This is a genomic window from Pseudomonas sp. M47T1, from assembly GCF_000263855.1.
GTDB lineage: Bacteria > Pseudomonadota > Gammaproteobacteria > Pseudomonadales > Pseudomonadaceae > Aquipseudomonas.
Genome location: NZ_AJWX01000004.1, coordinates 56,243 through 112,868 on the forward strand (window position 1 = coordinate 56,243; position 56,626 = coordinate 112,868).

Sequence of the window (56,626 nt, forward strand, 5' to 3'; positions counted from 1 at the left end):
TTATCATGGCAACAGCGTTCAGTATTTACAACACTTTGACCCGTGAGGTACTACACCCCGGCGGCGTGCGATGCGGCCTTCTGCCTCTCAACCCCCGGAATAGACGAGTGGCACCCGGCGCAAGTTGCAGAATATCTGGTAAGGAATGGTCTGCGCGCAGGCCGCCACGTCGCTGGCCAGGATGTTGCGCCCCCACAATTCGACGGTGCTGCCCAGGTCGGCTTCCGGCACATCGGTGAGGTCAATGCACAGCATGTCCATGGACACCCGGCCCAACAGACGGGTGCGCTTGCCCGCCACCAGCACCGGCGTGCCGGTACCCGCATGGCGCGGATAGCCGTCGGCGTAGCCCAAGGCAACCACGCCAATGCGCATGGGTTTGTCGGTGATGAATTTGGCGCCGTAGCCAATAGGCTCGCCAGCGGGCAGTTCACGCACGCAAATGACCTTGGACTCCAGGGTCATCACCGGCTGCAGACGCGCAGCTTCGGCCTGTGGTTCTTCAAACGGCGTGGCGCCATACAGCATGATGCCAGGACGCACCCAGTCGCTGGGCACCTGCGGCAAGCCCAGCACCGCTGGCGAGTTGCGCAGGCTCACTTCGGCCGCCATGCCGGCGCGCGCAGCCTCGAACACCGCTACCTGGTCGCCACTGCTGGGGCAATCCAGTTCGTCGGCACGGGCGAAGTGGCTCATCAGCACGATTCGGGCGACCTTGCCGCTGGCCAGCAGGCGCTGGTAGCCGCTGGCGTAATCCTTGGGGTGCAGGCCCACGCGATGCATGCCCGAGTCCAGTTTCAGCCACACCACGATGGGCTTGGTCAACTGCGCCTGTTCGATGGCTTCCAGCTGCCACAGCGAGTGCACCACGCACCAGAAGTCGTGCTCCACGATCAGTTGCAGTTCGTCCGCCTCGAAAATACCTTCCAGCAACAGCACGGGGGCCTTGATACCCGCCGCGCGCAACTCCAGTGCCTCCTCGATGCACGCCACGGCAAAGCCGTCGGCCTCTGCTTCCAGCGCCAGCGCGCAGCGCACGGCGCCATGGCCATAGGCATCTGCCTTGATCACGGCAAGGGCCTTGGCGCCATTGGCCAATTCACGGGCCAGGCGGTAGTTGTGACGCAGAGCATCGAGGTCGATCAGGGCACGGGCAGGACGCATGACGGCTGTCTTCTTCTGGGCAGACTAGGGGCGTGAAAAGCCCGGCAAAGTGCCGGGCCCGGGTATTGCTCAAGGCAAGGCGGCGACGACGGACAGCTCGACGAGAATTTCCGGCTCGCACAATTTCGACTCGACGGTGGCGCGGGCCGGAGCCACGCCTTTTGGCAGCCATTTGTCCCACACGCTGTTCATGCCGGCGAAATGCGCGTCGATGTCCTTCAGGTAAATGGTCACCGAGAGCAGACGAGTCTTATCGGTACCGGCCAGGTCGAGCAGACGCTCGATGTTGGCGAGCACTTCGCGAGTCTGCTGTTCAATGCCGGCGGTCATGTCATCGCCCACCTGACCGGCAAGATAGACGGTGCCGTTATGGGTGACGATCTGACTCATGCGCTCATTGGTGAGCTGGCGCTGGATTGACATGTCTTGCAGTCTCCTGGTGTTTGCCGTAACGGGAAATATCGAGGCCTTCGGCGCTGATTTGCGGCTTCTTGCGCGCCATCAGGTCAGCCAGGAAGCGGCCAGAGCCGCAGGCCATGGTCCAGCCGAGCGTGCCGTGCCCAGTGTTCAGGAACAGGTTGCGCAACGGCGTGGCACCCACGATAGGCGTGCCGTCTGGCGTGGTAGGGCGCAGGCCGGTCCAGAAGCTGGCCTGGTTGAGGTCGCCGCCTTGAGGATAGAGATCGTTGACGATCATCTCCAGTGTTTCGCGCCGACGCGGGTTCAGCGACAGGTCAAAACCGGCAATTTCCGCCATGCCACCGACACGGATACGGTTGTCGAAACGGGTGATGGCGACCTTGAAGCTCTCATCCAGAATGGTCGAGGTGGGCGCCATGGCCGGGTTGGTGACAGGCACGGTCAGCGAATAGCCCTTGAGCGGGTACACCGGTGCCTTGATGCCCAGCGGCTTGAGCAGTTGCGGCGAGTAGCTGCCCAATGCCAGCACGTAGCGGTCGGCGGTTTCCAGCTTGCCGTCGATCCACACGCCATTGACCCGGTCGCCAGCGAAGTCGAGACGCTCGATGCTCTGGCCGAAACGGAATTCCACGCCCAGGTCCACGGCCATCTGTGCAAGCCTGGTGGTGAACATCTGGCAGTCGCCGGTCTGGTCGTTGGGCAGGCGCAGGGCGCCGGCGAGGATATGGGTGACGCCGGCCAGGGCCGGTTCGACGCGGGCAATGCCTTCGCGGTCGAGCAGTTCGTAAGGCACGCCGGATTGCTCCAGCACGGCAATGTCTTTCGCCGCATTATCGAGTTGCGCCTGGGTGCGGAACAGTTGGGTGGTGCCCAGGGTGCGACCTTCATAGGCGATACCGGTTTCGGCACGCAACTCGTCAAGGCAGTCGCGGCTGTACTCGGACAGGCGCACCATGCGTTCCTTGTTCACGGCATAGCGGCTGGCGGTGCAGTTGCGCAGCATCTGCGCCATCCACAGGTACTGGTCAATGTCACCGGTGGCCTTGATGGCCAGGGGAGCATGGCGTTCCAGCAGCCATTTGATAGCCTTGAGCGGCACGCCCGGGGCGGCCCACGGCGAGGCATAGCCAGGCGAGACCTGGCCTGCGTTGGCAAAACTGGTTTCCATGGCAACGGCGTTCTGACGGTCGACCACCGTCACCTCGAAGCCTTGCCGTGCCAGATAATAGGCACTGGCGGTACCTATCACACCGCTACCAAGTACCAGAACTCGCATGCTCAATCCCTCACGCGGATAACCGCTGACATTTTTTGTTTATTGCGAAGATGCGCGCAGTTTAAAAAACATCAGCCAGTGCTATTCACTATATAAACGCCTATATTCGGCGAGAATTCTCGGCAAAAAACGCTTTTACGGAGGGGCATCGCCTATGCGTACCCAGCATCAGAGCAAACGTGAGCTCGATAAAATTGACCGCAACATCCTGCGGATCCTGCAGGCGGACGGGCGGATTTCGTTCACTGAACTGGGCGAGAAGGTCGGCCTTTCGACCACGCCCTGCACCGAGCGCGTGCGCCGCCTGGAGCGCGAAGGGATCATCATGGGCTACAACGCCCGGCTCAACCCGCAGCACCTCAAGGGCAGCCTGCTGGTGTTCGTGGAGATCAGCCTGGACTACAAGTCAGGGGACACCTTCGAGGAGTTCCGCCGCGCGGTGCTCAAGCTGCCCCACGTGCTGGAATGCCACCTGGTGTCGGGCGACTTCGACTACCTGGTGAAAGCGCGCATTTCGGAAATGGCGTCGTACCGCAAATTGCTGGGCGACATCCTGCTTAAACTGCCGCATGTGCGCGAGTCCAAGAGCTATATCGTGATGGAAGAGGTGAAGGAGAGCCTGAACCTGCCGATTCCCGATTGATGCTGAAGGTCCTTTGGACCTTTTCGCAGCCTGCGGCAGCGCCTAAGCCCCCCTGCGAAGGCGCGCAAAGCGCGCCCAACACTCAGACCAGCACCTGCCGAGTGGTGGCGATGAACTGGTGCACCGCCTTCTCGGCCAGTGGGTGAATCAACTCGACCGGCCGCCGCCCGTTGGGGCACGGCAAACGTTCAGTGGTGCCGAACAGCCTGCAGATCAGCGGACGCTCGTCATACACCGTGCAACCGTTTGGCCCCAGGTGCACACAGTTGAGCTCGGCCAAGGCCGCTTCCTGCTCGGCGGCCGTCTTGCGTGGCAGCCGAGCCATTTCCTCAGACGAGGTGGTGACCGGGCCGCAGCAATCATGGCAACCCGGCACGCATTCGAATGAAGGAATCTGCTCACGCAGGAAAAGGACTTTGTGGCGGTTGCAGCTCATGGGGCGGTACCTGTCGACGCGAACCGTCATTTTGCCTGCCGCGCGCCGCCCGCCGATACCCCCGCCGGTCCCTCATTCCCGCCAGAATGCTTTGAGCCCCTCCTCCCGGGCTTGGCGCGGCGACAGGCCGACATCACGCAACTGGTCGGCGTCCAGTGCCAGCAGCGCGCGGCGAGTGATGAAACGGTGCCGCATCAGCCCCCAGAATCCCAGGCATGGCGGCGCTGCTCGCAGGGTCTGGCCCTGGGCATCGTATGCCTGGAGTTCCTGGTCGCGCAGCAGCAGACGCACATCGCTCAAGCCGTTCATGTCCTTGTCCTCAGTGGTGGTGTGGGCACAGGGTCATGATCGGCTTAATACACATTTCATTACAGACTCACAAAATCACTAATTTCACCATACAGATACTGTCAACTGCACGCTGAATGCTGTATTTTTTGCCTATCTGTATGGTCCCTTCACACCGCCGGAAGTACGCCATGACCCTTTACGTCAACCTCGCCGAACTGCTGGGCTCGCGCATCGAGCAGGGCTTCTACCGCCCCGGCGATCGCCTGCCATCAGTGCGCGCCTTGAGTGCCGAGCATGGGGTCAGCCTCAGCACCGTTCAGCAGGCGTACCGCGTACTGGAAGACAACGGCCTGGCAGCGCCACGGCCCAAGTCCGGCTATTTCGTACCCAGCGCTCGCCTGCTGCCGGCACTGCCGGCGGTGGGCCGCCCGGCCCAGCGGCCGGTAGAAATTTCCCAGTGGGACCAGGTGGTGGAACTGGTCCGCAGCGCGCCGCGCAAGGGCGTGGTACAGCTGGGACGAGGCATGCCGGACGTCGACAGCCCTACCCTCAAGCCCCTGCTGCGCAGCCTGGCGCAGTTGGCGCGGCGCCAGGACATGCCCGGCCTGTATTACGACACCGTGCTTGGCACCGAGGCCTTGCGCGAACAGGTGGCGCGCTTGCTGCTGGACTCCGGCTGCCAGCTACAGGCTAGTGACCTGGTCGTCACTACGGGCTGCCATGAGGCCCTGTCGGCCAGCATCCGCGCCGTGTGCGAGCCAGGGGACATTGTCGCGGTCGACTCGCCCAGCTTCTTCGGCGCCATGCAAACCCTCAAGGGCCTGGGCATGAAGGCCTTGGAAATCCCCACCGACCCCATCACCGGCATCAGCCTGGAAGCCCTGGAACTGGCCCTGGAACAATGGCCGATCAAGCTCATACAGCTCACGCCCAACTGCAACAACCCGTTGGGCTACGTCATGCCGGAAAGCCGCAAACGCGCGTTGCTGACCCTGGCACAACGCTTCGACGTGGCGATCATCGAAGACGATGTGTACGGTGACCTCGCCTACACCTACCCAAGGCCGCGCACGATCAAATCGTTCGATGAGGACGGCCGCGTACTGCTCTGCAGCTCGTTTTCCAAAACCCTGGCACCGGGTCTGCGCATTGGCTGGGTTGCGCCTGGGCGCTACCTTGAGCGGGTGCTGCACATGAAGTACATCAGCACTGGCTGCACCGCCACGCAGCCGCAACTGGCCATCGCCGACTTCATCAAGGAAGGCCACTACGAACCGCACCTGCGGCGCATGCGCAGCCAATACCAGCGTTCGCGTGACCTGATGATCGACTGGGTCAGCCGGTATTTTCCGCCGGGCACTCGCGCCAGCCGCCCCCAGGGCGGCTTCATGCTATGGGTTGAATTACCGGAAAGTTTCGATACGCTGCGGCTGAACCGCGCTTTACTGGAGCAGAACGTACAGATTGCCGTGGGCAGCATCTTTTCTGCCTCGGGCAAGTACAGGAACTGCCTGCGGATGAACTTCGCCGCCCGAGCGAGCGACGAAATCGAAGCGGCAGTGCGCAAGGTCGGGGACGCGGCCACGCGGTTGATTGCAGCAATGGATGACGAGACCAAATGACCTTTACCGGCCCGCCGGAGTCATAGCCACGCCCGCTCTGCGCAAGGATCACCACGTTGCGAACCACCTGGCTGTTGCCACTGCTGATAATTGCCCTGCTGGCGGGTTGCGCCACGGAGGTCGGCCATCGACAGCCGAGCCAGGCGCTGCCCGCCGACCAATCGGCATTCGGCCGCTCGGTGCAGTCCCAGGTCGCCGAGCATGGTGGCCTGTCGGGCTTTCGCCTGCTGCCCAACGGCCCGGAAGCCTTCCGCGCCCGCGCCGAGCTGATTCGCAATGCACAGAAAAGCCTGGACCTGCAGTACTACATCGTCCATGACGGCCTCAGCACCCGCGCCCTGGTGCATGAACTGCTCAAGGCCGCAGACCGCGGCGTACGCATCCGCATTCTGCTGGACGACACCACCAGCGATGGCCTGGATGAGATCATTGCCACCCTGGCCGAGCACCCCAACATCCAGATTCGCCTGTTCAACCCGCTGCACCTGGGCCGCGCCACCGGTGTAACGCGAGCCATGGGCCGGCTGTTCAACCTGTCACGCCAGCATCGGCGCATGCACAACAAGCTGTGGATCGCCGATGACAGCATGGCCATCGTCGGCGGCCGCAACCTGGGTGACGAGTATTTCGATGCCGAGGCAAACCTCAACTTCACCGACATCGACCTGCTGAGCGTGGGCCCGGCGGCGGCGCACCTGGGCGAGAGCTTCGATCAGTATTGGAACAGCGCCCTGAGCCGGCCCATTGGCGAGTTCCTGTACTTCAAGCCATCGCCCAAGGACCTGATAAAGACCCGCGCGCGCCTGGAAGAATCGCTGGCCGACGAACGCCAGCGACGCCCGGCGCTGTACCAACAATTGATGGCGTACCGGTTCAAGCCGCACATGCAGGCCTGGCGCAACGAGTTGATCTGGGCCGACAGCCAGGTACTGTGGGACGCCCCCAGCAAAGTACTGGCCCAGGACGAACCCGACCCCCGCCTGCTGTTGACCACCCAGCTCGCGCCGCAACTGGACACGGTGCATCAGGAACTGATGCTGATTTCCGCCTACTTCGTGCCACGCGAGCCAGGGTTGCTCTACCTCACCGGCCGGGCGGATGCAGGCGTGGCGGTGAGCCTGCTGACCAACTCGCTGGAAGCCACCGACGTGCCCGCGGTACATGGCGGCTATGCGCCCTACCGCAAGGCGCTGCTGGAGCACGGCGTGAAGCTATATGAGCTGCGGCGCCAGCCGGGCGAGCCGCCACGGCACAAGCTGCTGGGCTTCCACGCAAGCTCCGACTCCAGCCTGCACAGCAAGGCCATGATCTTCGACCGTCAGCGGGTGTTCATCGGCTCGTTCAATTTCGATGCACGCTCGGTGCTGTGGAACACCGAGGTCGGGGTACTGGTGAAGAGCCCGGAGCTGGCGGAGCGAACCCGCGAGCTGGCCTTGCAGGGCATGTCCCCGGCCCTCAGCTACCAGGCGGAGCTCAAGGACGGCAAGGTGGTGTGGGTGACCGAGGACAACCACCACCTGCACACCCTCACCACCGAACCGGGTGACCTGTGGCGGCGCTTCAACGCCTGGATGAGCAAGGCCATCGGGCTGGAAAAGATGCTTTGAACAAGCGGATACTTGCGCCGCTGCCAGGAAATCTGTGCCGCCCCCCAGGAGCTGCCGAAAGCTGCGAAGGCCCGCACCGCAGGCCCGCGATCGGCCTGACATCGCCGAAGGCTGCGTCCTGTCAGCGCCCGTTATGCAGGCAATTCGAGGGCGTGGGGCTTGCGCGCCAGCAGCACCAGGCCCAATGCCCCCGCTGCCATCAGCAGCGGCAGCGCATGGCCGCTGACCCATTGGCTGCCTGCACCGGCCAGCACCGGGCCTATCAGGCAGCCAACACCCCACAGTTGCGCCACATGGGCGTTGGCGCGCACCAGCGCATCGTCTCGATAACGTTCACCGATCAAAATCAGCGACAGCGTGAACAGGCCACCGGCGCTGGCGCCGAAAATCACCCACAGCGGCCAGATGGCCGGGGTCTCGATCAGTACCGGGATGGCCATGCTGGACAACATCAACGCCAGCGCACAGCCGAAGAACAGCGTGCGCCGCGACATGCGGTCGGCCAGCGCGCCAATGGGCAACTGCAACACGGCATCCCCCACCACGACCGTGCTGACCATGAACAGGGCAACCTGCGCACTGAAGCCCTGCTGCAGGCAATACACCGGTAACAGCGTGAGAATCATCGCTTCAAATGCGGCGAACAGCGAAATGGCCCAGGCGATCACCGGCAATCGCCGACAGAAGCCGCCCAGGTCGCGCAGCGTTACCCCGCACGCCTCGGCGCTGGGCGCTCCGGTACGCCCCAGCAGCAGCAAGGGCGAGGCTACCAGCAGCCCCACACCCACCCAAAAGCCGTAATCCTGATCGGTACCCACTGCCCCCAGCAGCAAGGGGCCACACAGCTGGCTCAGGGCGTAGCTGCTGCCATACAGCGCCACCAGGCGACCACGCCACTGCTCAACCACAATCTGGTTGATCCAGCTTTCGCCCAGAATGAACACGATGGTCAGCACCATCCCGATCAACAGACGCAGCACCAGCCACACCGCGTAGCTGGGCAGCAGTGCCAGCAGCCCAACGGACAGCGCGCCGCCCCACAGGCAGAGGCGCATCAACGTAGGCGTGCCGAATTTGGCCGCCAGCCGACTGGCCAGCCCGGCGCCCGCCAGCACGCCTATCGCAGGCATGGAGGCCATGACCCCAATGGCGAAACTGCCATAGCCCCAACCCTCGAGCCGCAACGATACCAGCGGCATGCTCACGCCCAACGCCAGGCCTACGCTCAACACGGCGCTCAGCACGGCGAAATAGGTACCCCAACGCATGTTCCACGCTCCTGTGGATAACTGCACAGACGAAACAGCCGGGACTTCCCTGCGGAAGGCCCGGCTGCGATAGCTTGGTGGGGGCGGGTTCTACCCGTGAATCAGACGCCTCGATTTATCGGGAATAATGCGTTGCCCTTTTCGCGGGTAGAACCCGCTCCCACCCCTGCATCCCCGTTCAGGCGACCTACAGCTTGATCCAGGTCGACTTCAGCTCGGTGTACTTGTCGAACGCGTGCAGCGACTTGTCACGGCCGTTGCCCGACTGCTTGAAGCCACCGAACGGCGCGGTCATGTCACCGCCATCGTACTGGTTCACCCACACGCTGCCGGCACGCAGCGCCTTGGCGGTCAGGTGGCCCTTGGAGATATCGGCAGTCCACACCGCGGCAGCCAGACCGTACGGGGTGTCGTTGGCGATGTTGATGGCCTCCTCGACCGTGTCGAAGGAAATGACCGACAGCACTGGGCCGAAGATCTCTTCCTGGGCAATGCGCATGGCATTGTCGACGCCGTCGAAAATGGTCGGTTCCACGTAGGTGCCGCCGGTTTCCTCAAGGATGCGCTTGCCGCCCACCAACAACTTGGCGCCATCAGTGTGACCGGCCTCGATGTAGGACAGCACGGTGTTCATCTGTTGGGTATCAACCAGGGCGCCTACGGTAGTCGCCGGGTCCAGCGGGTTACCCGGCTTCCACGCCTTCAGTGCTTCAACCACCATGGGCAGGAACTGGTCCTTGATGGAACGCTCCACCAGCAGGCGCGAGCCGGCGGTGCAGACTTCGCCCTGGTTGAAGGCGATGGCGCTGGCAGCCGACTCGGCGGCGGCTTTCAGGTCGGGAGCGTCGGCAAAGACGATGTTCGGGCTTTTGCCGCCGGCTTCCAGCCACACGCGCTTCATGTTCGACTCGCCCGCGTAGATCATCAATTGCTTGGCGATCTTGGTGGAGCCGGTGAACACCAGGGTGTCCACGTCCATGTGCAGGGCCAGGGCCTTGCCAACGGTGTGGCCGTAGCCTGGCAGCACGTTGAACACGCCTTTCGGGATACCGGCTTCAATCGCCAGTTCGGCAATGCGAATGGCGGTCAGCGGCGACTTTTCCGACGGCTTGAGGATCACCGAGTTACCGGTGGACAGCGCCGGGCCCAGTTTCCAGCACGCCATCATCAGCGGGAAGTTCCACGGCACCACGGCCGCCACAACGCCTACCGCTTCGCGTGTCACCAGGCCCAGTTGGTCGTGCGGGGTAGCCGCGACTTCGTCGTAGATCTTGTCGATGGCCTCACCGCTCCACGACAGGGCATTGGCAGCGCCGGACACGTCGATGTTCAGCGAGTCACTGATGGGCTTGCCCATGTCCAGGGTTTCCAGCAGCGCCAGCTCTTCGGCGTTCTGCTTGAGCAGCCCGGCGAAACGGATCATGGCGGCCTTGCGCTTGGCCGGGGCCAGGCGCGACCAGGCACCGCTGTTGAAGGCGCTACGGGCGCTTTCCACGGCGCGCTCGGCGTCGGCCAGGTCACAGCTGGCTACCTGCGCCAGGAGGCGACCGTCGACCGGGCTGATGCACTCGAACGTGGCGCCGGAAGCGGCGGCGGTGTATTCACCGTTGATGAATGCACGGCCTTCAATCTTCAATTCCCGGGCACGTTGTTCCCAGTCCGCACGAGTCAAAGTGGTCATACGTATCCCCTCCTCTTATTGATTTGCAGCGTCCGCGCAGGATAATCGCGCACGCCATCGAATTGGGCCGGTCAGAAAAATCGACTCACGGCACCCACCACCCTAAACCACCCGGGGTCAGATTTTCAATATATTTGACAAGAAACCACAAAAAGCCGTGTCATGTTTGTTTTATTGGACAATTGAGGAGGATTCGCCCATGAGCATCGAAACCATCGTCGACTTTGCGCTGGCCACCACGCCCGCCGACCACTACCGCCCCGCGGCCGAAAAGATTCTCAAGGGTGATCCCGAGCAGAAGGTCTATCACCACTACTCAAGCCCGTGCGAGCAATTTGGTGCTGGCGTGTGGGAAGGTGAAATCGGCCAGTGGACCGTCAACTATACCGAGCACGAATACTGCGAGATCGTGCAGGGCGTGTCGGTGTTGCGCGACCTGGACGGCAATGCCAAGACCTTGCGCGCTGGCGACCGCTTCGTCATCCCGGCCGGCTTTCGCGGCACCTGGGAGGTGCTGGAGCCGTGCCGCAAGATCTATGTGATGTTCGAACAGAAAGCCTGAATCGCACGCAAAAAAAAACCCGCCGTGAGGCGGGTTCTTTTTTTAAAGGAGGAAATCAATTACTTGATTTTGCCTTCTTTGTAGATCACGTGCTTGCGAACAACCGGATCAAATTTCTTGATCTCGATTTTGTCCGGAGTAGTACGCTTGTTCTTGTCGGTAGTGTAGAAATGACCAGTACCGGCACTCGAAATCAAACGAATCAATTCACGCATGATTTTGCTCCCTTAGACCTTGGCGCCAGCAGCGCGGATTTCGGCCAGCACGACATCAATGCCACGCTTGTCGATGATACGCATGCCTTTGGCGGATACGCGCAGACGCACGAAACGCTTCTCGGACTCGACCCAGAAGCGGTGATGCTGCAGGTTCGGCAGGAAACGACGACGGGTTTTGTTGTTTGCGTGGGAAATGTTATTCCCGGTTACCGGACCCTTACCGGTAACTTGACATACTCTCGACATGCCTCAGCCCTCTAAAACCACATGCCCAACCCGGCATGGGTTGGCCGCTTATCTCTCAGTCTTGGCGCCAGGCGCCGCGTTTCTTCAGGGGTCTTACCAGCTCCGCACGCAGGCGAAGGTTCTGGGCCCCTAGAAAAGAGCGCTGCTTTATACCAGAAAGACCCGCTGGCAACAACTGCCGACTCACTTTCAATTTTCCCTCGCCGCCCCCTCCAGGCCGTAAAGGCCGCCGGCACGGGGCGCATCAGGCGTTAACCGCTCGTCGCGACATTGGTGAAAATTTGGATAGTCAACAGCGCCGGAGATCTCTAGGGTAGGAACTTTCTCCAGACTGCACTGGCAGATGGGCCATCAATCAGCCAAGGAAAATCACCATGCGCCTAGCGACTTTGCCGCTGCTGCTCGCTCCCCTATTCAGCCCATTGCTGGCCTACGCCGCCCCGCTGACCGTGTGCACCGAAGCCAGCCCCGAAGGTTTCGACGTGGTGCAGTACAACTCACTGACCACCACCAACGCGTCGGCCGACGTGCTGATGAATACCCTGGTGGACTACGATACCGCCCAGGGCAAGGTCGTGCCCAGCCTGGCCGACAGCTGGACGCTGTCCCCCGATGGCCTGACCTACGAGTTCAAGCTGCACCCCGGGGTAAAATTCCACAAGACCGAATACTTCACCCCTACCCGCGACCTGAGCGCCGAGGACGTGGTGTTCAGCTTCAAGCGCATGCTCGATGACGGCAACCCGTGGCACAAGGTCGCCCAGAGCGGCTTTCCCCATGCCCAGTCGATGCAACTGCCCGACCTGATCAAGAACGTCGACGCCGTGGACCCGCTGACCGTGCGCTTCACCCTGAACCATGCGGACTCGACGTTCCTGGCCACGCTGACCATGGGCTTCGCCTCGATCTATTCGTCCGAATACGCCGACCAGTTGCTGCGCGCCAATGCCCAGGACAAGCTCAACAGCCAGCCAGTGGGCACCGGCCCGTTCATTTTCGGCCGTTACCAGAAAGACGCGGTGGTGCGTTACCGAGCCAACCCCAACTACTTCCGAGGCAAGCCAGCTGTTGACCCGCTGATTTTCGCGATTACCACGGACACCACCGTGCGCCTGCAAAAACTCAAGCGCAACGAGTGCCAGATAGCCCTGTCACCCAAGCCGATGGACATTGCCGCAGCCGGCAGCGACAGCGCCCTGCAAGTCATCAAGACACCCGCCTTCATGACCGCATTCGTGGCCATCAACAGCCAGCACCCGCCACTGGACAACGCCGTGGTACGCCAGGCCATCAACCTGGCGTTCGACAAGGCCAGTTACCTCACGGCCGTGTTCGAGGGCACTGCGGTGGCGGCCAACGGCCCCTACCCGCCCAACACCTGGAGCTATGCCAAGGACCTGCCCGGCTACAGCTATGACCCGGCAAAAGCCCGCGCCCTGCTGGCCAAGGCTGGGCTGGCGAACGGTTTCAGCACCACCATCTGGACCCGGCCTTCGGGCAGCCTGCTCAACCCCAACCCCAGCCTGGGCGCCCAGATGCTGCAGGCCGACCTGGGCAAGATCGGCATCAAGGCCGACATCCGCGTGATCGAATGGGGCGAGCTGATTCGCCGTGCCAAAGCTGGCGAGCATGACCTGTTGTTCATGGGCTGGGCAGGCGACAACGGCGACCCGGACAACTTCCTCACCCCGCAATTTTCCTGCGCGGCCGTACAGTCGGGCACCAACTTCGCCCGCTATTGTGATCCGGCTTTGGACAAGCTGATCACTGCGGGCAAGACCACCGGCGATCAGGGCGTACGCAGCCGCCTGTACCTACAAGCGCAACAGCAGATCCAGGAACAGGCACTGTGGGTGCCGTTGGCGCACCCTACCGCTGCCGTGCTGGCCCGCAAGGACGTGAAGGGTTACGAGGTCAGCCCGTTTGGCCGTCAGGACTTCGCCAAGGTAACGGTCGGTCAATAGCGCCCGCCCCACGCACCAAACCAGGGCCGCAATGCGGCTCTGCACGCTTCAAGGGCGAAACAAGCGGCTCATATTCTGCAAACGCCTTCGAATAGCCAGAAAACGACATGGCAGGCAAATTGCTATTACTTAGCCACCTAAGTAGTTGATGTAAGGATTGGCCATGTCCCTGCGCAGTGATTCGATGCAACTCTCCGCGGCCGAGCGCCGCTGGCTCCCCTGGTTCGGCAAGACCGGCAAACTGTCCATGCGCTGGGCCTGCCACTGGAACAAGGCAGCCTGCCCCACCCTTGAAAAGACCTTCGAAGCCATTGCCGATACCCGCGTGAAGCTGCTGCAGCACTGGGCACAGGAGCAATGGCAGCACTTGGGCGAACTCGCCGCACTGCTGGCCCGCGAGTCAGGCGCACTGGACGCGTCCTTGCTCAACGAAAAGCTGCGCCAGGCGCCGTCCTTTTCCGAATTGTTCGTGATCGGTGTTGACGGCGCGCTGCAAGCGAGCACCTTCCCAGGCCAATCAGTATCTCGCCAGGTAAACCCTACCGCCCTCAAGGAAGGCCTGCAGGCGCCGTTTCTGCACGGCCCTTACATCGACCCGCTGACCGTCCAGGTCGGCCCCTCGACCTCGCGCTTCCACGACGAAGTCACGCTGATGTTCTATCAGCCGCTCAAGCACGACGGCAAAACCCTGGGCTGCCTGTGTGGCCGCGTGCCGAACGACGTGCTGGGCGACCTGATCCAGCGCGAGGCCGGGCACATTTACCCCGAGTCGGGCGACAACTACCTGTTCATGGTGCGTTCGCAATTTGATCCAGCGGTGGCGCCCGGCACCGCCCTATCGCGGTCACGCTTCGAAGACGATGCCTTCACAGGCGGCGACAACCTCAAGCACGGCGTGAACACTGCCTTTGGCACCGTGCGCATCCAACGTCATACCGAGCTGGAATTACGCTTCACCGACCCGGCCACCGACCAACTGCACCCCGGCATCCGTGAAACCATGCGCGCAGGCAGCAACCTGTTCGTCACCTACCCCGGCTATTGCGACTATCGCCACATCCCGGTGGTTGGCAAGGGCGTGACCTTCCAGCTTCAAGGCTCTCCGGACCGCTGGGGCATGATGTGCGAAGCCGACCTGGAAGAGGTCTACCGCCGCCGCTCGCTCACCCACGGGCTGATGAAACCGTACCTGGCAACCATGGCCGGGCTGTTCGCCTGCAACTTCGTTGTGCAGCACTACAGCGGCCTGGCACAGACTTTCATCGACCTGATCCAGGCCGGCAGCATCCTGCTGGCCGCCTGGCTATTCAGCGCCATCGGCCCCAAGCGCCTGGCCGCGCGCCTGGAGGGGATGACTGATGTGATACGCACCATCGCCGAAGGCGAGGGCAACCTGCGCCAACGCCTGGACACCAGCCAATTGGCCAACGACGAGACCGGCGACATGGGCCGCTGGATCAACAGCTTCATCGACAACCTGGACGCCGTAGTGGGCCAGGTGATCGCCGCCTCGAACTCCGTGGGCCAGACCAACGAGATGATGCTGGGCAAAAGCCGCATGGCCGGTCAGACCTCCAACGACGTGGCCCAGGCCATCCACCGCATGATGATCATCGTCGAAGGCCAACTGGGCGAAATCCAGCAGGCCTCCCTGACCGCCGAGCAAATGAAGCGCGCCATGGACGAAGTGGTGCTGCGTGCTCAAGAGCAGTTCGCCTCCGTACAAGCCGGCACGCAGTCGATCCGCGACGTGGTGCAACGCTCAGCCGCCAGCGTGCAGGAACTGGACAAGCGCATGAGCGAAATCGGCACCTTCACCGGCCTGATCACCGACATCACCAACCAGACCAACCTGCTGGCCCTGAACGCCGCCATCGAGGCCGCCCGCGCCGGCGAAAACGGCCGCGGCTTCGCCGTGGTGGCCGACGAAGTCCGCACCCTGGCCAGCCGCACGGCCCAGGCTGCCGGGCAAATCCGCAGCATGGTCGAGGGCCTGCAAGGCGAAACCCGCAATGCCGTGGCCTTCATGGAGGGCGGCGTGCAGAACGTCGACGAAAGCCTGCGCCTGGCCGAGAGCGCCTCCTCGGAAAACGTGCACCTGCATGAAGCGGTGGAAAACCTGTTCGGCATCATCCAGCAGCTCAATGAGAAAAGCCTGGATTGCGGGCAAACCATCAAACAGGTCGACCAGGCCAGTGGGGATATGCGCCAGACGGTGGTGGTGCTGCAGCACAGTGCCGAAAGGGTGAAGCACAATGCGAGCAAGTTGCAGCAGTTGGTGGGGCAGTTTGAGGTGACGGCGGGGGCCGCATAACCCGTAGCCGCCACGCTGCGATGGCCTGCTGAACCCTGAATATCTCCAGCGGAGCGCAGGGCCAGCGAAGCCTGCGGCAGCGGCGACGGGGGCTGATATTGAGGATATCGGCACGTTTCATGGGGCAATTCTGTAAGACTTTTCACCTTCCCTTGTAGGCATGGTCTATTTCATCCTTTTCGTCTTGGCGCCCCGATTCCAGGCTGGCTAGATGCGCCCTTCACCTCTCAAGGACGTATCTCCATGGCATTCGACGCTTACCTCAACATCGACACAATCCCCGGCGAATCCCACGACGCTGCACACCCTGACTGGATCGAACGCACTGGCTACCAGTTCGGCTCGAGCCAACTCGTCTCAACTACCGCAAGCTTCGTAGGCGATTGGTATCGAACCACCCCCAGCACGTTCGCGTAAGGGGGCACGATGTCCGAACCTTATGCGTACATCAACGATACGCTGCAGACCTACCCTACGCTCAAGGCCAAGCTTGGCATTGGCGATCGCGCCGATGACAAGTTTGACCAGCTCAACGCCCATATCCGCAATATCGTGGTGATGCCCGGGCAGTAGGTGTTGGTCCCGGATAACTCTACCCGTCTGTGTACTGCACAGGAGGCCTGGCTGATGAGCCAGGCAAATGTGGTCAAACATGCGCTTATGGCCAGCGGTGTAAGCGGTGATGGGTTCATGCTGCGCAACTATGATTTGTTGCAGAGCATGCTGGGGCATTCGGCGCTGGGGGTGGGCGCAGCAACGGGTGGATGGAGCAAGCACCTGACGGAAGTGCAACAAACACTGGAAAAGATCGAAGCGCTGCATAAGAGCCATCTGGCACATGGCGGGCATGGGGCGCGAAATGATTTTCTGGCCAAACGGGCTGAATTATTCAAAACACTGGAAGCTCAGCTGAAGGGGATGGGGCGTTACGGCTCGGGATTGAGAACTAATACATCCATAAAAAAGATGCTCAAAATATCCACCCGTAGTTATCAGCATCAGGGAGAGATCAAACAGTACGCCGCTAAAGTTCGCAATGTAGCCAGAGTCGCCAAGCAGCTGAAAATGGGTAACTACGTGGGGTGGGCGCTGAGCACTGCCTCTAGCTTATTGGAAATTGAGGAGGCCTGTTCCACTGGCAGGGAAGAGCAGTGCCGGAACGCGAAGTTCGTTGAAGGCGCAAAGCTTGTAACGAGCATCTTCTTGAGCACTGCAGCAGGCGGACTTGGAGCCGTAGGCGGAAAAGCAGTATGCGCAGCCATTGGGATTCCAAGTGCCGGGACAGGCTTGGCGATTTGCGTGATCGTCGGCGGGTCAGTAGGAGGGTTTGCAGGTGGCGAGTTGGGAATAGCGGAGGTGAGTACTTGGGAAATATTCTTTATGAGGCCCTTGAAAAATGAAATACTCCATAGGCGAGCAAATGCTCATCGGGCTTACCACAGCAGGCGTCATAAACTGTATAGCCCTGCTATACTTTTCATATTTCAAACTCAAAACTTTAGAAGCCGCGCTAAAGCCTTTTGGCATAACCACTCATAGGATCTTGAACGGCAAGGATCCTATAAGCCGGATCAATCGGCTAGCCTCGCTGGCAACCCCGCTCATCTTGCCAACTGCTGAAAACACCGAAGGCAGAATATCCCGTGCCGATATCAAAAAAATCCCAACTGGGTTACTTCTATCCATAAAAGCTCTATATCTCTCGCTGACCATAAACTTTGGCCTATTTTTTGTACACTGGGCAATATACAGGAACACCCTTTATTCAAACTAGCCAATCAACAGCACAGCCACCACCTCGCACACATGTCAAAGTCAACCCGCCGGACTGAAGAATGATCAACAAAACGATACACCCCCACACATTCATACCCTACGTCATTTCCCCCTGAGGGTATCGACGATGCGAACGCAGGCAATCTGGTCGAGCTAAGCGCCGTTAGAGCCGAATGGCTGGCCCGCACCGACAGCCAGAATAACCAGTAGACCGAAGCTGGACCAGCCCACCCCAGTGTCATTCCGCTGCCGCCAGGCTGCGCCAGCTCTTGAGTACCCTGGATATCTCGAGCGATGCTTATTACCAGCGCAGGCTGCGGCAGCCGCTACAAGCTCAGAGCCACCCATACTCCACCATCGACAAAGGCTCCCCCTCGCCAATGATGAAGTGGTCCAGCACCCGCACCTCCACCAGCGCCAAGGCCTCCTTGAGCCGCCGGGTCAGTACCCGGTCCGCCTGGCTGGGTTCGGGATTGCCCGAAGGGTGGTTGTGACACAGGATCAGCGCCGCCGCGTTGTGGGCCAATGCCCGCTTCACGACCTGGCGGGGGTAGACCGCCGCTCCGTCGATGGAGCCACGGAACAGCACTTCAAACCCCAGCACACGATGCTTGGTGTCGAGGTAGAGGCAGCCAAACACTTCATGGGGCTCGTGGCGCAACATGGCCTTGAGGTAGTCGCGCACCGCCCCTGGGCTCTCCAGGGCAGAGTCCCGGGTCAGGCGCTCGGCCAGGTGCCGACGTGACATTTCCAGCACCGCCTGCAATTGCGCGAATTTTGCCGGCCCAAGCCCAGCCTGGGCGCTGAAAGTCTGCAGATCGGCTTCCAGCAGCGACCGCAGGCTGCCGAAGCCGTCCAACAGGGTGCGGGCCAGGTCCACCGCGCTTTTTCCCGCCACGCCCGTGCGCAGGAATATGGCCAGCAATTCGGCGTCCGAAAGGCTGGAAGCCCCCTGTTTCAGCAACTTTTCCCGCGGCCGTTCCGCCGCCGGCCAATCTCGAATACTCATGGCGTCTCCTTGCCGTTGTGCGCGCTGCTCCCTGCTTGGCGCTGTGCTATCTTAGCCCATCTTTTTTGCACGGTGATCGGGCCCGGGGAGGTGCCATCACCGCAGCGTAATCACTGGATCTGAAGGCAGGCCTATGCAGCGGCTGTATCGAAAACGCATCGTTCTGGGCGTCGGCGGCGGCATTGCCGCCTACAAGAGCGCCGAGCTGGTTCGCAGGCTTCTGGACCAGGGCGCCGAGGTGCGCGTGGTCATGACCCGTGGCGGCGCCGAGTTCATTACCCCACTGACCATGCAGGCGTTGTCCGGCCACCCCGTGCACCTGGACTTGCTGGACCCTGCCGCCGAAGCGGCCATGGGGCATATCGAGCTGGCCAAGTGGGCGGATCTGGTGCTGATCGCCCCGGCCACCGCCGACCTGATCGCGCGCCTGGCCCAGGGCCTGGCCAATGACCTGCTGACCACCCTGGTGCTGGCCACCGACGCCACCGTGGCGCTGGCCCCGGCCATGAACCAGGCCATGTGGCGCGACCCGGCCACCCAGGCCAACCTTGAGTTGCTGCAGAGCCGCGAGATGAAGGTGTTCGGCCCCGCAGCCGGCAGCCAGGCCTGTGGCGATATCGGCCTGGGCCGCATGCTGGAAGCCACCGAGCTGGCCCAGTGCGCTGCCGACTGCTTCCAGCACTTGGCGCTGACCGGCAAGCACGTAGTGATTACTGCCGGCCCCACCCAGGAAAACATCGACCCGGTGCGCTACATCACCAACCACAGCTCCGGCAAAATGGGCTTCGCCCTGGCCGAAGCTGCGGTGGAAGCCGGCGCCCGGGTGACCCTGATCAGCGGCCCGGTGCACCTGCCCACGCCCGATCGCGTCAACCGCATCGACGTGGTCAGCGCTCGCGACATGCTCGCCGCCTGCGAAGCCGCCATTCCGTGCGATGTGTTCATTGCCTCGGCAGCGGTCGCGGACTACCGGCCAGAAGTCGTTGCCCCACAAAAATTGAAGAAAGATCCTTCAAACGGCGACGGCCTTCTCCTGCAAATGGTGCGCAACCCAGACATCCTGGCCACTATCGCCACCCGTCCCGACCGCCCCTTCAGCGTCGGCTTCGCTGCCGAGACCGAGCACCTGCTCGACTACGCTGCGCGCAAACTGAAAGACAAGAACCTCGACCTGATTGTTGCCAATGACGTGGCCAACCCCAGCATTGGCTTCAACAGCGAGGAAAATGCGGTCAGCCTGATTGACCGCGGGCTCAACACCACGGTGTTCACCCAGACCAGCAAGGGCAAGATTGCCCGTCAAATCGTTTCCTTTATCGCCCAACGGCTCGACCAGGTTTAACCATGCACGCTCTGCAAGCCAAGATTCTCGACCCACGCATCGGCAATGAATTCCCGCTGCCGCAATACGCCACTCCCGGCTCCGCTGGCCTGGACCTGCGCGCCATGCTCAAGGAAGACACTGTTCTTGAGCCGGGCCAGACCCTGCTGATTCCCACCGGCCTGTCGATCTACATCGGCGACCCCGGCCTCGCGGCGATGATCCTGCCACGTTCGGGCCTTGGCCATAAACACGGCATCGTGCTGGGCAACCTGGTGGGCCTGATCGACTCCGACTACCAGGGCGAACTGATGGTGTCCTGCTGGAACCGTGGCCAAACGGCCTTCAACATCGCCATCGGCGAACGCATCGCGCAATTGGTATTGGTGCCGGTGGTTCAAGCGCATTTTGAACTGGTCGATACATTCGACGAAACCCAGCGCGGTGCTGGTGGGTTCGGCCACTCAGGCAGTCATTGACTACGCTTGGGTGACAGCGACGCAGAGGCAGCGCTGGCCGACCGTGAAAGGGAGAGGTGCGGTGAACGATTTCACAGCAGGCGGCCAGGTCGGCGCTACTGATACAAGCACGCCCCAGGTCCGAGCGGCCTTGTGGGTGGCGGTGATGGGGCTGGCCGTGGCGACGCTGCTGGTCGGGCTTGGCCTGCCAAGCCCGTCGCCCAGCGCCATCTACCGCTCAATGGCCCAGGTATCCGCCGCCAACCAGGGCCAGGTGCTGCAAAAACACATCACCATTCTTGCTGCCGAAACCGCAAGCGCTGCCCACCAACAAGACGTGCTGCAGGCCGTGCAAGCCCCGACGCATGTCGGCGCGCTGCTGGGCTCCCTGAGCTACCTGCCCGGCCTGGTGGACGCCTATGCCGTCGGCCGGGGTCAGGCGGCGCTGGACAGCAACCGTCCCTCACCCCTCAACTTCGTCACCCTGGACCTGATCCGCCAAGTCGAGGCGGGCACCACCGTGCCGCTGCAAGCGCAGAAAGTCGGTGAGCGCTGGCTGGTCTACAGCTTGGCGCCGGTCCGCGACAGCAGCGGTGCGAACGTACTGGGCACATTGTTGTTGAGCTTCGACCTGGACACGGTCACGGCGGAACTCAGCGCAATGCCCGCAGATTTCGGCGAACTGGTGCTGGAGCAGCACTTCGACCAGGGCCCCGCGCAAACCCTGTTCAAGGCCGGGCAAGGCGTTGCGGGCGAACATTTCCAGGCCAACGCCGGCCTCTGGACCCTGACGTTCACGCCCGGGACTCTATTCAACTCGCCATTGCAGTGGCGCAGCCTGGTGTTCTGGCCCCTGGCATTGCTGGTGGCCATTGCCACGGCCTGGCTGGCCCTGACCATACTGGCACGTCGCCTGCACACTCAAGTGGCTGCGGATGCCCGACAATTGACCCAGCTGATCCAAGAACTCTCGGGCGGAAAAGCCGTCAAAGCCTTCAGTTTGAGCCTGCCAGAGCTCAACGTCGTGGCGGCGAGCCTTGCCAGGCTATCGTTGCAGGGCAACCGCCACGGCGAGCCGCACACTGCGGCCAGCCACAGTACATTTGCCGTGGACTTGCCGAGAAAGGCGCTTTCGGTCCCGGCAGGATCGTTGCATGAACACACCGAAACACACGATATCGCTATCCCCGACGACGATCAGGACCCCCTGAGAATGGAGCACCTCAACGCTATGAACAGCCAAGCGCACGTCGCACCCCAGTTTCCCGATAGCATTTTTCGCGCCTACGACATCCGTGGGGTTTTCGGCGACACCTTGACCGCCGAGACCGCCTACTGGATCGGCCGTGCCATTGGCTCGCAAAGCCTCGCCCTGGGCGAACCCAACGTCAGCGTCGGCCGTGACGGCCGCCTGTCCGGCCCGGTGCTGGTGCAACAACTGATCCAGGGCATCGCCGATTGCGGCTGCCACGTCAGCGACGTCGGCCTGGTGCCCACCCCTGCCCTGTATTACGCCGCCAACGTACTGGCCGGCAAATCGGGCGTGATGCTGACCGGTAGCCATAACCCACGCGACTACAACGGTTTCAAGATCGTGATCGCCGGCGACACCCTGGCCAATGAGCAGATCCAGGCCCTGCACGACCGCCTGAAGAACAACGAACTGGCCAGCGGCAAGGGCACAGTCGAGAAAGTCGAAATCCTCGACAGCTACTTCAATTACATCAAGAACGACATCGTCCTGGCCAAGAAGCTCAAGGTTGTCGTGGACTGCGGCAATGGCGCGGCCGGCGTGATCGCCCCGCAACTGATCGAAGCCCTGGGCTGCGAAGTGATCCCGCTGTTCTGCGACGTGGACGGCAACTTCCCCAACCACCACCCGGACCCGGGCAAGCTGGAAAACCTGGAAGACCTGATTGCCAAGGTCAAGGAAACCGGCGCCGACCTGGGCCTGGCCTTCGACGGCGACGGCGACCGTGTGGGCGTGGTAACCAACACCGGCACCGTAGTGTTCCCCGACCGCCTGCTGATGCTGTTTGCCAAGGACGTGGTGTCGCGCAACCCTGGCGCCGACATCATCTTCGACGTCAAGTGCACCCGCCGCCTGACCCCGCTGATCACCGGCTACGGCGGCCGCCCGGTAATGTGGAAGACCGGGCATTCGTTGATCAAGAAACAGATGAAAATCAGCGGCGCGCTGCTGGCCGGTGAAATGAGCGGGCACATCTTCTTCAAGGAGCGCTGGTTCGGCTTTGACGACGGCATCTACAGTGCCGCGCGCCTGCTGGAGATCCTCAGCCAGGAGAAAGACAGCGCCGAAGACCTGTTCGCGGCCTTCCCGAACGATATTTCTACCCCGGAAATCAATATACATGTGACCGACGAGGGTAAATTCAGCATCATTGATGCTCTGCAACGCGACGCGCAATGGGGCGACGCCAACCTGACCACCATCGACGGTGTGCGGGTGGACTATCCCAAGGGCTGGGGGCTGGTACGCGCCTCCAATACCACGCCTGTGCTGGTGCTGCGTTTCGAGGCCGACGACCAGGCGGAACTTGAGCGCATCCAGAACGTTTTCCGCGCAGAGCTGAAAAAAATTGCACCTGATCTCCAACTACCGTTCTGATTCGTTTCACTGGAGCCCTGCATGACCCTCGAACGTGATGCCGCCACCAACGTCGCCAAGGTATTGTCCGAAGCGCTGCCCTACATTCGCCGCTTTGTCGGCAAGACGCTGGTGATCAAGTACGGCGGCAACGCCATGGAGAGCGAAGAGCTCAAGACCGGCTTTGCTCGCGATATCGTGCTGATGAAGGCTGTCGGCATCAACCCGGTGGTGGTGCACGGTGGTGGCCCGCAAATCGGTGACCTGCTCAATCGCCTGTCGATCAAGAGCGAGTTCATCGATGGCATGCGCGTCACCGACGCCCAGACCATGGACGTGGTGGAAATGGTGCTGGGCGGCCAGGTGAACAAGGACATTGTCAACCTGATCAACCGCCATGGCGGCAGCGCCATCGGCCTGACCGGCAAGGACGCAGAGCTGATCCGCGCGAAAAAACTGCAGGTCACCCGCCAGACGCCTGAAATGACCAAGCCGGAAATCATCGACATCGGTCACGTGGGCGAAGTGGTGGGGGTCAATACCGACCTGTTGAACATGCTGGTGAAAGGTGACTTCATTCCGGTGATCGCGCCTATCGGCGTGGGTCCGGATGGCGAGTCGTACAACATTAACGCCGATCTGGTGGCAGGCAAGGTTGCCGAGGCCCTGAAAGCCGAGAAGCTGATGCTGCTGACCAACATCGCCGGCCTGATGGACAAGCAGGGCAATGTACTGACCGGGTTGAACACCGAGCAGGTCAACGCGCTGATCGCCGATGGCACCATCTATGGCGGCATGCTGCCCAAGATTCGCTGCGCGCTGGAAGCGGTGCAGGGCGGCGTTACCAGTTCGCACATCATCGACGGCCGCGTGCCGAATGCCACCTTGTTGGAGATCTTCACCGACATCGGCATGGGCACCATGATCAGCAACCGCAAGCGCCACTGATTCACCTACCCACTGTGGGAGCGGGCTCTGCCCGCGAAAAGGGCGCCGCGGTGATTCAAAAACAGCGCGGTGTCGTTTTCGCGGGCAGAGCCCGCCCCACACAGTGGCGGCGGCTCAGTTCTCGAGCAGCTTCGCCAACCGCGCCCGGTCCTGGGCAAACTGCTGACTCACCTGCTGCCTGATGGCCTGGTAATTGACGATCCGCGCCGCCACGTCCGAGCGCTGCCCCTGGATGCCCTTGATCTGATCCATCAATTGCTGAGGTACCGGCTGCCCATTGCGCTCCAGGTCCGCAGCCTGCGCCTGCAGGCTGTCCTGCTGGCCTTTCAGCGTCTGCAGGTTGCCACTGGCGAGCGCCACCAGGCCGTCAACCTCCGCAAGGCGATGGTCTCGAGCACGATCGATTTCGTCAAGACTGGGGTATTGGTGCAGCAACTGGCTCTCGGCCGCAGCCTGGGCACTGGCGGCCTGCTGCTGGCGAACCTGCTCGGCACTGAGCGCCGGGGGCACGGTCTGCACCACCCGGCCCTGGGCGTTGAGCACTTCGTAGCCCTTGGCGACGTAGTCCGGCGGCACGCCCTGGCGGTCGAGCACGGTCACGCCGTGGCTGTCCACGTAGCGGTAGAACACCACGGGCGGCCCGTCTGCGGCCATGACGGGCGCAGGTGTAAGGGCCGCCAACAGGCAGAACGCCGCGAACCCCTGCGCCAGGGTCACCCAGTCAGATACCGTACTGGGCGCGATAGGCTTGCACGGCTGGAAGGTGCTGCTTGAGCTCGGCGTCGTCCGCCAGGAACTCCAGCACCTGATCCAGGGAGACGATACTGACCACCGGAATGCCGAAGTCACGCTCCACTTCCTGGATGGCCGACAGCTCGCCATTGCCACGCTCCTGGCGGTTCAGGGCAATCAGCACCCCGGCTGCCTTGGCGCTCTGGGCATTGATGATCTGCATCACTTCGCGGATGGCAGTACCGGCGGTGATCACGTCATCGATGATCAGGATATCGCCGGCCAGGGGCGAGCCCACCAGGCTGCCGCCTTCGCCGTGGTCCTTGGCTTCCTTGCGGTTGAAACACCACGGAATATCGATGCCGTGATGCTCGTCCAGGGCCACTGCGGTGGCGGCTGCCAGCGGGATACCCTTATAGGCCGGGCCAAACAGCACGTCGAAGGCAATGCCGCTTTCAACCACAGCCGCAGCATAGTACTTGCCCAGTTTGGCCAGTGCCGAACCGCTGTTGAACAGGCCCGCATTGAAGAAATAAGGACTGGTGCGCCCGGATTTCAGGGTGAACTCACCGAAGCGCAGTACCCCGCGATCGATGGCAAAACGAATGAAGTCGCGTTGATAGGCGTGCATTAAAAAAGTCCCGAATACCACGGATTTAGCTAATTGAGTAGAGCTCGGGTATCATACACGCACGAGATTTTTGGGGCCATTTATGCGGATCATCAGTGTGAACGTTAATGGTATTCATGCCGCAGTCGAGCGAGGTTTGCTCAGTTGGCTGCAAGCACAGAATGCCGACGTCATCTGCCTGCAGGATACTCGTGCCTCCGCCTTTGAACTGGACGACCCAGCCTTCCAACTGGATGGCTACTTCCTTTATGCATGCGATGCTGAAGTGCCCACCCAAGGTGGCGTGGCACTTTACTCGCGGTTGCAACCCAAGGCGGTAATCAGCGGCCTCGGCTTCGAGACAGCCGACCGCTACGGGCGCTACCTGCAAGCAGACTTCGACAAATTGAGCATCGCCACCCTGCTGTTGCCTTCGGGCCAGAATGGCGATGAAGACTTGAACCAGAAGTTCAAGTTGATGGACGACTTCGGCAAGTACCTGGACAAGCAGCGCCGCAAGCGCCGCGAGTACATCTACTGCGGCTCGCTGTATGTGGCGCAGCAGAAGCTGGACATCAAGAACTGGCGCGACAGCCAGCAATCCCCCGGTTTCCTGGCGCCAGAACGTGCCTGGATGGACGAGATTGTCGGCAACATGGGCTATGTGGATGCCCTGCGTGAAGTCAGCCGTGAAGGCGACCAGTACAGCTGGTGGCCGGATAACGAACAGGCCGAGATGCTCAACCTGGGCTGGCGGTTCGACTATCAGCTGCTGACTCCAGGCCTGCGCCGTTTCGTGCGCAGCGCGCGCCTGCCGCGTCAGCCGCGCTTCTCCCAGCATGCTCCATTTATCGTGGACTATGACTGGACCTTGACCATCTAAAAAGTCGAGGCGCAAAAAAGCCGACCCCATGGGGTCGGCTTTTTTGTGCGCCTTGTGGGAGCGGGTTCTACCCGCGAAAAGAACACCGCGTGATGTCTGACGAACCGCGCGTTCGTTTCGCAAGCTCAGGGGTATCAGTCAGCCAGTGCGGCTTTCTGCAGTTCGAACAGGTCAACCATGCCTTTCTGCGCCAGTGCCAGCATGGCGTTCAGCTCTTCAGGCTGGAACGGCGCGCCTTCGGCGGTGCCCTGCACTTCGATGAAGCCACCGGTGCTGGTCATCACCACGTTCAGGTCGGTCTCGGCGGCAGAGTCTTCCAGGTAGTCCAGGTCCAGTACCGGCTCGCCCTGGTACATGCCTACCGACACGGCGGAGATCATGTGCTTGAGCGGGTCGCCGCCTTTCAGGCCGCCACGCTTCTTGATCACTTTCAGCGCGTCGACCAGCGCCACCATGGCACCGGTGATGGAAGCAGTACGGGTACCACCGTCGGCCTGGATCACGTCGCAGTCGACGTACAGGGTAACGTCGCCCAGCTTGGACATGTCCAGGGCTGCGCGCAGCGAGCGGCCGATCAGGCGCTGGATTTCCAGGGTACGGCCGCCCTGCTTGCCCTTGCTGGCTTCACGCTGGTTACGCTCGCCGGTGGCGCGCGGCAGCATGCCGTATTCAGCCGTCAACCAGCCTTGGCCCTGGCCCTTGAGGAAGCGCGGCACGCCATTTTCGACGCTGACCGTGCAGATAACCTTGGTGTCACCGAACTCAACCAGTACAGACCCTTCGGCGTGCTTGGTGTAGTTGCGGGTGATGCGGATCGAGCGGAGCTGATCGGCAGCGCGACCACTTGGACGTTTCATCTGGGATACCTGTACTGAGGAACGAAAACTGCCGAGCATTATAAGACCTGTGATCATTTATTGCCCGACTTGAGTTGCAACACAGTAGCCTCACGCGCAACCACCCTCTTGTAGGAGTGGGCCGTGGCCGCCAAGCAGACACAGCTGTGCGCCAAGTACTACGCGGTGAATTCTCCGCAGGCACAGCCCGCTCCTACAGGGTTGTGCCAGAGCGCTGGGAATTTAATTTTCAGCCCAACGGTCGACATGCTGTAACAGCAATGGTTTGGGCGCCAGCCCATCGGTGCGCTACAATCCTGCGCCTTTCACACCCCAATCTGCGAGGTACTCCCCATGGTGCACAGCATGACCGCCTTCGCCCGCGTCGAACGGGCGGGCAACCAGGGGACCCTCAGTTGGGAACTGCGCTCGGTCAACCACCGTTACCTTGAGCCACATCTGCGCCTGCCCGAAGCTTTTCGCGACCTTGAAATCGCCGTGCGCGAAGCGCTGCGCCAGGGCATTTCGCGCGGCAAGGTGGAATGCACCCTGCGCTTTTGCGAAGTCAGCAGCGGCAAGCCGCTGCAGGTAGACCGCGAACGCGCCGCGCAACTGGTGGCCGCCGCCGAAACCATCGCCAGCCTGATCAAGCAGCCCGCCGCGCTCAACCCGCTGGACGTGCTGGGCTGGCAGGGCGTGTTGGTGGCCGATGCCGTCGACCCGCAGGCGCTGAATCAGGAAGCCGTCGAACTGTTCAACGACGCGCTCAAGCAGCTCAAGGCCGGCCGCGACCGTGAAGGCGCGGAACTGGCGAAGCTGATCAACGACCGGCTCGACGCCATGAGCGAAGAGGTCAAGACCTTGCGCGCCCAGGTGCCGCACATGCTGGGCGTGCAGCGCCAAAAGATTCTCGATCGCTTTGCCGACATTCAGGCCGAGCTTGATCCCCAGCGCCTGGAGCAGGAAATGGTGCTGCTGGCGCAGAAAAGCGACGTTGCCGAAGAACTGGACCGCCTCACCACCCACGTCACCGAAGTGCGGCGAGTGCTGAAGGCAGGCGGCGCGGCAGGCCGGCGTCTTGATTTCCTGATGCAGGAGCTCAACCGCGAGGCAAATACACTGGGCTCCAAGGCCTTCGACCCGCGCAGCACTCAGGCGGCGGTCAACCTGAAGGTGTTGATCGAGCAAATGCGCGAACAAGTGCAGAATATTGAGTAAGGCAACCGCAAAATGAACCACAGCACCGGCACCCTATACATCGTTTCGGCGCCTTCGGGCGCGGGCAAGACCAGCCTGGTCAAGGCTCTGATCGACGCGCAACCGAGCATCCGCGTCTCGGTGTCGCACACCACCCGCGCCATGCGCCCAGGTGAAGTCGATGGCGTGAACTACCACTTTGTCGATCGCGCCGAGTTCGTGCGCATGATCGAGCACGGTGATTTCCTGGAGCAGGCCGAAGTCTTCGGCAACCTCTACGGCACGTCCCAGAGCACGCTGCAACAGACCCTGGACGAAGGCCACGACCTGATCCTGGAAATCGACTGGCAAGGTGCCCAGCAGGTGCGCAGGCTGATGCCCGACGCCCGCTCCATCTTCATTTTGCCGCCGACCCAGCAGGCCCTGCGCCAGCGCCTGACCAACCGTGGCCAGGACAGCGACGAGATCATCGACGGGCGCATGCGCGAAGCAGTCAGCGAGATGAGCCATTACGTGGAGTACGACTTCCTGGTGATCAACGACGATTTCGCCGTCGCGCTGGAAGACTTGAAAGCGATTTTCCGTGCCAATACGTTGCAGCAGGCACAACAGCAAGGCCGCTTCAGCGATCTATTGAGCCAATTACTCGCTTAAATGAAGCATTTCAGCCGCCGTTCGGTTACCTTGAGGGTAGCCGCACAGCGTCTGGACCGGCTGTTTGAAAACTAGCGCTTCCCTTAAGGCTGGTGATTTTTTAAACTACTGAGTCCGCTCGCCCATCCGGGCTGCGCGCATACTGCATTTGCTACGAGGAAGACCATGGCCCGCGTAACCGTTGAAGACTGCCTAGAACACGTGGAAAACCGCTTTGAGCTGGTCATGCTCTCTACCAAGCGTGCCCGTCAACTGGCCACCGGCGGCAAAGAGCCTCTGGTCCAGTGGGAAAACGACAAGCCTACCGTTGTGGCCCTGCGCGAAATCGCTGAAGGCCTTATGAGCTACGAGTTCATCGCCAACGCCGAAATCGTCGAAGACGAGCCGCTGTTCGCAGCGTTCGAGGACGAGTCCAACGAGGCCGTCTAAGCCTATGCCTGGTCGACGTAGCACGGCGCGGGAATACAGCTTGCGGCAGGAGTTTTCATGCCGAGCATAGACGCCCTCGCCGATCGCTTATCGACCTACCTCGGCGCAGACCAGGTCAACTTGGTGCGCCGGGCGTATTTCTACGCCGAACAAGCCCACGACGGCCAACGCCGCCGTAGCGGCGAGCCTTACGTCACGCATCCGCTGGCGGTGGCCAATATCCTTGCCGACATGCACATGGACCATCAGAGCCTGATGGCAGCCATGCTGCATGACGTGATCGAAGACACCGGCATCGCCAAGGAAGCGCTCAGCGCACAATTTGGCGAGACCGTGGCTGAACTGGTCGATGGGGTCAGCAAGCTGACCCAGATGAATTTCGAGACCAAGGCCGAGGCGCAAGCCGAGAACTTCCAGAAAATGGCCATGGCCATGGCACGCGACATTCGCGTGATCCTGGTCAAGCTCGCCGACCGCCTGCACAACATGCGCACCCTGGAAGTGCTGTCTGGCGAAAAACGCCGGCGCATCGCCAAGGAAACCCTGGAAATCTACGCCCCCATCGCCAATCGCCTGGGCATGCACAACGTGCGCGTGGAATTCGAAGACCTGGGCTTCAAGGCCATGTACCCGATGCGCTCTGCGCGCATCTACCAGGCGGTGAAGCGTGCGCGCGGCAACCGCAAGGAAATCGTCAACAAGATCGAACAGTCTCTGGGCCACTGCCTGGCCGTGGACGGTATCGAGGGCGATGTCAGCGGCCGCCAGAAGCACATCTATGGCATTTACAAGAAGATGCGCGGCAAGCGCCGGGCCTTCAACGAGATCATGGACGTCTACGCGTTCCGCATCGTGGTGGATAAGGTAGACACCTGCTACCGCGTACTGGGCGCCGTGCACAATCTGTACAAGCCATTGCCGGGCCGCTTCAAGGATTACATCGCGATTCCCAAGGCCAACGGCTACCAGTCGCTGCACACCACCTTGTTCGGCATGCACGGCGTACCCATCGAAATCCAGATTCGCACCCGCGAGATGGAAGAGATGGCCAACAACGGAATCGCCGCCCACTGGCTGTACAAGTCCAGCGACGACGAGCAGCCCAAGGGCACTCACGCGCGGGCTCGCCAGTGGGTCAAGGGCGTGCTGGAAATGCAGCAACGCGCTGGCAACTCGCTGGAATTCATCGAGAGCGTGAAGATCGACCTGTTCCCGGACGAGGTCTACGTGTTCACGCCCAAGGGCCGCATCATGGAGCTGCCCAAGGGCTCGACAGCCGTCGACTTCGCCTATGCGGTGCACACCGACGTGGGCAACAGCTGCATTGCGTGCCGCATCAACCGCCGGCTGGCGCCGCTGTCCGAACCGCTGCAAAGCGGTTCCACGGTGGAAATCGTCAGCGCCCCGGGGGCCCGCCCGAACCCGGCCTGGCTCAATTTCGTGGTCACCGGCAAGGCACGCACGCACATTCGCCACGCGCTCAAGCTGCAACGCCGCTCCGAGTCCATCAGCCTGGGCGAACGCCTGCTGAACAAGGTGCTCAACGGCTTCGACAGTGCGCTGGAGAGCATCCCGGCCGACCGCATTCACGCCATGCTCGCCGAATATCGGCTGGAGCAGATCGAAGACCTGCTGGAAGACATCGGCCTTGGCAACCGCATGGCCTACGTAGTGGCGCGTCGCCTGTTGGCCACTGAAGGCGAGCAACTGCCCAGCCCCGAAGGACCATTGGCCATTCGCGGCACCGAAGGCCTGGTGCTCAGCTACGCCAAATGCTGTACGCCGATACCGGGCGACCCGATCGTGGGGCACCTGTCGGCCGGCAAGGGCATGGTCGTGCACCTGGAAAACTGCCGCAATATCAGTGAAATCCGCCACAATCCGGAAAAGTGCATTCAGCTTTCCTGGGCCAAGGACGTCACTGGCGAATTCAATGTCGAGTTGCGCGTGGAACTCGAGCACCAGCGCGGCCTGATCGCCTTGCTGGCCAGCAGCGTCAACGCCGCCGATGGCAATATCGAGAAGATCAGCATGGACGAGCGCGATGGCCGCATCAGCGTGGTCCAGTTGGTCGTCAGCGTGCACGACCGCGTGCACCTGGCTCGCGTGATCAAGAAACTGCGGGCGCTGACCGGCGTCATCCGCATCACGCGGATGCGTGCGTAACGCAGCCTTCCCCCTGCCAAGGAGTCATCAATGACCAAGACTGTTATCACCAGCGACAAGGCCCCGGCGGCCATCGGTACCTACTCCCAGGCAATCAAGGCGGGTAATACCGTCTACATGTCCGGCCAGATTCCGCTGGACCCGAAAACCATGGAACTGGTTGAAGGCTTCGAAGCCCAGACCGTGCAGGTCTTCGAAAACCTCAAAGCCGTGGCCGAGGCCGCTGGCGGCTCGTTCAAAGACATCGTCAAGCTGAACATTTTCCTTACCGACCTGAGCCACTTCGCCAAGGTCAACGAAGTGATGGGCCGCTATTTCGAACAGCCTTACCCTGCCCGCGCCGCCATCGGCGTGGCCGCACTGCCACGCGGTGCCCAGGTTGAAATGGACGCCATCCTGGTCGTCGAGTAAACCTTGTGTGGCGAGGTGCCCCGCGCCTCGCCTTTTTCCCTCCGGAAGGATTCCCCACATGCGCCATGCGCTTGTCCTGCCGTTGCTGGCCGCGCTGTTGAGCGGCTGCGCCAGTCACAGCAATGTCGACCCCAGCGGGGTCTGGATCAACCAGAAAGCCATCGATACCGCCGCCAAGGGCAAAGGCCTGCGCGACGCCCTGGGCGCCAACGGCCCGGTGCTGGAATGGCAGCTCAACAGCAAGGCTGGCCAGGTCAGCTTCAGCAACGGCTTCGAACGCGTGCAGGGCAACCTGCAGCCGTTGGGCAAGGGTAAATGGGAGGCCGACTTCCAAGGCAACCATAGCCAGCAACTGACCACTGACGACGACGAACTGACCCTGGCAGCCAGCGCTTCGGGCCCCCAGCAGGTTTTCGTCAAACCCAAGACTACCGTCGAGCCGGGCGCCCCGGTGGGCAGCAGTTTTGAGCAGGCGCTGTATGCCGCCTACATGGGCGGCGACTGGACCATCGTCGAAGGCCAGGGCCAGGGCAGTGCCGTGCACTTCCTCGCCAACGGCCAACTCAGCGGTTTTCCTGGCGCAGACCGCTATGCCCTGTGCCTGGCGGGCGATTGCGCCACCATGAGCGGCGATGCCGACAGCATGTGGATCGAACTCAATAAGCAGGGCGCGCCGTATCTGTTCAAGCGCGATGGCAAACAGCTGGAAATTTTCCAGGCAGTGAACCAGGCCCAGGCTGACGAGATGCCACAGTTCGCGGCTGGCCAGCGCCTCTGGCTGCTGAAGAAACAGTAACGCTGCAACCTTTGCCGCTGCCGCAGGCGGCGCTGGCCCTGATGTTCACTGGAGATCTTCAGCGCACCCAGGGGCCAGCACCGCCTTCGGCACGGCTACAAGCGCGGCTGCAAACCGTGACCAAGGTCAGGGTTTGGCGGCCAGGATGGCTTCATAACCCTCGCGGTAACTAGGGTAGCGAGGCTCCCAGCCCAGTGCCCGGGCCAAAGCGTTGCTGCAGCGCTTGTTGCCGTTGCGCCGCACCGTGGACTCCTCGGCCCAGCCCTGAACCCCCAACCGCACGCGCAGCCACTCGACCACCTCGGCCAGCGCCGCCGGCTTGTCGTCCACCCCCAGATAACAGCTCGCTACAGGCTCACCCTTGGCATCCTCACACACCAGGTGCGCCAGCAACCCAGCCGCATCGTCGCTGTGGATACGATTGCCGTACATCACAGGCTCATGGGCAACCTGGTAACCCTGGCGCACTTGCTCCAGCAAGCGCTCACGGCCTGGCCCGTAGATACCCGTCAGGCGCACCACCGTTGCTGGCCAGCCGCTTGTACGCGCCACCTCTTCGGCTTCCAGCATCAGGCGCCCGGAAAAACCGGTCGGCTCGGTCACTGAGTACTCGTCGATCCACTCGCCCCCTGACTGCGCGTACACGCTGCTGCTGGACACAAACACCAGGCGCTGGGGCGTCTGGCGGTTGTAGTTGAGCCACCCCACCACGCGCTTCAGGCCATCGACGTAAGCCGCCTGATACCCGGCCTCGTCATGCTGGCTTGCCGCCACGCAGTACACCACGTAATCAATATGGCCCTGGGGCCAGCCAGCGGGGCAAGCCTGCTGCGCAAGATCGCCGGCCACCGGGAGCACTCCCGGGGGCAACGCCGACACCTGCCGACGCAGCCCGTATACCATCCAATTGAGTGCCAGCAGCTGCTGGGCCAGTCGGCCCCCCACGTCGCCACACCCCACGATCAAAACACTTGGCACGGGCATTTTCCTGCTCCTGAATCAACGCTGCACACACACCTTGATAGCACTGTAGCGACAGAAAGCCGGAAAAAATCTGGCGTATCGCTTTTGTTAACAAGAATTACTTGCAATAATAACGACCCATTTTGTTCTCGGCCCGCTATCGAGGCCTAGAAGGACATCCACTCTTTTCCCTCTCAGGTCCGGCCAGCATGACTCAAAATCGCCCTTGCGCTTCGCCATCCCGTACACGCCCTTGGCGCGGTATTGCCGCCCTGGTCATCGGCCTTGCGCTGACCCCGGCAGCCTTTGCTGACGAACCCGCTGCCCAGGCGCACCAGGCTGTACCTGCTGCCGCTGTTGCCGCGCCCGCCACCCCGGACAGCTCCACGCTGCCAGCCGCACCTGCCGCTGCCGACAATCAGGCTGCCGATGAGGCCGGCGCCGAACCGGCCGTGGAAACCGGCTTCACCCTGGGCCACGACCTGTCGCCATGGGGCATGTTCCAGAACGCCGACATCATCGTGAAGATCGTCATGATCGGCCTGGCCATCGCGTCCATCATCACCTGGACTATCTGGATCGCCAAAGGTTTCGAGCTGATGGGTGCCAAACGCCGTCTGCGCGGCGAAATCGCCCAGCTGAAGAAGGCCACCACCCTCAAGGCGGCCAGCGACACCGCCAGCAAGGAAGGCACCCTCGCCCACCTGCTGGTGCATGACGCCCTGGAAGAAATGCACCTGTCGGTCAACGCTCGCGAGCGCGAAGGTATCAAGGAGCGCGTCAGCTTCCGCCTGGAGCGCCTGGTAGCCGCCTGCGGCCGCAACATGAGCAACGGCACCGGCGTGCTGGCCACCATCGGCTCCACCGCGCCGTTCGTGGGCCTGTTCGGTACCGTGTGGGGCATCATGAACAGCTTCATCGGCATAGCCAAGACCCAGACCACCAACCTGGCCGTGGTTGCCCCCGGCATCGCCGAAGCCCTGCTCGCCACCGCCCTGGGCCTGGTCGCGGCAATCCCGGCCGTGGTCATCTACAACGTCTTCGCCCGCTCCATCGCCGGCTACAAGGCGCAGGTGTCGGACGCTTCCGCCCAGGTATTGCTGCTGGTCAGCCGTGACCTGGACCACCAGCCAGGCGAGCGCACCGCTTCGCCACACATGGTGAAGGTGGGTTAATCCATGGGTCTGCACCTCAACGAAGGTGGCGACGACCTCGCCGAGAACCACGAAATCAACGTCACGCCCTTTATCGACGTGATGCTGGTGCTGCTGATCATCTTCATGGTGGCCGCGCCGTTGGCCACCGTGGACATCAAGGTCGACCTACCCGCTTCCACGGCCAAACCTGCGCCCCGGCCGGAAAAGCCGCTGTTCCTCAGCGTCAAGGCTGACCAGAGCCTTTACCTGGGTGACGACAAGGTCGACCGCGCGCAACTGGCCCAGGTGCTCGACGCCAAGACCAAAGGCAAGAAAGACACCACCATCTTCTTCCAGGCCGACAAGACCGTCGACTACGGCGACCTGATGGAGGTGATGAACGCCCTGCGCGGCGCCGGTTACCTGAAAGTCGGCCTGGTGGGCCTCGAGACGGTAGGGAAGAAATGATCACGACGCGCCAAAAGCTGACGCGTTACGGCGGTAGTCTTGCGGTGGTGCTGGGGATTCACGCCCTGGCCATCGCCCTGGCGCTCAACTGGCACGCAGCGCCCCCGCCAGAACTGCCTCCCCAGGCAATGATGGTGGAACTGGCGCCGGTACCGGAAGTGGCGCCGCCGCCACCGCCAAAGGTGATCACGCCGCCAACACCGCCAACGCCGGTGGAAGAGCTGCCGCTGCCCAAGCTGGCCGAGGCACCCAAGCCGACGATCGCGATTCCCAAGCAGGAAAAGCCCAAGCCCAAGCCAAAGCCACAGCCGCCCAAGCCTGAGAAGAAGCCCGAACCGCCCCAGGAAACGCCACCGTCCGAGAAGGTGGTGGACACTGCGCCTGCCAAGGACTCCGCGCCGAAAGCACCGGTCGCGCAGCCACAGCTGCCGTCCAACAGCAATGCACTGCCCAACTGGCAAGGTGACCTGTTGCGCCATCTGGCCAAGTTCAAGAAGTACCCCGAGGACGCTCGTCGCCGTGGCCTGCAGGGCGTGAACCGCCTGCGCTTTGTGGTGGACGCCGAAGGCAAGGTACTGTCGTATGAATTGGCCGGTGGGTCAGGCAGCGCGGCGCTGGACCGTGCCACCCTGGACATGATCCGTCGGGCACAGCCCTTGCCGCCACCGCCCAAGGAGCTGCTGAACAACGGCAGCCTGGAAGTGGTTGCACCGTTTGTCTACTCGTTGGACAAAAGATGAATATCTGTTTCTGACATACAGATGCAACCTTGATAACGTGCGTCTATCGATTGCAGCCGCTATGCTGGGCTCGCAACTTCATGGACGCACGTTATGACTCTCACAGAATTGCGCTACATCGTCACCCTCGCCCAGGAGCAGCACTTCGGCCACGCCGCCGAGCGTTGCCATGTCAGCCAGCCGACTTTGTCGGTGGGGGTCAAAAAACTCGAAGATGAACTGGGTGTGCTTATTTTCGAGCGCAGCAAGAGCGCCGTGCGCCTCACCCCGGTGGGTGAAGGTATAGTAGCCCAGGCCCAGAAGGTCCTCGAACAGGCCCAGGGTATCCGCGAGCTGGCCCAGGCCGGCAAGAACCAGCTGACTGCGCCGCTCAAGGTCGGTGCCATCTACACCGTCGGCCCTTATCTGTTCCCGCACCTTATTCCGCAACTGCACCGGGTAGCCCCGCAGATGCCGTTGTACATCGAAGAGAACTTCACTCACATCCTGCGCGACAAGTTGCGCAACGGCGAACTGGACGCAGTGATCATTGCCCTGCCGTTCAACGAAGCCGACGTACTGACGCTGCCACTCTATGACGAACCCTTCTATGTGCTGATGCCCGCCGGGCACCCCTGGACCCAGAAGGAAACCATCGATTCGTCGCTGCTCAATGACAAGAGCCTGTTGCTGCTGGGTGAAGGCCACTGCTTCCGCGACCAGGTGCTCGAAGCCTGCCCCACGCTGGTGAAGGGTACCGAAGGCGCTAAGCACACCACGGTGGAGTCCAGCTCGCTGGAAACCATCCGTCACATGGTTGCCTCGGGCCTGGGCGTGTCGATCCTGCCGCTGTCCGCCGTGCACAGCCATCATTATGCCCCGGGCATCATCGATGTACGGCCACTGACGCCACCGTCGCCATTCCGCACCGTGGCCATCGCCTGGCGCGCCAGCTTTCCGCGACCCAAGGCCATCGAGATCCTCGCCGACTCCATTCGCCTGTGCTCCGTGGCCAAGCCGACAGCGTTGAGCAAAGTTGCGACATGACCGAGCTGTCCAACGTATCGGTCACGGCCCTCAAGGGCATCGGCGAAGCCATGGCCGAGAAGCTGACCAAGGTCGGCCTGGAAAACCTGCAGGATGTGCTGTTCCACCTGCCCCTGCGCTATCAGGACCGCACCCGCGTGGTGCCCATCGGCGCCTTGCGCCCGGGCCAGGACGCGGTGATCGAAGGTGTGGTCAGTGGCGCCGACGTGGCCATGGGCAAGCGCCGCAGCCTGCTGGTGCGCCTGGGTGACGGCACCGGCTCGCTGAGCCTGCGCTTCTATCATTTCAGCAACGCCCAGAAAGAAGCGCTCAAACGCGGTACGCACTTGCGCTGTTATGGCGAGGCACGCCCCGGCGCCTCCGGCCTGGAGATCTACCACCCCGAATACCGCGCCCTGACCGGTGACGAACCGGAACCGGTGGAACAGACCCTCACGCCCATCTACCCCACCACCGAAGGGCTGACCCAGGCGCGCCTGCGCCAACTGTCGCAGCAAGCCCTGGCGCTGCTGGGGCCGCGCACCCTGCCCGACTGGCTGCCGGCCGAGCTGGCCCGCGAACATCAATTGGCGCCGCTGGACGAAGCCATTCGCTACCTGCATCACCCGCCACCCGATGCCGACCTGGAAGAGCTGGCCGTGGGGCACCACTGGGCCCAGCATCGCCTGGCGTTCGAAGAGCTGCTGACCCACCAGTTGTCGCAGCAACGCCTGCGCGAAAGCCTGCGCGCCCTGCGTGCGCCGGCGCTGCCCAAGGCCAGCCGCCTGCCTGGGCAATACTTGGCCAACCTGGGCTTCGCACCTACGGGCGCCCAGCAACGCGTAGGCCAGGAAATTGCCTACGACCTCAGCCAGCGCGAGCCCATGCTACGCCTGGTGCAGGGCGACGTGGGCGCCGGCAAGACGGTTGTTGCGGCGCTGGCCGCCCTGCAAGCGCTGGAGGCCGGCTACCAGGTGGCTCTTATGGCCCCTACCGAAATTCTTGCCGAACAGCACTTCATCACCTTCAAGCGCTGGCTCGAACCCTTGGGTATCGAAGTGGCGTGGCTGGCTGGCAAGCTCAAGGGCAAGACGCGCGTCGCCTCCCTGGAACAGATCGCCGGTGGCGCCCCCATGGTGGTGGGCACACATGCGCTGTTCCAGGATGAGGTGAAGTTCGCCAACCTGGCCCTGGTGATCATCGACGAACAGCACCGCTTCGGTGTTCAACAGCGCCTGGCCCTGCGCCAGAAAGGTGTGGGCGGGCGCATGTGCCCCCACCAACTGATCATGACCGCCACGCCCATCCCGCGCACCCTGGCCATGAGCGCCTATGCGGATCTGGACACCTCGATCCTTGACGAGCTGCCGCCCGGCCGTACTCCGGTCAACACCGTGCTGGTAGCCGACAGTCGGCGCATTGAAGTAGTCGAGCGGGTTCGCGCCGCCTGTGCCGAAGGCCGCCAGGCCTACTGGGTGTGCACGCTGATCGAGGAATCCGAAGAGCTGACCTGCCAGGCGGCGCAAACCACCTTCGAGGAACTGACCAGCGCGCTCGGCGAGCTGCGCGTAGGCTTGATCCACGGGCGCATGAAGCCGGCGGAGAAAGCCGCCATCATGGCGATGTTCAAGGCCGGTGAGCTGCAACTGCTGGTCGCCACCACGGTGATCGAAGTCGGTGTGGACGTTCCCAACGCCAGCCTGATGATCATCGAAAACCCTGAACGCCTGGGCCTGGCGCAATTGCACCAGTTGCGCGGCCGAGTGGGCCGAGGCAGCGCGGCCAGCCATTGCGTGCTGCTGTATCACCCGCCGCTGTCGCAAATTGGCCGCGAGCGCCTGGGTATCATGCGTGAAACCAACGATGGGTTTGTCATTGCCGAAAAAGACCTGCAACTGCGCGGGCCTGGCGAAATGCTCGGTACACGACAGACCGGTTTGCTACAGTTCAAGGTGGCTGACCTCATGCGTGACGCCGACCTTCTCCCCGCCGTAAGGGATGCGGCCCAGACCTTGCTTTCGCAATGGCCAGCACACGTCGACCCGTTGCTGAACCGCTGGCTGCGTCACGGCCAGCAATATGGCCAGGTATGACTCCCGGACAAAAAAGACTTGGCACGATGGATCCAGCAGCGCTCGCAAGCTGGGTATACTGTCGGCCAAGTAAGCATATGGATACAGACCATGACTGAAGTTGCCCTGGACACCGCAACCCCGCACACCCCGTCTGTCATTCAGTTGATGCTGGGGAAGTTGGGTATCAGCTACCGCGAGGTGCTTGATCACCCACAACTGAACCCGGCCCGCAAGGTTCAGGCAGTGCTGCTCAACGATGCGGTGGGCGCACTCATGGTGCTGTTTCCACAGAACCATCTGCTGGACCTCAACCGCCTGGCCGAACTGACCGGCCGCAGGCTCACCGCCGTACCGCTCGACCGCATGGAAAAAATGCTCGGCAAGCACGAGCTGGCGCAATTGCCCGGCCTTCCCGCGCTGACCAGCTCGCCTTGCCTGTACGAAGAGCAACTGCTCAACGAGGGTGACCTGCTGATCCATTCGGGGCAGGCCGGCCTGCTGTTGGAAATCTCGCGCGATGACTTCAAGAAGATGCTCAGCAAGGCCAGCGCGGGCAATTTTGGCGAGCCGCTGACCAGCATTCGTCCCAACCTTGACCGCCCTGATGACGACCGCAAGGAAATCACCCAGGCGGTGCAGGTGTTCACGGCGCGGCGCATCCAGCAGCGCCTGGAAGCCACCATCGAGATCCCGCCGCTGGCGGAAACCGCGCAGAAAATAATCAAACTGCGTGTGGACCCCAACGCCACGATCGATGACATTACCGGCGTGGTAGAAACCGATCCTGCCCTGGCCGCGCAAGTGGTCAGCTGGGCGGCTTCGCCCTACTACGCATCGCCCGGCAAGATCCGTTCGGTGGAAGACGCCATCGTCCGCGTGCTGGGCTTCGACCTGGTGATCAACCTGGCGCTGGGGCTGGCACTGGGCAAGACCCTCAGCCTGCCCAAAGACCAGCCACAGCACGCCACGCCGTACTGGCAGCAGTCGATCTACACCGCGGCGGTCATCGAAGGGCTGACCCGCGCCATCCCGCGCGCGCAACGCCCGGAAACCGGGCTCACGTACCTGGCGGGCCTGCTGCACAACTTCGGCTACCTGCTGCTGGCGCATGTGTTTCCACCGCACTTCTCGCTGATCTGCCGCCACCTTGAGGTCAACCCGCACCTGTGCCACAGCTATGTGGAACAGCACCTGCTGGGCATTACCCGCGAGCAGATCGGTGCCTGGCTAATGCGTTTCTGGGACATGCCTGAAGAACTGGCCGGCGCCCTGCGCTTCCAGCACGACCCCAGCTACGACGGCGACTACGCCCAGTACCCCAACCTGGTATGCCTGGCCGTGCGGTTGCTGCGTAGCCGCGGCATTGGTTCGGGCGCCGACGAAGGCATCCCGGACGAGCTGCTAGAGCGCCTGGGCCTGAGCCGCGAAAAGGCTGAAGATGTGGTCAGCAAAGTGCTGGACGCCGAGGTGCTGCTGCGCGAGCTGGCCTCGCAGTTTACCCAGCACTGATACACAGCGAACCTGTGGAGCTGCCGCACGCTGCGAAGGCCCGCACTGCGGGCCGGCGTTCGGCCTATCACCGATGAAGGTCCTGCTGACCTTTTCGCAGCCTTTCGGCAGCTCCGGCACATGCTCTGCAGCGGGGCCTGCGGCTGCGGCTACATTTGCCTTGGCTTACTTCTTCTTCGGTTTCAGGTACTTCATCACGCCCTGGAACCAGATCACCAGCGCCGGGTTGCCCTTGATCTGGATGGTCTTGTCCTGAATGCCCTGCATGAACGCCAACTGCTTGTTGCGCGCCTGCAAGGTTTCATAACCAAATGTTGCGTCCTTGAAGGCGATGGCAAAGGCCGGCTCGGCGACCTTGCCACTCTTACTGGTCACGCGCATGTCCTTGACGATGAAATGCCGGGCGATCGTGCCGTCCAGTGTCTGTAACTGGAACACAAGGTCACGATCCTTGAGTTGCTGACTGAACGCAGGGTTGTTGCGACTGGCACGGGCCATCAGAAAACCCATGGCCCAGAGCAGAAAGCGAAACTTCATGTACACGCCTCAAAAGTAATGTGTGCGACGGCAGCAGTGTACACCAGCACAATTGCATATTTTATGCATTTCACCCTCGATTAGTCGTTTTTAGACGCGTGATCGACGATTTATAGCCACGTCGCAAGGCGCAACAAACTACCGCGGCCACTACCTTCCATTGTCCTGTGAAGTCCGTCACGATAAGCGCTCAAACGGGGGGGAATGCACCTGACACCTGTACGATTCATGCCGTACAAATAAACACCCGCCACACCCGTTTGACAGCCAGGCCGGGGGCCACTAGCTTTCATTGGATCCTTTACATATTTCGTTACAACTGATCAGGTACGCCGATCGTGACAGCCAAAAAGTCGTTGAGCACCATTCTGGTCAGCGAGCAGGTTCCCGCCCACCTTGCTCGCTCAGTCATCGAGGAGAAACTGCGAAGCGCCATTCTGGACGGCCGACTACCAGCAGGCATGGCCCTGCGACAACAGGAACTGGCCACGCTGTTCGGCGTCAGCCGCATGCCCGTTCGCGAAGCCCTGCGCCAGCTTGAAGCACAATCGCTGCTCAAGGTCGTGATGCACAAGGGTGCCGTGGTGGCACCGTTGATCGGCGAGGATGCCGTTGATACCTACAACTTGCGCCTGCTGCTGGAAACCGAGGCACTGCGCCAGTCCATTCCCAACCTCACGCCGGAGCACATCGGTGCCGCACGGCGCTATATCGACCAGCTCGACACCGAGACCAACCTCAGCGAGCTCGGCCGCCTCAACCGCCTGTTCCACATGGAACTGTACGCCGGCACCAGCAACCGCAAGCTGTTGCGCCTGATCGAACACGAACTCAACGAAGAAGAACGGTTCCTGCGCTTCCACCTGTCGACCATGGGCCTGGGCAAACCCACCCAGCAAGACCACATCGAGCTGGTCGACGCCGTGCACGATCGTGACATCGAACGCGCCGTCAAAGTGCTCCAGCATCACCTGACCAACGCTTCAAATACCATCCGGCACTATTTGGACACACGCGAGCCGGACTGAACGGCTGCCGCGCCCAGGGAGGCAGCGCGGCACAAGGAACCACAGGCCCGATCACCCGGGCATAGGAACCCCAGTGCACGCTGAAGGCAATCAGTGGTTGATGGTCGCAAACTCCGGGCAGCCGGCGCTGATGCGCCTGATCTGCTTTTCCTGCCCCGGCAGCGATCCGCAGCAAACGCTGGAGTGGGCCAGCGACCTTGATGATCACATCGAATTGGTATCGGTATGCCTGCCCGGGCACGGTTCGCGCAGCGATGAAATGGCGCTGCAGGAATGGCCAAGCCTGCTGGAGCAGACGTTTGCCCAACTCAAGCCACTGCTGGCCGAGCCCCATGCCCTGCTCGGCCATTGCCTGGGTGGCAGCATTGCCTATGAAATCGCCAAGCGCGCGTCCCGTGCATTCCCCGGGCAAACCCGTCACCTGTTCATCGCCGGCTGCCGCAGCCCCAACAGCCAGGTGCGCGCACCGCGGCAGCACGCAAACCTGCTTCTGTCCGACTCATGGTCGGATACCCTCGGCCATTCCCTGGATGTTCCCCTGACGGCACTCTATGGCACTGATGACACATTAGATCCACTGACCGACATGTTGCCCTGGGGGCATTTCACTCAACGCGAATTCGAGTTGATCGAACTGTGCGGCGATCACTTCTTCCTGCATAACCAGCGTCACCGCCTGCTGCACATCATCAACACCCACCTGGGCTTACTCAGCCGCTGACTCATCCCCCGCTTTACTCACGTTCAGAAACCTCCCTCGAATGGAAAATCTGCCATTTAGCGCACACTCTTGCATTGGCCTGAGGCCGTGACCGGCCCGGAGTAACTTCGGGCTGCCGACAGCCACCCATGCAGGAGCAACGCCCACCGGGCCGCGTGCCGTCAAACACACCAACTTATAAATCCGGCCCTTCGAGTGCTTCGGGTGAGGCATTCACCCACTTTTATTTATTTTGACCTTGAAACGTTGAAAGGGGAGCGCTCGCACCTCTAAAACCTGCCGCGCAGGCTTTAGCGAAACCCTATTATCTTAAATTCATATCTTATTGTTTTTTAACAAATTTATTTGAATAAGCGAGAATTAATGGTCTAGCTTTCTACGTAACTGGCGCGCCACTTATCAGCACCAGAACTCAATATTCGAATATTAATTTACACCCACCACCCTCAGTAAAGGAGATGTTCACAAACCGTCAGGCTGATTAAACCGCGTTGTTGATTACCCCCGTGTTCAAACACATTAAGGAAGCGCCATGACCTTTCAAAACGTTTTGCTTGAACAGAAAAAAAGCGAACTGGGTGCTCACCCGATATTCGCTGAAATCAACTCATTGCCGGTGTTGCAGCGGTTCATGGAAACCCATGTATTTGCCGTATGGGATTTCATGTCATTGACCAAACGCCTGCAACGAGAACTGACGTGCGTGAACCTGCCCTGGCTGCCGCCACGCGATGCCAAGGCAGCCAGGTTGATCAATGAGATTGTCTTGGGTGAGGAGTCAGACCAGCATCTGCAGCAGGGTCATTACAGCCATTTCGAGCTGTACCTGGACGCAATGCGCGAAATCGGCGCCGATACCGGCCCGATCGAACACTTTGTCGCGCTACAGGCCGAAGGCGTCAACTACGTCACTGCCTTGCACAGCGTCAACGCGGACCCGGCGGCCATCCATTTCGTCTGCAACACCCTGGAAACGGCACTGCATGCGCCTGCCCACGCGGTGGCAGCAGCGTTCCTGCATGGCCGCGAAAGCGTGATACCGCACATGTTCCAGCGCCTGCTGGACGACTGGGGCATTACCGAGCGCCAGGCGCCGACGCTGTGTTACTACCTGCAACGGCACATCGAGGTCGACGCTGACGACCATGGCCCCGCAGCCCAGTCCCTGCTGGACCGCCTGGTGGGCGACGACCCGCAGCGCCAGCAGGAAGTGCATGAAGCCGCCCTTGCCGCCATCGACAGCCGCATGGCCCTGTGGGATCGCCTGCGCGTCAGCATGCACGCCAGGACCGAGGTGGACGCATGAACGCCACCGACTATTGCTCATTTGCCGAAGCCTGGGAGGAGCGCGCCACTATTCGCACGCGCCCTCGACGGCGGGTGGAAGACGACCAGCGGCTGATCTATCCGCTTAGCCGCCAACCCTTGGTACTCAGTGCCACTTTCCAGCGCGAATGCCCGCACCAACGGGACTTCGCCCTGGTGCAAAGCCTGTACAAGTTTATCCATGACGTAGTGATCTTCGAAACCGAAATCGTTAATCACACCGCCAGCGCCATCGCCCGGGGGCGCTTTGCCCCCCCCTACCCCTTCGCCTGCCGCTACGACGCGATGACCGTGGTGGTGGACGAGGACTATCACGCGCTGGTGGCCATGGACTTCATGCAACAGACCATCGAGCTGACGGGTATCGAGCCCGTTGCGCTGCCCAGTGAAATCGAGCTCAGCCGGGCCATTCCGGCAGCGTTGGCGCTGCTGCCCGAAGCCCTGCACCAGGCCGGTGAACTGATCTGCGTGGCAATCGCGGAAAACACCCTGACCAACGATGTTGCGGCCTTTGCCCGTGACGAGTCGGTCAAGGACTCGATCAAGGGGCTGATGGCCGACCATTTGCTGGACGAGGGGCGCCACTCGACCTTCTGGACCCGCCTGGTGCGCATCTATTGGCAAAGCGCCCCAGACCCCGACAAGCGTCTGTTGGCGCAGATGCTGCCGACCTTCATCGAGCGCTACCTGACCAATGACATCCAGAAGGCCTTCGACCTGGCGCTGATCGAGCACCTGCACCCAGCCCCCAGCGTACGCCAGGCTCTGCGTGAAGAGGCGCAGGGCCTGGCCTTTCCGATCAACCGTCAACACCCACTGCTGGCCAACATCCTGCGGTTTTTCCAGGGCAGCTCGATACTCGACAGCCCCTGCGCGCGCGATGCCCTGGCCGCTTATCTGCCCTGACCAAGGAGAAGACCATGAGACGTCTGCAGATCATTTTGTGCGGTTCCAGCCCGGCATTACGCCTGCTGGGCAGTACGTTACGCGATCACGGGCACCAGTTGGACGGCAGCGCGGAGTTCGCCGAGCTGCTGATCGAAGACGGCAGCGATGTACCTCTGCCGCCCAACCTGGCGCGCTGCCTGCACCTGGGCTTACGCGTCAGCCTGGAAGCCAGGGGCGACGGCCTGCCCAGCGTGCAGTGGCAGTGCTGGACCGGCAGCGCCCAGGCGCAGCGCCTGATTATCTGCCAGGCGCCGGGTTTGCAACCGGACGGCAACGGCCAGGGGCTGCGCACGCGCGTGGTGGAATGCCTGGTGGAACGCATGACATTGGAAGTGACCCGCTTTGCGCGTGCGCCCCAGCATTTCGCCCACTGGCCAGCCTGCGATGCTGCCGCGCTGTTGGACCAGCAAGGGTTGCATGCGCTGGAACCGCTGGCCTTCCTGCACCGGTTCAACCAACCCGGCCACGCACCCGCCCAGCCACCGTTGCTGCAACAGCTGCACACCAGCCTGCTGCACCATGCGCAACGGCCCGCCTTGCAGTTGGCCGAGGGCACGCTCAGTTACCGTGAACTTCAACAGCGGGCCATGGCGATAAAGGCTGCGCTGCAACCCTGCCTGGTGCCCGGCACGCCTAGCGTGATCGGTGTGTGCCTGGAAAAGTCAGCCGACCTGTACGCAGCGCTGCTGGCGGTACTGGGCAGCGGCGCAACCTATCTGCCCATGGACCCCCTCCACCCGGCTCTGCGCTTGCAGGCCATCGCCGAGAACGCCAAGGCCTGTCTGCTTCTGCACAGCGGGGCAGCGCCGTTCACGGCCAACGGCATGGCCACGCTGCAATTGGACAAGCTGCCCGCCACCGAGCAGGCCCCGTTGTTCACCACCCTGCCCGACCAGCAAGCCGCCGCCGTGGCCATCTATACCTCCGGCACCACTGGCCAGCCCAAGGGCGTGCTCTTGAGCCATGCCAACCTCAACCACTTCCAGGCCTGGTACCGGCAGCACGTGGACCTGCAACCGGGTAGCCGCGTGCTGCAATTTTCCACCATCGGCTTCGATGCCTCACTGCTGGACATACTGCCCACGTTTATCGCTGGCGCAATGCTGGTAGTGCCGACTCCCGACCAGCGCCGCGACCCCGATCAACTGTTGACGCTGATCAATGACCACCAGGTCAGCCACGCCTTTCTGCCGCCGGCTCTGCTCAGTGTCCTGCCTGCCGCCGCGCCGCTGGCATTGCAGCACCTGGTGACCGGGGGCGACGTCTGCGAGCCTGCGGTACTGGAGGCCTTTGCCGGCCGCTGCCAACTGCACAACATCTACGGGCCGACGGAAACCACGGTGCTGGCCACCACCCGGCGCATGCGGGCAGGGGACAACCCACGCCAGCTGGGACGGCCCATCGACGGTGCGCAGGTGCTGATCCTGGATGAGCAGGGCCAGCCGGTGACCGACGACACGCCCGGCGAGCTGTATATCACCGGTGCCGGCGTGGGCCTGGGTTATCTGCACAACCCGGCCCTGAGTGCGCAGCGCTTTGTCACCCTGGCCCTGCCAGGTGGCCAGAGCCTCGCGGCCTACCGCACCGGTGACATTGGTCAGTGGGGCGGCGACGGCATCACCCTGTGCGGGCGGCGCGACAACCAGGTGAAGATCCGCGGTTTTCGCGTGGAGCCCGAGGAAATCGAACATTGCCTGCGCGCCAGCGGCTTCTATGGCCAAGTGGCCGTGGTGGTCGACCCGCAGCGCCGGCTACTGGCGTTCGTTGCCCAGCCGCGACAGGCTGAGGGCCAGGCCCTGACCCGGTTGCAAGCCCACGCCGAAGGGCACCTGGCCGACTACATGCGGCCCCTGCACTACTGCGAGCTGAGCGTGCTGCCGGCCACCGCCAACGGCAAGGTCGACCGCCAAGCCCTGCTTCGCCTGCCGCAGGCACAGACACGCGAACGCCCCCGGCTAACGCCTGCCAATGCAGCCGAAACGAAGCTGTTGGCGCTGTGGAGCGAATTGCTCGAGCTTCCCGCCGAGAGCCTCTCTACCGACGACAGTTTCTTCAACCTGGGCGGCCATTCGATCCTGCTATCGCAGATGCTGCTGCACATCCGCGAACGCTTCGGCACGGGCATTTCAATAAACCGCTTTATCGAACAGCCCACCCTCAAGCGCCTCGCCGAGCTGGTCAGTGGCGTGGAAGACCAGGTGCGCCAGGTCAGCGCCCAGGCACTGAGCGATGCGTTTCGTCCCCTCGACCTGCAACCGCTGCCGCTCGATCAGTTGGGTGACGTGCACAAGGTGGTGGTCACCGGCGCCAACAGTTTTCTCGGCGTACACATTGTCGAAGCGCTGCTGGCCTGGGGTGTCAGTGAGGTCGCCTGTCTGGTGCGCGCCCAGCCGGGGCATGCTGCCGACGAGCGCTTCCATCAGGCACTGGTTGAAAATCGTCTGGAGCACCTGGACCTGAGCCGAGTCCGGGTGCATGCCGCCGACATCACCCAGCCGCAACTGGGCTTGAGCGATGAGCTGTACGCATACATCGACGAGCACTATGGGGCGCTGATCCACAACGCCGCCGTGGTCAATCATGTGCTCGACTACGAAGCCTTGGCGGCCAGCAATGTCGAGCCGGTGTTTCATTGCCTGCAACTGTGCGAGGGGCGCCGCAAGAAGATCTTCAATTTCATTTCCACACTGTCAGCCTCCAGCGTGATCGATGCCGACGGCAACGTGCTGGAAGAGCCCCCGGCCGACACCCCACCCATCTACATCCGCAACGGCTACAACCTATCCAAGTGGGTGGCCGAGCGCATTTTGCAGCGGGCCCGGGAAATGGGCGTATGGGCCAACCTCTACCGCCCCGGCAACATCACCTTCAACAGCCGCACGGGTGTATGCCAACCGCACAAGAACCGGCTGATGCTGATGCTCAAGGGCTCGTTGCAACTGGGCCAGGTACCGGCCCTGAGCCTGAACTTCGACCTGATGCCGGTGGACTTCCTTGCCCGTTTCCTGGCCTTCCATTGCAGCCGCTATCAGCCTCGGCAAGCCGTATTCAACCTGCATAACCCCGAACCCCTGAGCTGGGCCAGCTACGTGGCGTCGTTTCGCGAAGCCGGACGCGAATTCGAACTGGTCAGCATTGCCCAGTGGCAACAGCAACTGGGCCGGGTGGACAGCGACAACGCCCTGTTCGGCGTGCTGGGTTTCTACCTCGACGGCTTTGAAGAGGACATCGGTGACATCTCGCGCATCGACCATGGCAACGCCCGCAGCGGCGTAAGGCGCATGGGCGAGCGCTACCCCAGCAAAACCCCGGCGCTGCTGCGCAAGGGTTGCGCGTACCTGAAGGAAATCCAGTTCATCTGACCCCCCCTACCCCAGGAGAAACACCATGAACGCATTGACTCCCGACACCCTCATCCGCAACCCGTTGGGCTGCACCGTGATCGCCGGCGTGGACGTTACCGCGGATGCCGACAAGGTCTGGAAAGTGGTCGGCGATTTCGCCGGTTTCCACCACTTCATTCCGGCGCTGGAGCGCATTGAAATGACCGGCAGCGGCGTACGTTCGGTGCGCAAGAAGTTTTTCAAGGACGGCGAGAACATCGTCATCGAGCAGCTCAACAGCCATGACGATCAGCAGCGGCGCATGACCTGGAGTCTGATCTACACCACCCTGAACATCGGCAATCTGTGGGCGTCGATGGAGGTTCACCAGACCGAAAAGGGCTCGCGGGCGACCTGGACCATCAAGGGCGAACCATGGGAAGGAGGCGCCGAAGCGCTGCCAGACTTCCAGGCATTCCTGCAGGCGTTTGCCGATGACGCCATGAGCAACGTGCGCAACCTCTTTGTCTGAGCCGTAACAGCAACTGTGTTGTACGGGGTTAACCCGTAGCTGCCGTCAGGCTGCGAAAAGGTCCGTAGGACCTTCGGCGGTGTCATGTCGATCGCGGGCACGCCGCGCGCGCCCTCGCGGCCCGGCGGCAGCTCCACAAGATCACAATTCGCCAAAACGCGCACAGTGTTGCAAAATGCGTAAAGCTTCATGAAAATAAGACTAATTATCATTCATGCAGTTTGCGCAGCGCGTCCCTATGTCCTCCCAAGAATATGCCGTGCACTCGCTCTACCGTCATCACCACGGCTGGCTCAATACCTGGTTGCGCTGCCGGCTGGGCAATGCCGCCGATGCCGCCGACCTGGCCCAGGACACCTTCCTGCGCCTGCTGCAGCGCACAGAACGGCTGGAGCTGAGCGCACCGCGCGCGTTTCTGCGCACCATCGCCCGTGGCCTGGTAATTGACCACTGGCGCCGCGAAGAGCTACACCGCGCCTATCTGGAAAGCATTGCGCACCTGCCACCGGCCGAGGTTCCCAGCCTGGAAACCCGCGCCCTGCTGCTGGAGTTGTTGGACGGTATCGCGCGCTTGCTCGACGGCCTGAAGCCTAAGGTTCGCAAGGCCTTCCTGCTGTCGCAGTGCGAAGGTCTGGCCCACAAGGACGTTGCCGAACAGTTGGGCGTGTCGTTGCGCTCAGTGGAACGCTATGTCGCCGATGCCCTGTTTCACTGCTACCAGTTGCGCTATGAACAGTGACCACGGCGCAGCACCCGACCCGCAAATAGTGCGCCAGGCAATCAGTTGGATGATGCGCATGGGCAACGCTGGCGCCAGCCCCCGCGTGCAACGTCAATGCGCAGACTGGCGAGCCGCCGACCAGCGCCACGAACTGGCCTGGCAACGCATTCAGTCACTGAACCAAGAAGTGGCCAGCCACTACCGCGCCGTGCCTGGTGCCGGGTTGGCACTGGAAGCCAGCGCCCAGCGGCTGAGCCGTCGGCAGGCGCTCAAGTTGCTGGGCGTGGCCGGCCTGCTGGGCAGTGCCGCCTGGCTGGGCGGCGATCTGGACCAATGGCAACAATGGTCGTCGGACTACGCCACCGGTGTCGGCGAGCGTCGCAGTTTCGTTCTGCCCGACGGCTCCGCGATGCAGCTCAACACCCGCAGCGCCGCTGATATCCGCTTCAGCCGCCAACAACGCCTGGTCAGCCTCAGGCACGGCGAAATCATGATCAGTTGCAAAGCCGACCCACGGCCTTTCCAGGTAAGCAATTGCGATGCCCTGTTCGAAACCGGCAACGGCCGCTTCACCGTGCGCCAGCAAGACGACTGCACGCGTCTGAGCGTGACCCGCGGCAAAGTCGCCATCCATTCACCGCAAGGCGGCTCACTGACGTGGGCGCAGGCTGGCCAGAGCTGGCAGGTAGACCAGGCTGGCCCTCGCCTGATGGCCACGCCGGACATGGACATGGGCGCCTGGGCCGATGGCCTGATCGTAACCCGCAACATGCGCCTGCAACCCTTCCTCGAAGAGGTGAACCGCTACCGCCATGGCTACCTCAGTTGCGCGGCGGGCATAGCCGACCTGCGCCTGTCCGGGGTGTTCCGCCTCGATGACACCGACAAGTTGCTGGCCTTGCTGCCGCAGGCGCTGCCAGTGCGCCTGCACAGCCGAACCCGTTTCTGGGTTCGCTTGGAAAGCCTGCAAGGATAATTGTCTTGTGGCAGCTGGCTTGTCAGTTCCCACACGTTTGTAAAATTTTTTTTGGCGGGTTTTGCCAGCCCGTCCGGCTTGGACAGTAATTCATCTGTTCATGCCCCCTTGGAACCGCACCATGACTGGCAAAGCCCCTTTGACTCGCTTCCCCCTGGACCTGCGCGCCGCACTGCTGTCGGCAGCCGTCGGCGTGGCCGCCCTGCCAATCGCCGTGCAAGCGGCAGAGCCAGGCGCTACGCAATCTGCCGACCGCACCTACAGCATCGCCGCCGGCCCTCTAGGCGAAGCCCTGAATCAGTTTGCCCGCCAGGCTGACATCACCCTGGCCGCCACCCCCACGCTAACCCAAGGAAAGCAAAGCGCAGGCCTGCAAGGTAACTACAGCGTCCAGCAAGGCTTGAGCATGCTGCTGGCCGGCAGCAGCCTGCAGGCAACCCGCGCAGACGGCGCCCGCTTCGTGCTGCAGGAAACCCAAGGCGAGGCAATGACCCTGCCGGCCACTGACGTGCGCGGCTTTTCCTTGGGCAACGCGCTGGGCAGCACGGACGGGTACAACGCCACCCACAGCCAAATCGCCACCAAAACCAGCACCGCGCTGCTGGAAACCTCGCAAAGCGTGTCGGTGGTCACCCGCCAGCAAATGGACGATCAGGGCGCGCAAACCGTTGCCCAGACCATGCGCTACACACCCGGCGTGCTGACCAACCCCTACGGCGCCACCCACCGCTACGACTACATCGCCATGCGCGGCTTCAACGACGGCTCTGTGGATAACATCTACATCGATGGCCTCAAGTCCATGGGTGATAGCGGCACCTACAGCACCATGCAGATCGACCCGTACTTCCTGGAGCGGGTAGACATTCTCAAGGGTCCCTCATCGGTGCTCTACGGTCGCAGCTCGCCGGGCGGCCTGGTGGCATTAACCACCAAGAAACCGCTGTACGAGGACTACCACGAAATTCAGGCCACGGTCGGCACCCAGGGCGAGCACGGCGTGGGCTTCGATTTCAGCGGCCCGCTGGATGACGAAAAACACATCGCCTACCGGGTGACAGGCCTTACCCACCAGTCCGACACCCAGTTCGACCACAACGAAGAAAAGCGCTACGCCATCGCGCCAACCCTGAGTATCGACTTCGACGAAGACACCTCACTCACCCTGCAAGCCTACCTGCAGCATGACCCCGAAGGCGGCTACCACGGCGGCCTGCCGGCGGACGGCCTGTTGCACCAGCGCAACGGCCAGCGCATCTCCGAGCACTTCTTTGAAGGTGAACCGGACATCGACCACTACAGCCGCGACCAGCAGTCATTCGGCTACCAGTTCGAACACCGTTTCAACGACACTTTCACCGCCCGGCAGAACTTCCGCTACCTGGACTCCAAGGTCGACCTTGACCAGGTGTACGGTTATGGCTACACCAGCGCCACCAGCAACGAGCTGAACCGCTACTACTCGGGCGCCAGCGAACGGCTGCACTCGTTCATCATCGACAACATGCTGCAAGCCGAGTACTTCACCGGCGCGGCCAAACACACCACCTTGCTGGGCGTCGACTACCAGCGTCGCAAGACCGTGGTGGACTGGACCAGCGGTTCGCTGGCGGCCATCGATGCCTTCAATCCGGTATACGGCAACTCCACCATCAGCTACTACAGCCCCACCAGCTACCTGCGCCGCCTGCAACAGACCGGCGTGTACCTGCAAGACTTGATCGAGCTGGACAAATGGCGCTTCTCCCTGGGCGTACGCCAGGACTGGGTGAAAACCTCGGATGAGAACCGCATTGCCGAAACCGACCGCCCTGTGGGCACCACGATCAGCGACGATCGCAGCAAGCTGACCACCCGCGCAGGCGTGCTGTACCTGTTCGACAACGGCATCGCGCCCTACCTTAGCTACTCGGAGTCGTTCAACCCCAACTCTTATTCCGACGCCAGCGGCAACCCTTTGCCTCCTACTGACGGCACCCAGTGGGAAGCCGGCCTGAAGTACCAGCCGCCAGGCACGGAAAACCTCTACACCGCCTCGGTGTTCCGCATTGATCAGGAGAACCTGGCCACCAAGCTGCCCCAGGAAAACTTCTACCGTGCCGTCGGCGCCGTGCGTTCCCAGGGCGTGGAGCTGGAAGCGCACTTGCAACTTACCGATAACCTGAAGCTGCTGAGCAGTTACACCTTCACCGACCTCAAATACACCAAATCAATGGTCAGCACGCTGAGCACGGCCGATAACATTATCGAGAACAAAGGTAACTCGCCCACCCAGGCACCGCGCCAGATGGCGTCGGTATGGGCTGACTACAAATTCAGCAGTGGCGCACTGGATGGCCTGCGGTTGGGTGCGGGCGTGCGCTACGTGGGTTACAGCTGGGCTGACGCCGAGAACACCATGAAGGTGCCGGCTTATACCTTATACGATGCCTCGGTAGGCTACGACCTGGGCAAGATCGGCCTCCAGGGCCTGGACCTGCGCGTCAATGCCAACAACCTGACCGACGAGAAATACGTGGCCACCTGCGCCAGCCTGAACTTCTGCTACGTGGGCGAAGAGCGCAACGTCACCGCCACCCTGAGCTACAAGTTCTGACGTGTTGGCGACCCTGACGCGGTCTTGCTGCGGCTCGTGGCAGCCGCCGCAAGGCGCGTGCGGTGCCTACACGGTATATTCGGTCTCCAGCTCATCGAGCTGGTGGTCGAAGGCACGCAAGCGCGTCGACCAGGTGTACACCAACACTTCCATTTCCCGGTCCAGGATCGCACCGCCCTTGACACTGCTGCGCGGGTCGCAGAAATCCAGCAGGTAACGCTGGCGCGCCAGTGCCGTGGCAACGCCCGACAACTCCCGGGCATCCTCCAGCCAGTGCCAGTCGCGGCTATGTATTTCCTCGTCGAGCCCCTGGCATTGCCGGGTCAGCGCCTCCAGGGATTTCTCCAGCGGTGTACCCGCCAGGTCGCCCATCACCTCCTGAAACGTGCGCCCGGGTTGCCAGTAGTTACCCCAGAAATAGCGGTCGAACACGGTCTCGACCTTGCGCAGGGCAACCTTGGTATCCCAGATGCGCACTAGGGTGTGCCCTTGGGTTTGCCGTCGCTTTTTCAACAAAGCATTTTCGTGCATCGACCAGGCCAGCACCGCCATCGCCAGCACGCCGATCAGGCCCAGCGCGCTATTGAAGAAAACCAGAGCCTGTTCGATCTGATGGGCCTGTATGACCCCATAGAAGTAAGTGGCAGTAATCAATCCGAGCGCCGTGGTGGCGCACCAGAAGCCTGGAGCATAGGAATCTTTCATAGTTATTATCATCCCATTGACCCGGGGCCAGTGATGACTGAAAGAATCCGCGTGAGTACCGCCGCGCGGTCATGAACAGACCACAGGAACCCGATAAATCAGAGCATAGGACAGGCTGCGACAATTGCTGTCGAGCAAAGTCAAAAGCACGGCGGTAGCGGATAAGCGGCAGGGTCAGCGCACTTTGTGCAGCATTTCGTTGAGCTGGTCGATAACTTCGGCCCAGTCGGCATCTTCAAGAATTTCATCGCGCAGGAACGCGGCCTGGGAAGGCGTCCAGAAAAATGCCTCGTGCAACTTCAGCCCCGGTTTGAGCGGCGAGTGGCTGCTGAGGAATTTTTCGATGCCGGCGGCATCCGACGCCAGGCCCAACTGTTCGAACAAGGCCGGCAGGCTATGGTTGGGCGATTCCATGTGGCTACCCTCGGGGTCAACTAAACTCTAAGTAAAGGCAACTTTGATACAGACGTCGAGTGCTCACCCGGAGGTGCACGTGGGATCGGTAATTGTGTTGACGGTCAACCAGGCGGCCGTGGGTCTGATCCTGTTCGGCCTGGTGATGCTGGCCATCGAAGCGCTGCTGCCCACTTACGGTGTACTGGGCGTGGGCGGCCTTGTGGTGCTGTTGCTGGGCGTGGTGGTGCTGGTCGACGTCCAGGGGCCGAGCATTGCCGTATCGGGCACCCTGGTGCTGGCGATCGCCGCGGTTGGGGTGGTGTTGTTGATCACCGTACTGGCCATGGCCATCAGCGCGGCGCGCAGGCGGCCCGTGGGCGGCGACACCGAACTGGTGGGCAAGGTAACCCTGGTTTCCGCCCTGCAGTCGGACAACCCCTGCGCCGGTTGGATTCAGCTGCAAGGCGAGCAGTGGCAAGTGCGCTGCACCAACCCCCTGAAGGAAGGTGAAGAGGTGAAAGTGCTGGCACGTCGTGGCGTGCAACTGGAAGTCGCGGCAGCGAAGCCGGCTTCGGGAGAATGAACCATGTTCATTGAAATCGGCTATGCCGCCGTGTTGGTGGTGCTGTTCATGCTGGCGCTGTCCACCTTTCGCATCCTGCGCGAATATGAACGCGGCGTAGTGTTCCAGCTGGGGCGTTTCTGGCAGGTCAAGGGCCCGGGGCTGATCATTCTGATTCCGGTCGTGCAGCAGATGGTCCGCGTGGACCTGCGCACCGTGGTGCTGGACGTACCGCCCCAGGATGTCATCACCCGTGACAACGTGTCGGTCAAGGTCAACGCCGTACTGTACTTCCGCGTGCTGGACCCACAGAAGGCAATCATTCAGGTGGAGGACTACCTGATGGCCACCAGCCAACTGGCGCAGACCACCCTGCGCGCCGTACTGGGCAAGCATGAGCTGGACGAACTGCTGGCCGAACGCGAACGGTTGAACATGGACATCCAGCAGGTGCTGGACGCGCAGACCGACGTATGGGGTATCAAGGTGGCCAACGTCGAGATCAAGCACGTGGACCTCAACGAATCCATGGTGCGCGCCATCGCCAAACAGGCCGAGGCCGAACGCGAACGGCGCGCCAAGGTGATCCATGCCGAAGGCGAACTGCAAGCCTCGGAAAAACTCATGCAGGCCGCCGAAATGCTTGGCCGCCAACCGGGCGCCATGCAGCTGCGCTACATGCAGACCCTGGGCGCCATCGCCGGCGACAAAACCTCGACCATCGTCTTCCCGCTGCCCATCGAGCTGCTCAAGGGCATGGCCGACCTCTCCAACAAGAACACTTGACTGGTGACATGTACAAGCTGCAGTCAGGGCCGCAGGACCTGCGGCGGTGTCTGGCTGATCGCGGGCCCGCTGCGCGAGCCTTCGCAGCCTGGCGGCAGCGCCTACGAGCCACTCGGTCGCCGCGGCCGTTGATAGGCGATGTTATTTTTTCTGCGGGGTTTCCCAGCCGCCGCCCAACGCCAGGAACACGTTGATCTGTTGCATCGCCACCTGGGTGTTGGCCGCTGATAGTTGTGCCGTCACGTCGGTGTAAGTCTTGGTGGCCTGCAAGTCCGCCAGGAAGGACTCGCGCCCGGCCATATAGAAGCGGTGGGTCTGGTCGGCCGCCTGGCGGGCCGATTCTTCGGCGTCCGCCAGGGCGTCGCGACGTTCGAGCAAGGCGGTGTACTGAGCCAGGCCGGTCTGTGCTTCGCGCACGGCGTTCAACACTACGCCATCAAAGTGGGCCAGGGCCGCCTGTGTGGATACCTGCGCTTCACGTACCCGTGCGCGGGCGCCATTGCCCGGGATGGTCCAACTGATGAGCGGGCCGAAGCCCCAACGGTTGGTGGTGTCTTCACCCAAATGCTTGAGGAAACCGACCGAACCCACGGTGGCACCAATGCTGATGTCCGGGTAGAGCTGACCGGTAGCAACACCGATTTCAGCGGTGGCGGCCGCCAGCTTGCGCTCGGCCTGGCGTACATCCGGACGGCGCTTGAGCAACGCTGCGCCATCACCTACCGGCATCACCTGGGCAATCTTCGGCAGTTCGGAGCAGTCAGCAGTACCCGCCGGCAGCTGGTTCACCGGCCTGGCCAACAGCATGCCCAGCTTGTATAGCCCGGCCTGGCGTTCAGCTTCGAATTTCGGTAGGTCGGCGCGCAACGACTTGAATTGTGTCTGGGTACGCGTGACCTGGGTTTCATCGCCGCGGCCTGCATCCCGCAGGCGCTGGGTCAGTTGCACGCCCTGCATTTGCAGGTCCAGCGACTTCTGGGCAATGTTGCGTTCTTCGTTGGCAGCGCAGATTTGCGTGTAGGAACGC

Annotated in this window: 55 protein-coding genes (1 of these 55 only partly in view); 37 read left to right on the plus strand and 18 right to left on the minus strand. The window is 62.1% G+C overall.

Annotated features, from left to right (window positions below; all coding sequences use genetic code 11):
• Window positions 1-87: 87 nt before the first annotated feature.
• From alr to dadA, 3 genes are all read right to left on the minus strand, one after another.
• The gene (gene alr, locus PMM47T1_RS05995; protein ID WP_008366783.1) at window positions 88-1,164 is read right to left on the minus strand and encodes an alanine racemase; all 1,077 of its coding nucleotides are present in this window, start codon (window positions 1,162-1,164) and stop codon (window positions 88-90) included.
• A gap of 69 nt (window positions 1,165-1,233) precedes the next feature.
• Window positions 1,234-1,587 (minus strand): RidA family protein, encoded by a 354-nt coding sequence (locus PMM47T1_RS06000; protein WP_008366785.1) that lies wholly within the window; start codon window positions 1,585-1,587, stop codon window positions 1,234-1,236.
• Window positions 1,559-2,860: a D-amino acid dehydrogenase gene (dadA, locus tag PMM47T1_RS06005; RefSeq protein ID WP_008366787.1), complete on the minus strand. Its 1,302-nt coding sequence runs from the start codon at window positions 2,858-2,860 to the stop codon at window positions 1,559-1,561. The genes PMM47T1_RS06000 and dadA overlap by 29 nt, the downstream gene beginning before the upstream one ends.
• A 154-nt stretch (window positions 2,861-3,014) precedes the next feature.
• On the opposite strand from dadA, the gene dadR reads away from it, so the two are divergent.
• Window positions 3,015-3,503, plus strand: coding sequence for a transcriptional regulator DadR (gene dadR, locus PMM47T1_RS06010; protein ID WP_008366790.1), 489 nt, complete (start codon window positions 3,015-3,017; stop codon window positions 3,501-3,503).
• A gap of 82 nt (window positions 3,504-3,585) precedes the next feature.
• Here the strand turns inward: dadR and PMM47T1_RS06015 are convergent, their stop codons facing one another.
• The gene (locus PMM47T1_RS06015) at window positions 3,586-3,939 is read right to left on the minus strand and encodes a YkgJ family cysteine cluster protein (protein WP_008366793.1); all 354 of its coding nucleotides are present in this window, start codon (window positions 3,937-3,939) and stop codon (window positions 3,586-3,588) included.
• A 72-nt stretch (window positions 3,940-4,011) separates the two neighbouring features.
• A complete protein-coding gene (locus PMM47T1_RS06020) occupies window positions 4,012-4,248 on the minus strand; it encodes a DUF1127 domain-containing protein (protein ID WP_008366794.1) in 237 nt (78 codons plus the stop codon).
• A gap of 170 nt (window positions 4,249-4,418) precedes the next feature.
• Between PMM47T1_RS06020 and PMM47T1_RS06025 the strand changes: the two genes are divergently transcribed.
• Together PMM47T1_RS06025 and PMM47T1_RS06030 are read left to right on the plus strand one after the other, a co-directional pair.
• Window positions 4,419-5,852, plus strand: coding sequence for an aminotransferase-like domain-containing protein (locus PMM47T1_RS06025; protein ID WP_008366795.1), 1,434 nt, complete (start codon window positions 4,419-4,421; stop codon window positions 5,850-5,852).
• A 56-nt stretch (window positions 5,853-5,908) separates the two neighbouring features.
• Window positions 5,909-7,459, plus strand: a complete 1,551-nt coding sequence (locus PMM47T1_RS06030; protein ID WP_008366797.1) for a phospholipase D family protein — start codon at window positions 5,909-5,911, stop codon at window positions 7,457-7,459.
• A gap of 131 nt (window positions 7,460-7,590) precedes the next feature.
• Here the strand turns inward: PMM47T1_RS06030 and PMM47T1_RS06035 are convergent, their stop codons facing one another.
• Both PMM47T1_RS06035 and PMM47T1_RS06040 read right to left on the minus strand, forming a co-directional pair.
• A complete protein-coding gene (locus PMM47T1_RS06035; protein WP_008366799.1) occupies window positions 7,591-8,727 on the minus strand; it encodes an MFS transporter in 1,137 nt (378 codons plus the stop codon).
• 187 nt (window positions 8,728-8,914) lie between these two features.
• On the minus strand, window positions 8,915-10,408 hold the full coding sequence (locus tag PMM47T1_RS06040; protein WP_008366802.1) for an aldehyde dehydrogenase: 1,494 nt from the start codon (window positions 10,406-10,408) through the stop codon (window positions 8,915-8,917).
• A 199-nt stretch (window positions 10,409-10,607) separates the two neighbouring features.
• Between PMM47T1_RS06040 and PMM47T1_RS06045 the strand changes: the two genes are divergently transcribed.
• On the plus strand, window positions 10,608-10,970 hold the full coding sequence (locus PMM47T1_RS06045) for a cupin domain-containing protein (RefSeq protein WP_008366804.1): 363 nt from the start codon (window positions 10,608-10,610) through the stop codon (window positions 10,968-10,970).
• A gap of 59 nt (window positions 10,971-11,029) precedes the next feature.
• Here the strand turns inward: PMM47T1_RS06045 and rpmG are convergent, their stop codons facing one another.
• On the minus strand, window positions 11,030-11,185 hold the full coding sequence (rpmG, locus tag PMM47T1_RS06050) for a 50S ribosomal protein L33 (RefSeq protein ID WP_007894709.1): 156 nt from the start codon (window positions 11,183-11,185) through the stop codon (window positions 11,030-11,032).
• 12 nt (window positions 11,186-11,197) lie between these two features.
• Window positions 11,198-11,434: a 50S ribosomal protein L28 gene (gene rpmB / locus PMM47T1_RS06055; protein WP_008366806.1), complete on the minus strand. Its 237-nt coding sequence runs from the start codon at window positions 11,432-11,434 to the stop codon at window positions 11,198-11,200.
• A gap of 374 nt (window positions 11,435-11,808) precedes the next feature.
• On the opposite strand from rpmB, the gene PMM47T1_RS06060 reads away from it, so the two are divergent.
• The 5 genes from PMM47T1_RS06060 to PMM47T1_RS06070 all read left to right on the plus strand — a co-directional run bounded on the left by PMM47T1_RS06060 (window position 11,809) and on the right by PMM47T1_RS06070 (window position 17,251).
• Entirely contained in the window at window positions 11,809-13,398 is a 1,590-nt protein-coding gene (locus tag PMM47T1_RS06060; RefSeq protein ID WP_008366808.1) for an ABC transporter substrate-binding protein, read from the plus strand.
• A gap of 163 nt (window positions 13,399-13,561) precedes the next feature.
• Window positions 13,562-15,712, plus strand: a complete 2,151-nt coding sequence (locus PMM47T1_RS06065) for a methyl-accepting chemotaxis protein (RefSeq protein WP_008366809.1) — start codon at window positions 13,562-13,564, stop codon at window positions 15,710-15,712.
• 243 nt (window positions 15,713-15,955) lie between these two features.
• Complete coding sequence (locus tag PMM47T1_RS28895; protein WP_008366811.1) at window positions 15,956-16,129, plus strand: type VI secretion system tube protein Hcp; 174 nt, start codon at window positions 15,956-15,958, stop codon at window positions 16,127-16,129.
• Window positions 16,130-16,138: 9 nt separating this feature from the next.
• A complete protein-coding gene (locus PMM47T1_RS30065) occupies window positions 16,139-16,285 on the plus strand; it encodes a hypothetical protein (RefSeq protein WP_177323368.1) in 147 nt (48 codons plus the stop codon).
• 54 nt (window positions 16,286-16,339) lie between these two features.
• Window positions 16,340-17,251, plus strand: a complete 912-nt coding sequence (locus PMM47T1_RS06070; RefSeq protein ID WP_008366813.1) for a hypothetical protein — start codon at window positions 16,340-16,342, stop codon at window positions 17,249-17,251.
• Window positions 17,252-17,822: 571 nt separating this feature from the next.
• Here the strand turns inward: PMM47T1_RS06070 and radC are convergent.
• Entirely contained in the window at window positions 17,823-18,497 is a 675-nt protein-coding gene (radC, locus tag PMM47T1_RS06075; RefSeq protein WP_008366815.1) for a RadC family protein, read from the minus strand.
• A 133-nt stretch (window positions 18,498-18,630) separates the two neighbouring features.
• On the opposite strand from radC, the gene coaBC reads away from it, so the two are divergent.
• From coaBC to argB, 4 genes are all read left to right on the plus strand, one after another.
• Window positions 18,631-19,839, plus strand: coding sequence for a bifunctional phosphopantothenoylcysteine decarboxylase/phosphopantothenate--cysteine ligase CoaBC (gene coaBC / locus PMM47T1_RS06080; RefSeq protein WP_008366817.1), 1,209 nt, complete (start codon window positions 18,631-18,633; stop codon window positions 19,837-19,839).
• Window positions 19,840-19,841: 2 nt separating this feature from the next.
• Window positions 19,842-20,297, plus strand: a complete 456-nt coding sequence (gene dut, locus PMM47T1_RS06085; RefSeq protein WP_008366819.1) for a dUTP diphosphatase — start codon at window positions 19,842-19,844, stop codon at window positions 20,295-20,297.
• 1,210 nt (window positions 20,298-21,507) lie between these two features.
• Window positions 21,508-22,905, plus strand: a complete 1,398-nt coding sequence (gene algC, locus PMM47T1_RS30195; RefSeq protein ID WP_008366822.1) for a phosphomannomutase/phosphoglucomutase — start codon at window positions 21,508-21,510, stop codon at window positions 22,903-22,905.
• Window positions 22,906-22,926: 21 nt separating this feature from the next.
• Window positions 22,927-23,832 (plus strand): acetylglutamate kinase, encoded by a 906-nt coding sequence (gene argB, locus PMM47T1_RS06095; RefSeq protein WP_008366823.1) that lies wholly within the window; start codon window positions 22,927-22,929, stop codon window positions 23,830-23,832.
• A 114-nt stretch (window positions 23,833-23,946) separates the two neighbouring features.
• On the opposite strand, the gene PMM47T1_RS06100 is transcribed toward argB, so the two are convergent.
• Together PMM47T1_RS06100 and pyrE are read right to left on the minus strand one after the other, a co-directional pair.
• The gene (locus PMM47T1_RS06100) at window positions 23,947-24,486 is read right to left on the minus strand and encodes a hypothetical protein (protein ID WP_050990389.1); all 540 of its coding nucleotides are present in this window, start codon (window positions 24,484-24,486) and stop codon (window positions 23,947-23,949) included.
• Window positions 24,487-24,553: 67 nt separating this feature from the next.
• Window positions 24,554-25,195: an orotate phosphoribosyltransferase gene (gene pyrE / locus PMM47T1_RS06105; protein WP_008366827.1), complete on the minus strand. Its 642-nt coding sequence runs from the start codon at window positions 25,193-25,195 to the stop codon at window positions 24,554-24,556.
• An 82-nt stretch (window positions 25,196-25,277) separates the two neighbouring features.
• Between pyrE and PMM47T1_RS06110 the strand changes: the two genes are divergently transcribed.
• Window positions 25,278-26,057 carry an exodeoxyribonuclease III gene (locus PMM47T1_RS06110; RefSeq protein WP_008366828.1) on the plus strand — a complete coding sequence of 260 codons (780 nt, stop codon included), beginning with the start codon at window positions 25,278-25,280 and terminating at the stop codon, window positions 26,055-26,057.
• Window positions 26,058-26,191: 134 nt separating this feature from the next.
• On the opposite strand, the gene rph is transcribed toward PMM47T1_RS06110, so the two are convergent.
• Entirely contained in the window at window positions 26,192-26,914 is a 723-nt protein-coding gene (gene rph / locus PMM47T1_RS06115) for a ribonuclease PH (protein ID WP_008366831.1), read from the minus strand.
• Between the two features lie 333 nt (window positions 26,915-27,247).
• On the opposite strand from rph, the gene PMM47T1_RS06120 reads away from it, so the two are divergent.
• From PMM47T1_RS06120 to PMM47T1_RS06145, 6 genes are all read left to right on the plus strand, one after another.
• Window positions 27,248-28,111 (plus strand): YicC/YloC family endoribonuclease, encoded by an 864-nt coding sequence (locus PMM47T1_RS06120; RefSeq protein ID WP_008366832.1) that lies wholly within the window; start codon window positions 27,248-27,250, stop codon window positions 28,109-28,111.
• A gap of 12 nt (window positions 28,112-28,123) precedes the next feature.
• Complete coding sequence (gene gmk, locus PMM47T1_RS06125; RefSeq protein ID WP_008366834.1) at window positions 28,124-28,744, plus strand: guanylate kinase; 621 nt, start codon at window positions 28,124-28,126, stop codon at window positions 28,742-28,744.
• A gap of 165 nt (window positions 28,745-28,909) precedes the next feature.
• Window positions 28,910-29,173, plus strand: coding sequence for a DNA-directed RNA polymerase subunit omega (rpoZ, locus tag PMM47T1_RS06130; protein ID WP_003177259.1), 264 nt, complete (start codon window positions 28,910-28,912; stop codon window positions 29,171-29,173).
• Window positions 29,174-29,230: 57 nt separating this feature from the next.
• Complete coding sequence (gene spoT / locus PMM47T1_RS06135) at window positions 29,231-31,339, plus strand: bifunctional GTP diphosphokinase/guanosine-3',5'-bis pyrophosphate 3'-pyrophosphohydrolase (RefSeq protein ID WP_008366836.1); 2,109 nt, start codon at window positions 29,231-29,233, stop codon at window positions 31,337-31,339.
• A gap of 30 nt (window positions 31,340-31,369) precedes the next feature.
• Window positions 31,370-31,750 carry a RidA family protein gene (locus PMM47T1_RS06140; RefSeq protein WP_008366837.1) on the plus strand — a complete coding sequence of 127 codons (381 nt, stop codon included), beginning with the start codon at window positions 31,370-31,372 and terminating at the stop codon, window positions 31,748-31,750.
• 58 nt (window positions 31,751-31,808) lie between these two features.
• Entirely contained in the window at window positions 31,809-32,546 is a 738-nt protein-coding gene (locus tag PMM47T1_RS06145) for a hypothetical protein (RefSeq protein WP_008366839.1), read from the plus strand.
• Between the two features lie 126 nt (window positions 32,547-32,672).
• Here the strand turns inward: PMM47T1_RS06145 and PMM47T1_RS06150 are convergent, their stop codons facing one another.
• Window positions 32,673-33,530 (minus strand): NAD-dependent epimerase/dehydratase family protein, encoded by an 858-nt coding sequence (locus PMM47T1_RS06150; protein ID WP_008366842.1) that lies wholly within the window; start codon window positions 33,528-33,530, stop codon window positions 32,673-32,675.
• 188 nt (window positions 33,531-33,718) lie between these two features.
• On the opposite strand from PMM47T1_RS06150, the gene exbB reads away from it, so the two are divergent.
• The 6 genes from exbB to PMM47T1_RS06180 all read left to right on the plus strand — a co-directional run bounded on the left by exbB (window position 33,719) and on the right by PMM47T1_RS06180 (window position 40,442).
• Complete coding sequence (exbB, locus tag PMM47T1_RS06155; protein ID WP_008366843.1) at window positions 33,719-34,684, plus strand: tonB-system energizer ExbB; 966 nt, start codon at window positions 33,719-33,721, stop codon at window positions 34,682-34,684.
• Window positions 34,685-34,687: 3 nt separating this feature from the next.
• Complete coding sequence (gene exbD / locus PMM47T1_RS06160) at window positions 34,688-35,113, plus strand: TonB system transport protein ExbD (RefSeq protein ID WP_008366845.1); 426 nt, start codon at window positions 34,688-34,690, stop codon at window positions 35,111-35,113.
• Window positions 35,110-35,853, plus strand: a complete 744-nt coding sequence (locus PMM47T1_RS06165) for an energy transducer TonB (protein ID WP_008366846.1) — start codon at window positions 35,110-35,112, stop codon at window positions 35,851-35,853. The genes exbD and PMM47T1_RS06165 overlap by 4 nt, the downstream gene beginning before the upstream one ends.
• 93 nt (window positions 35,854-35,946) lie before the next feature.
• Entirely contained in the window at window positions 35,947-36,879 is a 933-nt protein-coding gene (locus PMM47T1_RS06170) for a hydrogen peroxide-inducible genes activator (protein ID WP_008366847.1), read from the plus strand.
• Window positions 36,876-38,951 carry an ATP-dependent DNA helicase RecG gene (recG, locus tag PMM47T1_RS06175; RefSeq protein ID WP_008366848.1) on the plus strand — a complete coding sequence of 692 codons (2,076 nt, stop codon included), beginning with the start codon at window positions 36,876-36,878 and terminating at the stop codon, window positions 38,949-38,951. Before PMM47T1_RS06170 ends, recG begins: the two co-directional genes overlap by 4 nt.
• Before the next feature lie 90 nt (window positions 38,952-39,041).
• Window positions 39,042-40,442, plus strand: coding sequence for an aminoacyl-tRNA deacylase and HDOD domain-containing protein (locus PMM47T1_RS06180; RefSeq protein WP_008366849.1), 1,401 nt, complete (start codon window positions 39,042-39,044; stop codon window positions 40,440-40,442).
• Window positions 40,443-40,607: 165 nt separating this feature from the next.
• Here PMM47T1_RS06180 and PMM47T1_RS06185 read toward each other — a convergent pair whose 3' ends face one another.
• Window positions 40,608-40,979 (minus strand): hypothetical protein, encoded by a 372-nt coding sequence (locus PMM47T1_RS06185; protein ID WP_008366850.1) that lies wholly within the window; start codon window positions 40,977-40,979, stop codon window positions 40,608-40,610.
• A gap of 338 nt (window positions 40,980-41,317) precedes the next feature.
• Here PMM47T1_RS06185 and PMM47T1_RS06190 point away from each other — a divergent pair, with 338 nt between their 5' ends.
• From PMM47T1_RS06190 to PMM47T1_RS06230, 9 genes are all read left to right on the plus strand, one after another.
• The gene (locus PMM47T1_RS06190; protein ID WP_008366851.1) at window positions 41,318-42,007 is read left to right on the plus strand and encodes a GntR family transcriptional regulator; all 690 of its coding nucleotides are present in this window, start codon (window positions 41,318-41,320) and stop codon (window positions 42,005-42,007) included.
• A 73-nt stretch (window positions 42,008-42,080) separates the two neighbouring features.
• Window positions 42,081-42,728 carry a thioesterase II family protein gene (locus tag PMM47T1_RS06195; RefSeq protein WP_008366852.1) on the plus strand — a complete coding sequence of 216 codons (648 nt, stop codon included), beginning with the start codon at window positions 42,081-42,083 and terminating at the stop codon, window positions 42,726-42,728.
• A gap of 532 nt (window positions 42,729-43,260) precedes the next feature.
• A complete protein-coding gene (locus PMM47T1_RS06200; RefSeq protein ID WP_008366855.1) occupies window positions 43,261-44,034 on the plus strand; it encodes a DUF3050 domain-containing protein in 774 nt (257 codons plus the stop codon).
• A complete protein-coding gene (locus PMM47T1_RS06205; RefSeq protein ID WP_008366856.1) occupies window positions 44,031-44,960 on the plus strand; it encodes a diiron oxygenase in 930 nt (309 codons plus the stop codon). The genes PMM47T1_RS06200 and PMM47T1_RS06205 overlap by 4 nt, the downstream gene beginning before the upstream one ends.
• Before the next feature lie 14 nt (window positions 44,961-44,974).
• Entirely contained in the window at window positions 44,975-48,364 is a 3,390-nt protein-coding gene (locus PMM47T1_RS06210; protein ID WP_008366857.1) for a non-ribosomal peptide synthetase, read from the plus strand.
• 25 nt (window positions 48,365-48,389) lie between these two features.
• A complete protein-coding gene (locus PMM47T1_RS06215) occupies window positions 48,390-48,857 on the plus strand; it encodes an SRPBCC family protein (protein WP_008366858.1) in 468 nt (155 codons plus the stop codon).
• A gap of 238 nt (window positions 48,858-49,095) precedes the next feature.
• Entirely contained in the window at window positions 49,096-49,596 is a 501-nt protein-coding gene (locus PMM47T1_RS06220; protein WP_043300827.1) for a sigma-70 family RNA polymerase sigma factor, read from the plus strand.
• Window positions 49,586-50,554, plus strand: a complete 969-nt coding sequence (locus tag PMM47T1_RS06225; protein WP_043300800.1) for a FecR domain-containing protein — start codon at window positions 49,586-49,588, stop codon at window positions 50,552-50,554. The genes PMM47T1_RS06220 and PMM47T1_RS06225 overlap by 11 nt, the downstream gene beginning before the upstream one ends.
• Window positions 50,555-50,675: 121 nt before the next feature.
• Window positions 50,676-53,150, plus strand: coding sequence for a TonB-dependent siderophore receptor (locus tag PMM47T1_RS06230; protein WP_008366861.1), 2,475 nt, complete (start codon window positions 50,676-50,678; stop codon window positions 53,148-53,150).
• Window positions 53,151-53,216: 66 nt separating this feature from the next.
• Here the strand turns inward: PMM47T1_RS06230 and PMM47T1_RS06235 are convergent, their stop codons facing one another.
• Window positions 53,217-53,855, minus strand: coding sequence for a hypothetical protein (locus PMM47T1_RS06235; RefSeq protein ID WP_008366866.1), 639 nt, complete (start codon window positions 53,853-53,855; stop codon window positions 53,217-53,219).
• Between the two features lie 174 nt (window positions 53,856-54,029).
• Window positions 54,030-54,269, minus strand: a complete 240-nt coding sequence (locus PMM47T1_RS06240) for a DUF2789 domain-containing protein (RefSeq protein ID WP_008366867.1) — start codon at window positions 54,267-54,269, stop codon at window positions 54,030-54,032.
• Between the two features lie 79 nt (window positions 54,270-54,348).
• On the opposite strand from PMM47T1_RS06240, the gene PMM47T1_RS06245 reads away from it, so the two are divergent.
• Together PMM47T1_RS06245 and PMM47T1_RS06250 are read left to right on the plus strand one after the other, a co-directional pair.
• Window positions 54,349-54,834: an NfeD family protein gene (locus PMM47T1_RS06245; RefSeq protein ID WP_157212960.1), complete on the plus strand. Its 486-nt coding sequence runs from the start codon at window positions 54,349-54,351 to the stop codon at window positions 54,832-54,834.
• A gap of 3 nt (window positions 54,835-54,837) precedes the next feature.
• On the plus strand, window positions 54,838-55,599 hold the full coding sequence (locus tag PMM47T1_RS06250; RefSeq protein WP_008366869.1) for a slipin family protein: 762 nt from the start codon (window positions 54,838-54,840) through the stop codon (window positions 55,597-55,599).
• A 141-nt stretch (window positions 55,600-55,740) separates the two neighbouring features.
• On the opposite strand, the gene PMM47T1_RS06255 is transcribed toward PMM47T1_RS06250, so the two are convergent.
• On the minus strand, window positions 55,741-56,626 hold the 3' portion of the coding sequence (locus PMM47T1_RS06255; protein WP_008366870.1) for an efflux transporter outer membrane subunit. The gene runs 542 nt beyond the window's last position; the window shows 886 of its 1,428 coding nt (coding positions 543-1,428); the start codon falls outside the window, past its right edge; its stop codon occupies window positions 55,741-55,743.

Coding starts and splice junctions, on each gene's coding strand:
- PMM47T1_RS28895 (WP_008366811.1), top strand. CDS start 15,956: ATGGCATTCGACGCTTACCTCAACATCGACACAATCCCCGGCGAATCC.
- PMM47T1_RS06170 (WP_008366847.1), top strand. CDS start 35,947: ATGACTCTCACAGAATTGCGCTACATCGTCACCCTCGCCCAGGAGCAG.
- PMM47T1_RS06025 (WP_008366795.1), top strand. CDS start 4,419: ATGACCCTTTACGTCAACCTCGCCGAACTGCTGGGCTCGCGCATCGAG.
- argB (WP_008366823.1), top strand. CDS start 22,927: ATGACCCTCGAACGTGATGCCGCCACCAACGTCGCCAAGGTATTGTCC.
- PMM47T1_RS06110 (WP_008366828.1), top strand. CDS start 25,278: ATGCGGATCATCAGTGTGAACGTTAATGGTATTCATGCCGCAGTCGAG.
- PMM47T1_RS06065 (WP_008366809.1), top strand. CDS start 13,562: ATGTCCCTGCGCAGTGATTCGATGCAACTCTCCGCGGCCGAGCGCCGC.
- PMM47T1_RS06235 (WP_008366866.1), bottom strand. CDS start 53,855: ATGAAAGATTCCTATGCTCCAGGCTTCTGGTGCGCCACCACGGCGCTC.
- rpoZ (WP_003177259.1), top strand. CDS start 28,910: ATGGCCCGCGTAACCGTTGAAGACTGCCTAGAACACGTGGAAAACCGC.
- alr (WP_008366783.1), bottom strand. CDS start 1,164: ATGCGTCCTGCCCGTGCCCTGATCGACCTCGATGCTCTGCGTCACAAC.
- exbD (WP_008366845.1), top strand. CDS start 34,688: ATGGGTCTGCACCTCAACGAAGGTGGCGACGACCTCGCCGAGAACCAC.
- PMM47T1_RS06145 (WP_008366839.1), top strand. CDS start 31,809: ATGCGCCATGCGCTTGTCCTGCCGTTGCTGGCCGCGCTGTTGAGCGGC.
- gmk (WP_008366834.1), top strand. CDS start 28,124: ATGAACCACAGCACCGGCACCCTATACATCGTTTCGGCGCCTTCGGGC.
- PMM47T1_RS06165 (WP_008366846.1), top strand. CDS start 35,110: ATGATCACGACGCGCCAAAAGCTGACGCGTTACGGCGGTAGTCTTGCG.
- PMM47T1_RS06060 (WP_008366808.1), top strand. CDS start 11,809: ATGCGCCTAGCGACTTTGCCGCTGCTGCTCGCTCCCCTATTCAGCCCA.
- PMM47T1_RS06220 (WP_043300827.1), top strand. CDS start 49,096: ATGTCCTCCCAAGAATATGCCGTGCACTCGCTCTACCGTCATCACCAC.
- PMM47T1_RS06225 (WP_043300800.1), top strand. CDS start 49,586: ATGAACAGTGACCACGGCGCAGCACCCGACCCGCAAATAGTGCGCCAG.
- PMM47T1_RS06200 (WP_008366855.1), top strand. CDS start 43,261: ATGACCTTTCAAAACGTTTTGCTTGAACAGAAAAAAAGCGAACTGGGT.
- radC (WP_008366815.1), bottom strand. CDS start 18,497: ATGAGTATTCGAGATTGGCCGGCGGCGGAACGGCCGCGGGAAAAGTTG.
- dut (WP_008366819.1), top strand. CDS start 19,842: ATGCACGCTCTGCAAGCCAAGATTCTCGACCCACGCATCGGCAATGAA.
- PMM47T1_RS06045 (WP_008366804.1), top strand. CDS start 10,608: ATGAGCATCGAAACCATCGTCGACTTTGCGCTGGCCACCACGCCCGCC.
- PMM47T1_RS06205 (WP_008366856.1), top strand. CDS start 44,031: ATGAACGCCACCGACTATTGCTCATTTGCCGAAGCCTGGGAGGAGCGC.
- PMM47T1_RS06120 (WP_008366832.1), top strand. CDS start 27,248: ATGGTGCACAGCATGACCGCCTTCGCCCGCGTCGAACGGGCGGGCAAC.
- coaBC (WP_008366817.1), top strand. CDS start 18,631: ATGCAGCGGCTGTATCGAAAACGCATCGTTCTGGGCGTCGGCGGCGGC.
- rpmB (WP_008366806.1), bottom strand. CDS start 11,434: ATGTCGAGAGTATGTCAAGTTACCGGTAAGGGTCCGGTAACCGGGAAT.
- recG (WP_008366848.1), top strand. CDS start 36,876: ATGACCGAGCTGTCCAACGTATCGGTCACGGCCCTCAAGGGCATCGGC.
- dadA (WP_008366787.1), bottom strand. CDS start 2,860: ATGCGAGTTCTGGTACTTGGTAGCGGTGTGATAGGTACCGCCAGTGCC.
- PMM47T1_RS06020 (WP_008366794.1), bottom strand. CDS start 4,248: ATGAACGGCTTGAGCGATGTGCGTCTGCTGCTGCGCGACCAGGAACTC.
- spoT (WP_008366836.1), top strand. CDS start 29,231: ATGCCGAGCATAGACGCCCTCGCCGATCGCTTATCGACCTACCTCGGC.
- dadR (WP_008366790.1), top strand. CDS start 3,015: ATGCGTACCCAGCATCAGAGCAAACGTGAGCTCGATAAAATTGACCGC.
- PMM47T1_RS06100 (WP_050990389.1), bottom strand. CDS start 24,486: ATGGCCGCAGACGGGCCGCCCGTGGTGTTCTACCGCTACGTGGACAGC.
- PMM47T1_RS06185 (WP_008366850.1), bottom strand. CDS start 40,979: ATGAAGTTTCGCTTTCTGCTCTGGGCCATGGGTTTTCTGATGGCCCGT.
- algC (WP_008366822.1), top strand. CDS start 21,508: ATGAACAGCCAAGCGCACGTCGCACCCCAGTTTCCCGATAGCATTTTT.
- PMM47T1_RS06140 (WP_008366837.1), top strand. CDS start 31,370: ATGACCAAGACTGTTATCACCAGCGACAAGGCCCCGGCGGCCATCGGT.
- PMM47T1_RS06250 (WP_008366869.1), top strand. CDS start 54,838: ATGTTCATTGAAATCGGCTATGCCGCCGTGTTGGTGGTGCTGTTCATG.
- PMM47T1_RS06035 (WP_008366799.1), bottom strand. CDS start 8,727: ATGCGTTGGGGTACCTATTTCGCCGTGCTGAGCGCCGTGTTGAGCGTA.
- PMM47T1_RS06180 (WP_008366849.1), top strand. CDS start 39,042: ATGACTGAAGTTGCCCTGGACACCGCAACCCCGCACACCCCGTCTGTC.
- PMM47T1_RS06215 (WP_008366858.1), top strand. CDS start 48,390: ATGAACGCATTGACTCCCGACACCCTCATCCGCAACCCGTTGGGCTGC.
- PMM47T1_RS06210 (WP_008366857.1), top strand. CDS start 44,975: ATGAGACGTCTGCAGATCATTTTGTGCGGTTCCAGCCCGGCATTACGC.
- pyrE (WP_008366827.1), bottom strand. CDS start 25,195: ATGCACGCCTATCAACGCGACTTCATTCGTTTTGCCATCGATCGCGGG.
- rpmG (WP_007894709.1), bottom strand. CDS start 11,185: ATGCGTGAATTGATTCGTTTGATTTCGAGTGCCGGTACTGGTCATTTC.
- PMM47T1_RS06000 (WP_008366785.1), bottom strand. CDS start 1,587: ATGTCAATCCAGCGCCAGCTCACCAATGAGCGCATGAGTCAGATCGTC.
- exbB (WP_008366843.1), top strand. CDS start 33,719: ATGACTCAAAATCGCCCTTGCGCTTCGCCATCCCGTACACGCCCTTGG.
- PMM47T1_RS06150 (WP_008366842.1), bottom strand. CDS start 33,530: ATGCCCGTGCCAAGTGTTTTGATCGTGGGGTGTGGCGACGTGGGGGGC.
- PMM47T1_RS06015 (WP_008366793.1), bottom strand. CDS start 3,939: ATGAGCTGCAACCGCCACAAAGTCCTTTTCCTGCGTGAGCAGATTCCT.
- PMM47T1_RS06070 (WP_008366813.1), top strand. CDS start 16,340: ATGAGCCAGGCAAATGTGGTCAAACATGCGCTTATGGCCAGCGGTGTA.
- rph (WP_008366831.1), bottom strand. CDS start 26,914: ATGAAACGTCCAAGTGGTCGCGCTGCCGATCAGCTCCGCTCGATCCGC.
- PMM47T1_RS06040 (WP_008366802.1), bottom strand. CDS start 10,408: ATGACCACTTTGACTCGTGCGGACTGGGAACAACGTGCCCGGGAATTG.
- PMM47T1_RS06240 (WP_008366867.1), bottom strand. CDS start 54,269: ATGGAATCGCCCAACCATAGCCTGCCGGCCTTGTTCGAACAGTTGGGC.
- PMM47T1_RS30065 (WP_177323368.1), top strand. CDS start 16,139: ATGTCCGAACCTTATGCGTACATCAACGATACGCTGCAGACCTACCCT.
- PMM47T1_RS06230 (WP_008366861.1), top strand. CDS start 50,676: ATGACTGGCAAAGCCCCTTTGACTCGCTTCCCCCTGGACCTGCGCGCC.